Source organism: Streptomyces aurantiogriseus (genome assembly GCF_014649375.1).
GTDB lineage: Bacteria > Actinomycetota > Actinomycetes > Streptomycetales > Streptomycetaceae > Streptomyces > Streptomyces aurantiogriseus.
Genome location: NZ_BMSX01000015.1, coordinates 1 through 57671, shown reverse-complemented (window position 1 = coordinate 57671; position 57671 = coordinate 1). Strand labels below are relative to the sequence as shown.

47 protein-coding genes and 2 pseudogenes are annotated in these 57671 nt (G+C 71.4%); 21 read left to right on the top strand and 28 right to left on the bottom strand.

All coding sequences use genetic code 11. The annotated features are described in order from the left end of the window. Positions 1 to 318: 318 nt before the first annotated feature. A pseudogene (locus IE263_RS28730) lies at positions 319 to 714 on the bottom strand (hypothetical protein); the annotation flags it as partial. A gap of 93 nt (positions 715 to 807) precedes the next feature. Between IE263_RS28730 and IE263_RS28725 the strand changes: the two are divergent. After that, positions 808 to 1887, top strand: a complete 1080-nt coding sequence (locus tag IE263_RS28725; protein ID WP_189940725.1) for an NAD-dependent epimerase/dehydratase family protein — start codon at positions 808 to 810, stop codon at positions 1885 to 1887. Positions 1888 to 1930: 43 nt separating this feature from the next. Next, positions 1931 to 2125, top strand: coding sequence for a hypothetical protein (locus IE263_RS28720; RefSeq protein WP_189940724.1), 195 nt, complete (start codon positions 1931 to 1933; stop codon positions 2123 to 2125). A gap of 13 nt (positions 2126 to 2138) precedes the next feature. On the opposite strand, the gene IE263_RS28715 is transcribed toward IE263_RS28720, so the two are convergent. The 5 genes from IE263_RS28715 to IE263_RS28695 all read right to left on the bottom strand — a co-directional run bounded on the left by IE263_RS28715 (position 2139) and on the right by IE263_RS28695 (position 8390). Then, the gene (locus tag IE263_RS28715) at positions 2139 to 4481 is read right to left on the bottom strand and encodes an ATP-binding cassette domain-containing protein (RefSeq protein WP_189940723.1); all 2343 of its coding nucleotides are present in this window, start codon (positions 4479 to 4481) and stop codon (positions 2139 to 2141) included. Positions 4482 to 4603: 122 nt separating this feature from the next. Next, positions 4604 to 5872 carry a DUF2716 domain-containing protein gene (locus IE263_RS28710; protein ID WP_189940722.1) on the bottom strand — a complete coding sequence of 423 codons (1269 nt, stop codon included), beginning with the start codon at positions 5870 to 5872 and terminating at the stop codon, positions 4604 to 4606. Continuing rightward, the gene (locus tag IE263_RS28705; RefSeq protein ID WP_189940721.1) at positions 5869 to 6882 is read right to left on the bottom strand and encodes an LLM class flavin-dependent oxidoreductase; all 1014 of its coding nucleotides are present in this window, start codon (positions 6880 to 6882) and stop codon (positions 5869 to 5871) included. The genes IE263_RS28710 and IE263_RS28705 overlap by 4 nt, the downstream gene beginning before the upstream one ends. Before the next feature lie 50 nt (positions 6883 to 6932). Beyond that, on the bottom strand, positions 6933 to 7103 hold the full coding sequence (gene rpmF / locus IE263_RS28700; protein WP_189940720.1) for a 50S ribosomal protein L32: 171 nt from the start codon (positions 7101 to 7103) through the stop codon (positions 6933 to 6935). 75 nt (positions 7104 to 7178) lie between these two features. After that, entirely contained in the window at positions 7179 to 8390 is a 1212-nt protein-coding gene (locus IE263_RS28695; RefSeq protein WP_189940719.1) for a right-handed parallel beta-helix repeat-containing protein, read from the bottom strand. Positions 8391 to 8503: 113 nt separating this feature from the next. On the opposite strand from IE263_RS28695, the gene IE263_RS28690 reads away from it, so the two are divergent. After that, positions 8504 to 8995 (top strand): phosphatase domain-containing protein, encoded by a 492-nt coding sequence (locus tag IE263_RS28690; RefSeq protein ID WP_189940718.1) that lies wholly within the window; start codon positions 8504 to 8506, stop codon positions 8993 to 8995. Between the two features lie 24 nt (positions 8996 to 9019). Here IE263_RS28690 and IE263_RS28685 read toward each other — a convergent pair whose 3' ends face one another. Then, positions 9020 to 9235 carry a dodecin gene (locus tag IE263_RS28685; protein WP_189940717.1) on the bottom strand — a complete coding sequence of 72 codons (216 nt, stop codon included), beginning with the start codon at positions 9233 to 9235 and terminating at the stop codon, positions 9020 to 9022. 259 nt (positions 9236 to 9494) lie between these two features. Between IE263_RS28685 and IE263_RS28680 the strand changes: the two genes are divergently transcribed. From IE263_RS28680 to IE263_RS28670, 3 genes are all read left to right on the top strand, one after another. Further along, entirely contained in the window at positions 9495 to 10967 is a 1473-nt protein-coding gene (locus tag IE263_RS28680; protein ID WP_308430776.1) for an exopolysaccharide biosynthesis polyprenyl glycosylphosphotransferase, read from the top strand. Between the two features lie 112 nt (positions 10968 to 11079). Beyond that, positions 11080 to 11679 carry an LbetaH domain-containing protein gene (locus IE263_RS28675; protein ID WP_189940716.1) on the top strand — a complete coding sequence of 200 codons (600 nt, stop codon included), beginning with the start codon at positions 11080 to 11082 and terminating at the stop codon, positions 11677 to 11679. Further along, complete coding sequence (locus tag IE263_RS28670; RefSeq protein WP_189940715.1) at positions 11676 to 12803, top strand: glycosyltransferase; 1128 nt, start codon at positions 11676 to 11678, stop codon at positions 12801 to 12803. Before IE263_RS28675 ends, IE263_RS28670 begins: the two co-directional genes overlap by 4 nt. Positions 12804 to 12865: 62 nt before the next feature. On the opposite strand, the gene IE263_RS28665 is transcribed toward IE263_RS28670, so the two are convergent. Then, a complete protein-coding gene (locus IE263_RS28665; protein WP_189940714.1) occupies positions 12866 to 14065 on the bottom strand; it encodes a glycosyltransferase family 4 protein in 1200 nt (399 codons plus the stop codon). Positions 14066 to 14097: 32 nt separating this feature from the next. Next, on the bottom strand, positions 14098 to 15078 hold the full coding sequence (locus IE263_RS28660) for an NAD-dependent epimerase/dehydratase family protein (protein ID WP_189940713.1): 981 nt from the start codon (positions 15076 to 15078) through the stop codon (positions 14098 to 14100). A gap of 263 nt (positions 15079 to 15341) precedes the next feature. Between IE263_RS28660 and IE263_RS28655 the strand changes: the two genes are divergently transcribed. The 5 genes from IE263_RS28655 (at position 15342) to IE263_RS28635 (ending at position 22166) form a co-directional block, all read left to right on the top strand. Beyond that, positions 15342 to 16874 (top strand): hypothetical protein, encoded by a 1533-nt coding sequence (locus tag IE263_RS28655; protein WP_229911210.1) that lies wholly within the window; start codon positions 15342 to 15344, stop codon positions 16872 to 16874. Continuing rightward, positions 16871 to 18451 carry a hypothetical protein gene (locus tag IE263_RS28650; protein ID WP_189940712.1) on the top strand — a complete coding sequence of 527 codons (1581 nt, stop codon included), beginning with the start codon at positions 16871 to 16873 and terminating at the stop codon, positions 18449 to 18451. Before IE263_RS28655 ends, IE263_RS28650 begins: the two co-directional genes overlap by 4 nt. After that, positions 18448 to 19989, top strand: coding sequence for a lipopolysaccharide biosynthesis protein (locus IE263_RS28645; RefSeq protein WP_189940711.1), 1542 nt, complete (start codon positions 18448 to 18450; stop codon positions 19987 to 19989). The genes IE263_RS28650 and IE263_RS28645 overlap by 4 nt, the downstream gene beginning before the upstream one ends. An 84-nt stretch (positions 19990 to 20073) precedes the next feature. Further along, positions 20074 to 21621, top strand: coding sequence for a fibronectin type III domain-containing protein (locus tag IE263_RS28640; RefSeq protein WP_189940710.1), 1548 nt, complete (start codon positions 20074 to 20076; stop codon positions 21619 to 21621). Continuing rightward, on the top strand, positions 21618 to 22166 hold the full coding sequence (locus IE263_RS28635; protein ID WP_189940709.1) for an FAD synthase family protein: 549 nt from the start codon (positions 21618 to 21620) through the stop codon (positions 22164 to 22166). The genes IE263_RS28640 and IE263_RS28635 overlap by 4 nt, the downstream gene beginning before the upstream one ends. Here IE263_RS28635 and IE263_RS28630 read toward each other — a convergent pair. Next, the gene (locus IE263_RS28630) at positions 22056 to 22757 is read right to left on the bottom strand and encodes a CDP-alcohol phosphatidyltransferase family protein (protein WP_189940708.1); all 702 of its coding nucleotides are present in this window, start codon (positions 22755 to 22757) and stop codon (positions 22056 to 22058) included. The genes IE263_RS28635 and IE263_RS28630 overlap by 111 nt on opposite strands. A gap of 61 nt (positions 22758 to 22818) precedes the next feature. On the opposite strand from IE263_RS28630, the gene IE263_RS28625 reads away from it, so the two are divergent. Further along, positions 22819 to 24243: a glycosyl hydrolase family 28-related protein gene (locus IE263_RS28625; RefSeq protein ID WP_189940707.1), complete on the top strand. Its 1425-nt coding sequence runs from the start codon at positions 22819 to 22821 to the stop codon at positions 24241 to 24243. A gap of 215 nt (positions 24244 to 24458) precedes the next feature. Further along, positions 24459 to 25007, top strand: coding sequence for a TetR/AcrR family transcriptional regulator (locus IE263_RS28620; protein ID WP_189940706.1), 549 nt, complete (start codon positions 24459 to 24461; stop codon positions 25005 to 25007). 133 nt (positions 25008 to 25140) lie between these two features. Here the strand turns inward: IE263_RS28620 and IE263_RS28615 are convergent, their stop codons facing one another. The 6 genes from IE263_RS28615 to egtA form a co-directional block, all read right to left on the bottom strand. After that, on the bottom strand, positions 25141 to 25500 hold the full coding sequence (locus IE263_RS28615) for a hypothetical protein (RefSeq protein WP_189940705.1): 360 nt from the start codon (positions 25498 to 25500) through the stop codon (positions 25141 to 25143). Continuing rightward, positions 25488 to 27014, bottom strand: a complete 1527-nt coding sequence (locus tag IE263_RS28610; RefSeq protein ID WP_189940704.1) for a hypothetical protein — start codon at positions 27012 to 27014, stop codon at positions 25488 to 25490. The genes IE263_RS28615 and IE263_RS28610 overlap by 13 nt, the downstream gene beginning before the upstream one ends. A gap of 219 nt (positions 27015 to 27233) precedes the next feature. Further along, positions 27234 to 28229, bottom strand: coding sequence for an L-histidine N(alpha)-methyltransferase (egtD, locus tag IE263_RS28605; RefSeq protein ID WP_229911209.1), 996 nt, complete (start codon positions 28227 to 28229; stop codon positions 27234 to 27236). Between the two features lie 79 nt (positions 28230 to 28308). Next, positions 28309 to 29097 (bottom strand): ergothioneine biosynthesis protein EgtC, encoded by a 789-nt coding sequence (gene egtC / locus IE263_RS28600; RefSeq protein ID WP_189940703.1) that lies wholly within the window; start codon positions 29095 to 29097, stop codon positions 28309 to 28311. Beyond that, positions 29097 to 30422, bottom strand: a complete 1326-nt coding sequence (gene egtB / locus IE263_RS28595) for an ergothioneine biosynthesis protein EgtB (RefSeq protein ID WP_189940702.1) — start codon at positions 30420 to 30422, stop codon at positions 29097 to 29099. Before egtB ends, egtC begins: the two co-directional genes overlap by 1 nt. Beyond that, positions 30419 to 31726 carry an ergothioneine biosynthesis glutamate--cysteine ligase EgtA gene (egtA, locus tag IE263_RS28590; RefSeq protein WP_189940701.1) on the bottom strand — a complete coding sequence of 436 codons (1308 nt, stop codon included), beginning with the start codon at positions 31724 to 31726 and terminating at the stop codon, positions 30419 to 30421. Before egtA ends, egtB begins: the two co-directional genes overlap by 4 nt. Positions 31727 to 32044: 318 nt before the next feature. Here egtA and IE263_RS28585 point away from each other — a divergent pair, with 318 nt between their 5' ends. Next, complete coding sequence (locus IE263_RS28585; RefSeq protein WP_189940700.1) at positions 32045 to 32863, top strand: TIGR02452 family protein; 819 nt, start codon at positions 32045 to 32047, stop codon at positions 32861 to 32863. An 8-nt stretch (positions 32864 to 32871) separates the two neighbouring features. On the opposite strand, the gene IE263_RS28580 is transcribed toward IE263_RS28585, so the two are convergent. The 4 genes from IE263_RS28580 to IE263_RS28565 form a co-directional block, all read right to left on the bottom strand. Next, a complete protein-coding gene (locus IE263_RS28580) occupies positions 32872 to 33318 on the bottom strand; it encodes a type II toxin-antitoxin system PemK/MazF family toxin (protein ID WP_189940699.1) in 447 nt (148 codons plus the stop codon). Positions 33319 to 33390: 72 nt separating this feature from the next. Continuing rightward, a complete protein-coding gene (locus IE263_RS28575; RefSeq protein WP_189940698.1) occupies positions 33391 to 34875 on the bottom strand; it encodes a flotillin family protein in 1485 nt (494 codons plus the stop codon). A gap of 143 nt (positions 34876 to 35018) precedes the next feature. Next, positions 35019 to 35237: an NfeD C-terminal domain-containing protein gene (locus IE263_RS28570; protein WP_189940697.1), complete on the bottom strand. Its 219-nt coding sequence runs from the start codon at positions 35235 to 35237 to the stop codon at positions 35019 to 35021. Positions 35238 to 35264: 27 nt separating this feature from the next. After that, the gene (locus IE263_RS28565; protein WP_189940696.1) at positions 35265 to 36686 is read right to left on the bottom strand and encodes an amidase; all 1422 of its coding nucleotides are present in this window, start codon (positions 36684 to 36686) and stop codon (positions 35265 to 35267) included. Positions 36687 to 36914: 228 nt separating this feature from the next. Here IE263_RS28565 and IE263_RS28560 point away from each other — a divergent pair, with 228 nt between their 5' ends. Further along, positions 36915 to 38303, top strand: a complete 1389-nt coding sequence (locus IE263_RS28560) for a glycoside hydrolase family 43 protein (protein WP_189940695.1) — start codon at positions 36915 to 36917, stop codon at positions 38301 to 38303. 622 nt (positions 38304 to 38925) lie between these two features. Next, complete coding sequence (locus IE263_RS28555) at positions 38926 to 40311, top strand: FAD-binding oxidoreductase (RefSeq protein ID WP_189940694.1); 1386 nt, start codon at positions 38926 to 38928, stop codon at positions 40309 to 40311. A 42-nt stretch (positions 40312 to 40353) separates the two neighbouring features. Here the strand turns inward: IE263_RS28555 and IE263_RS28550 are convergent, their stop codons facing one another. Next, a complete protein-coding gene (locus IE263_RS28550; RefSeq protein WP_189940693.1) occupies positions 40354 to 40959 on the bottom strand; it encodes a TetR/AcrR family transcriptional regulator in 606 nt (201 codons plus the stop codon). Positions 40960 to 41327: 368 nt separating this feature from the next. Here IE263_RS28550 and IE263_RS28545 point away from each other — a divergent pair, with 368 nt between their 5' ends. Continuing rightward, entirely contained in the window at positions 41328 to 45008 is a 3681-nt protein-coding gene (locus IE263_RS28545) for a family 78 glycoside hydrolase catalytic domain (protein ID WP_229911208.1), read from the top strand. A 126-nt stretch (positions 45009 to 45134) separates the two neighbouring features. Here IE263_RS28545 and IE263_RS28540 read toward each other — a convergent pair whose 3' ends face one another. Both IE263_RS28540 and IE263_RS28535 read right to left on the bottom strand, forming a co-directional pair. Further along, positions 45135 to 45536, bottom strand: a complete 402-nt coding sequence (locus tag IE263_RS28540; RefSeq protein ID WP_189940692.1) for a hypothetical protein — start codon at positions 45534 to 45536, stop codon at positions 45135 to 45137. Between the two features lie 76 nt (positions 45537 to 45612). Then, a complete protein-coding gene (locus IE263_RS28535) occupies positions 45613 to 45879 on the bottom strand; it encodes a hypothetical protein (RefSeq protein ID WP_189940691.1) in 267 nt (88 codons plus the stop codon). A 36-nt stretch (positions 45880 to 45915) separates the two neighbouring features. On the opposite strand from IE263_RS28535, the gene IE263_RS28530 reads away from it, so the two are divergent. From IE263_RS28530 to IE263_RS28510, 4 genes and pseudogenes are all read left to right on the top strand, one after another. Beyond that, positions 45916 to 46080, top strand: a complete 165-nt coding sequence (locus tag IE263_RS28530; RefSeq protein WP_189940690.1) for a hypothetical protein — start codon at positions 45916 to 45918, stop codon at positions 46078 to 46080. A gap of 789 nt (positions 46081 to 46869) precedes the next feature. Further along, a pseudogene (locus IE263_RS48810) lies at positions 46870 to 47022 on the top strand (cytochrome P450); the annotation flags it as partial. A 157-nt stretch (positions 47023 to 47179) separates the two neighbouring features. Beyond that, positions 47180 to 47419: a 2Fe-2S iron-sulfur cluster-binding protein gene (locus tag IE263_RS28520; RefSeq protein ID WP_229911207.1), complete on the top strand. Its 240-nt coding sequence runs from the start codon at positions 47180 to 47182 to the stop codon at positions 47417 to 47419. Positions 47420 to 47545: 126 nt separating this feature from the next. Then, entirely contained in the window at positions 47546 to 50845 is a 3300-nt protein-coding gene (locus IE263_RS28510) for a SpoIIE family protein phosphatase (RefSeq protein ID WP_229911206.1), read from the top strand. Between the two features lie 36 nt (positions 50846 to 50881). Here IE263_RS28510 and IE263_RS28505 read toward each other — a convergent pair whose 3' ends face one another. From IE263_RS28505 to IE263_RS28485, 5 genes are all read right to left on the bottom strand, one after another. Continuing rightward, positions 50882 to 53287: a xanthine dehydrogenase family protein molybdopterin-binding subunit gene (locus IE263_RS28505; RefSeq protein WP_189940687.1), complete on the bottom strand. Its 2406-nt coding sequence runs from the start codon at positions 53285 to 53287 to the stop codon at positions 50882 to 50884. Then, positions 53284 to 53814 (bottom strand): (2Fe-2S)-binding protein, encoded by a 531-nt coding sequence (locus IE263_RS28500; RefSeq protein ID WP_189940686.1) that lies wholly within the window; start codon positions 53812 to 53814, stop codon positions 53284 to 53286. The genes IE263_RS28505 and IE263_RS28500 overlap by 4 nt, the downstream gene beginning before the upstream one ends. Continuing rightward, positions 53811 to 54695, bottom strand: a complete 885-nt coding sequence (locus IE263_RS28495) for an FAD binding domain-containing protein (protein ID WP_189940685.1) — start codon at positions 54693 to 54695, stop codon at positions 53811 to 53813. The genes IE263_RS28500 and IE263_RS28495 overlap by 4 nt, the downstream gene beginning before the upstream one ends. A gap of 220 nt (positions 54696 to 54915) precedes the next feature. Beyond that, the gene (locus IE263_RS28490; RefSeq protein WP_189940684.1) at positions 54916 to 56757 is read right to left on the bottom strand and encodes a glycoside hydrolase family 15 protein; all 1842 of its coding nucleotides are present in this window, start codon (positions 56755 to 56757) and stop codon (positions 54916 to 54918) included. A gap of 251 nt (positions 56758 to 57008) precedes the next feature. Beyond that, the coding region (locus IE263_RS28485; RefSeq protein WP_189940683.1) for an ATP-binding cassette domain-containing protein at positions 57009 to 57671 on the bottom strand (663 nt) is incomplete at its 5' end.

The following is a 57671-nucleotide window of genomic DNA, read 5'->3' as shown; positions in this document are numbered from 1 at the left end:
GGCTGGGCGGGGCTGCGGCGGGCGCCCGTTCCGGTCGGCTGCTTGCGGGGCGTGGGCAGCTTGCGCCGGTCGGGTCGCGCGGTGGGCGGCTGATGAGTGTCCGGGCGGAGAGCACCGGGGTGTGGGCGTCCCGTGGGTGGTCGCTGGTGCGGGCTGGGCGGGGCTGCGGCGGGCGCCCGTCTCGGTCGGCTGCTTGCGGGGCGTGGGCGCCCTGTGCGGGTTGCGTCGCCCGGTGGGCGGCCCGGCGAGTGTCCGGCACGGGAGCTCCCCGGCTCCGGGCGCCCTGCGAGGTGTCTCGAGGCGCCGGCGTCCTGCGCCTTACCCTCCCGGCCGCATGAGCAGCAGATCCTCGCCCCAGTCGTCCAGTACCTCGCCGTGCCCGGCCGTGCGGGCCACCGGCTCGACGCGTGCGAACAGTGCCCGTTGGGCGAGGACGTCGGCGGTCGCCGCGATGTGCTCGACGGCGTCGAGGAGGGCGGCGGTGTCCCAGCCGGGGAGCGGATGGTGGGTCAGTTCCCAGCGCAGGTACTTGTTGTAGGGGCGGGGCCGGCGGTCGAGGGCGAACAGGAACTCCAGCAGGGAGCCCAGGCTGTCGGCCGCGTCGAGGCGGGCGGCCAGTGACTCGCCGTCGCGGGCGTTCTTGACCGACCGGTAGAGGGAGTTGGCGTACGCGTCCAGCCACCCGCCCGCGGCCCGAAAGGCCTCCTCCGCCCCCACGTGCGACGAATTCCTCGTAGGTGAAGGGTGGTTGGCGGGTCATGGTGGGATCATGACAGATCTCGACCCCACCTCCCGAGGAGCGCACGCGTGAGTGGAAGCCCGGTCGGCAGAACCGTCCTGGTGACGGGTGGCAGCGGCTTCGTCGCCGCCCATCTCGTGCGGCAGTTGCTGGAACGCGGCCACCGGGTGCACACCACCGTGCGCAGCACGGCGAACGCGGCGAAGACGCGGCCCCTGCGAGCGCTGCGGGACTCCCACCCCGGCCGCCTCGACCTCTTCGAGGCCGACCTGCTCGCGGACGGCTCCTTCGACGAGGCGATGAAGGGCTGCTCCGTGGTCTTCCACGTGGCGTCGCCCTTCCTGATGCCGGAGAAGATCAAGGACGGTCGGCGGGACGTGGTGGAACCGGCCCTGCAGGGCACGCGCAACGTACTGGCCGGCATCGACCGCACGGAGACGGTCGAGCGGCTGGTCCTCACCTCCACCGTGGGGGCGATCTTCGGTGACTACGTCGACGTCCTGGAGATGGACGACCGGACCCTGTCGGAGAAGTACGTCAACACCACCAGCACGGTGGACAACAACCCGTACCACCACGCCAAGACGGTGGCGGAGCGGGCCGCCTGGGACGCCGCGGCCGCGCAGGACCGCTGGGACATGGTCTCCGTCAACCCCGGCCTGATCCTGGGCCCCTCCCTCACCCCGGCCTCGGACTCCGGCAGCCTGTTCCTCCTCGACGAGCTGTTCAAGGGCTACTTTTTCTACGGCGCCCCGGACTTCAGCTTCACCACGGCCGACGTACGGGACGTGGCGGCGGCCCACATCGCGGCGGCGGAACGCCCCGAGGCGCACGGCCGTTACATCGTCGCGGCCCGGGAGATGACGTCGTTCCACCAGATGTCGACGATCCTGCGCGCTCACCACCCCAGGAACCTCCGCCTCCCCCGCACCGCCCTCCCGCACTGGCCCGTCCGGCTCCTGGGCCCGGCCTTCGGCCTGAGCCAGGCCTACATCCGCAACCACCTCGGCATCCGCTTCCGCGTCGACAACCGCAGGAGCGTCGAGGAACTCGGCCTCACCTACCGCCCGATCGAGGAGACGCTGCTCGACCACTACCGGGCGTGGCGTGAGCAGCGGCGGGAGCGGGGCGGGGGAGCCTCCGGTTGATCATGCTGAGAGGATGGCGCGGTCCGCAGCAAAACGAAGGGGGATGAGCGTGGAAATGCTCGTTCTGGTGGGTGTCCTCGTGCTCGTCGTCGGCGGGTGCGTCTGTGTGGTGTGGGCCGAGCGGGGCGGCCCGCGCTGGGTGCGCGCCGTGGCCGCCGTGACCCGGTTCGCGGGCGAGCTCGTGAGCCGCGCCGGGCGCGGGAGCGGTCAGAAGTCGAGCGGCGACTCGGACGGCTGAACCGTCCCGCAGGTCAGCGGCCCGCCCGCAGCTCCCGCTCCAGATACGGCGCCGTGGCGCTCCCCGCCACCCCCGCCACCTCCGGCGGAGTCCCCGCCGCCACGATCCGCCCGCCCGCGTCCCCGCCGCCCGGCCCCAGGTCGATCACCCAGTCGGCGCCCGCCACCACGGACATGTCGTGCTCGACCACGATCACCGTGTGCCCGGCGTCGACCAGACCATGGAGCTGGCGCATGAGGACCTCCACGTCGGCCGGGTGGAGTCCGGTCGTGGGCTCGTCGAGGAGGTAGAGGGTGTGGGCGCGGCGCACGCGCTGGAGTTCGCTCGCCAGCTTGATGCGCTGGGCCTCGCCGCCGGACAGCTCGGTCGCGGGCTGGCCGAGACGGAGGTAGCCGAGGCCGACGTCGAGGAGGGTGGTCAGGCTGCGGGCGACGGCCGGGGTGTCGGCGAAGAAGTCCGCCGCCGCCTCCACCGTCAGGTCCAGCACCTGCGCGATGGTCAGTCCCCGGTACGTCACCTGGAGTGTCTCGGGCTCGTAGCGGGCGCCGCCGCAGTCCGGGCACGGCGCGTACGTGCTCGGCAGGAACAGCAGCTCGACGCTCACGAAGCCCTCGCCCTGACAGGTCTCGCAGCGCCCTCCAGCCACGTTGAAGGAGAAGCGCCCGACGCCGTAACCCCGTTCCCGCGCCGCGTCGGTGGCGGCGAACACCTTGCGGACGACGTCGAACAACCCCGTGTACGTCGCCAGGTTGGAGCGCGGGGTGCGGCCGATCGGCCTCTGGTCGACGGCGACCAGACGGTCCACGCCCGCCCGCTCCTGCGTGATCTCGCCGATGAGGGTGGACTTCCCCGAGCCCGAGACGCCCGTGACCGCCGTGAACACGCCGAGCGGGAACTCGGCCGTCACCCCGCGCAGGTTGTGCCGGGTGACGGGGCCGACCTTCAACCGGCCGCGCGGGGACCGGACTTCGCGTACGGGTGCGGGGGAGCGGTCGAAGAGGAAGCGGGCCGTCGCCGACCGGGCGACCGACGCCAGGTCTTTCACCGGACCGCTGTGCAGCACCCGCCCGCCGTGCTCGCCGGCGCGCGGCCCGACGTCCACCAGCCAGTCCGCGGCGCGCACCACGTCCAGATGGTGCTCCACCACGAACACCGAGTTGCCCGCCGCCTTCAGCCTCTCCAGCACCGTCAGCAGCGCCTCGGTGTCCGCCGGGTGCAGTCCCGCCGACGGCTCGTCGAGGACGTACACCACACCGAACAGTCCGGAGCGCAACTGCGTGGCCAGCCGCAGCCGTTGCAGCTCGCCCGCCGAGAGGGTCGGGGTGGCGCGGTCCAGGCTGAGATAGCCGAGGCCCAGCTCGACGACCGGCGCGATCCGGGAGGTGAGGTCGTCGGCGAGGACGCGGGCGGTGCCCACGGCGCCGTCGAGGACACCCGCCAGCTCCGTCAGCGGCAGCGCGGCCAGCTCCGCGATCGTACGGCCCGCGAAGGTCACCGCCAGCGCCTCGGGCCGCAGCCGGCTGCCGCCACAGGCCGGGCAGGGGGCACTGGCCAGGAAACGCTCCGCCTTGGCCCGCAGCGTCGGACTCTTCGAATCGGAGAACGTCTTCATCACATAGCGGCGCGCGCTCATGTACGTGCCCTGGTACGGCCGTTGGATACGGTTCGCCTCCCGCACCGGATGGACCGTCACCACCGGCTGCTCGTCGGTGAACAGGATCCACTCCCGCTGTTCGGCAGGAAGGTCGCGCCACGGACGGTCCACGTCGTGACCGAGCGTGTCGAGAATGTCCCGCAGGTTCTTGCCCTGCCAGGCGCCCGGCCAGGCGGCGATCGCGCCCTCGCGGATCGACAGCGACGGATCCGGGACCAGCAACTCCTCGGTCGTACGGTGGACTTCACCGAGCCCGTGACACTGCGGGCAGGCTCCCGCCGCGGTGTTGGGGGAGAAGGCGTCCGAGTCGAGGCGCTCGGCGCCGGGAGGGTACTCGCCCGCGCGGGAGAAGAGCATCCGCAGGGAGTTCGACAGGTTGGTGACCGTGCCGACCGACGAGCGTGAGGTCGGCGCGGAGCGGCGCTGCTGGAGCGAGACGGCGGGCGGCAGCCCGGTGATCTCATCGACCTTCGGCGCACCCACTTGGTGGATCAGCCGCCGGGCGTACGGCGCCACCGACTCGAAGTACCGCCGCTGTGCTTCCGCGTAGATCGTGCCGAACGCGAGCGAGGACTTTCCGGACCCGGACACCCCGGTGAACACGGCCACCACGTCCCGCGGGATGTCGACGTCCACGCCCTTGAGGTTGTGCTCACGGGCGCCGCGGACCCGGACGAACGGGTCGTGTGAGCTCGGGGTCAAGGGAAACTCCGTACGGGTCTGCGACAGCGGCTCGACTGCCGGGCGGGACAAACGCCGCGATTCTATGCGCGACGCCGGGTTCCGGCGGAGGTGCGGGGGCTCTCAGGGAGGGGGGAGGACACTCAGGGACCGAACGTCCACACGTTGCCGACCGGACGGCCGTCACGCCGGAGCACCGTCCCGAGCAGGGCGGTGAGTTCGTCCTCGACCTCGGCCACGAGGTCCGCGCCGAAGACGCACAGGGACTCCTCCACGAAGTTCCCGTACGTGCCCATGCGCAGGTCCGCGGTGACCTGGATGACGTTCTCGTCGGTCAGGTAGGAGTAGCCCACCCAGCGTGGCTGCCCCGGGCCGCCGACCCGCGTCGGGTCGCAACGGGTGCTGCTGATGTACCACTTCAGGCGGTAGAGCCGGTCACCGGGCCGCCCGCAGGCCCGCAGTCCGCGGGCGACCACGGCCTCGACCTCGGCGAGCAGCGGGTCCCGCGAGTCCTCCACGGCCGCCATGTACCAGGTGACGGAGCCCGGGGGCTCGGCGATGCCGTCGTAGGCGGTCTCGTACGTCACCTCGAAATGCTTCTCGAACCGCTCCCAGATGTCCTCGCGTTCCGGCTCGGGGATCCAGCCCGCCGGACGTTCCCGCGCCGGCTCGCCCGGCGGCGCCCAGCGGTATGTGGTGACCCGGGCGGCCTCGTGGAACCCCGCCGCGACGTGCACGGGCACGAAGGCGTCGGGCGCCTCGGCCACGATGAAGCGTGAACGCAGCGCGGCCCGCTCCGCCGCCGCGTGGAGCAACTCCGGGCGGGGACCGGTCATTCCGTCGATCTCGAAGAACTCGGCGCCGACCGCCTCCTGGTACCAGAGGGCGTCCAGGGGGCGCCCATGGCGTTCCAGTACCAGGACGTCCCAAGGTCCTGTGTCGGTCTCCGTCTCCGAGAGCCGTCCGCGCTGTTCGGGAGCGGCCGCGGCCAGTCGGCGCAGGGACCGGCGGCGTGGCTCGTCGAAGATCGCGAAGTGCGACCGTACCGAGGGCGCCGTGCGCCGGGGCACGTCGGCGACGTCGGCGAGCAGCAGGGCGCGCGACGGACTCGGTGTGAAGCCGGCGGCGGACAGCGCCTCGGCGAGCTGCCGGGCGTCCGGGTCGTGGGAGTACACCTTCCACTCGACCGGTTCGACGCGCGCGGCGAATGCCTCCTGCTGGCGGCGCACCAGCGACCCCAGGTTCTCACCCTGCAACGGTTGGTGGACGACGACGCCGTGGGTGCCGTAGTGGATGCGCGCCACCGGCCCGTCCCGCTCGGTGAGCACGCCCAAAGGCTCCCAGGGCTGGTCCGACGGCGTGCGGCCGCGCAGTCGGTTCTCGTACTCCGACAGCAGTTCTCGCGCAGTCACCCGGTGAGGTTCTCCCCGTTCACGATCCCGGCCAGTCGCCGGTAGGAGTCCAGCAGCGCCGTACGGTCATAGGTGCTGGTGGTGACGAGGATCTCCTGCGCGCCGGTGTCCTTCAACACCATTTCCAGTCCGTCGGCCACCTGCTCCTCGGTGCCCGCGATGTGGCCGGTCAGGCCGGACTCGTAGAAGCCGCGCTCCTTGGCGGTCATCGTGCGGCGTTCGACGTCGTCGGCCGGCGGCAGCGGCGGAAAGGTGCCGTGCGTCCGGGAGTACGCCATCGACCAGGCCTCCGGGACCAGGAGCCGCCGGGCGGCCTCGGGCGTCGCGGCGACGGCGACCGTGCCCGAGACGACGACGTACGGTTCCGCGGCCCAGGGGGAGGGCCGGAAGTGGGCGCGGTAGTGGTCGATCCCGCGCCGCATCCTCTCCCGGTCGCGCAGGTCGCCGATGACCATCGGCAGGCCAGCGTGGGCCGCGATCGTCGCGCCCTCGCCCATGGCCAGCACGAACGGCGGCACGGTCAGGCCCTCGGCGGGCCGCGCGCGCACGCCCGTCGAAGACGTACCCCGGAACCAGCCGAGCAGCTCCTGAAGCTGCCCGGCGAAGTCCTCGGCGTCGCCCTTGTCGCGCCCCAAAGCCTTGCGCACCCCGTCGGTGAAGCCCACCGAGCGGCCGAGGCCCATGTCGATCCGCCCCGGGAACAGGGACTCCAGGACGCCGAACTGCTCGGCCACGACCAGCGGCCGGTGGTTGGGCAGCATCACTCCGCCGGTGCCGACCCGGATCGTGCGCGTCGCACCGGCCACGGCGGCCGCCAGCACGGTCGGCGCGGAACCGGCGACGCCGGGTACACCGTGGTGCTCCGCCACCCAGAACCGGTGGTAGCCGAGCTGCTCCACCTCCTGCGCCAGCCGCACCGTGTCCCGCAGCGCCTCGGCGCCGGTGTGGCCCTCGCGGATGCGGGAGCGGTCGAGGACGGAGAAACGGGCCGAGGCGATCGCGGAGCTCATACAGGGTTCAACACCCGGGAGCCCGCAGGATTCCTCGGCCGCCCGCGGCGTCAGCCTTCGGGGCGCAGCAGGCCGCGCTCGTACGCCTTCACCAGGTGCTGCGGGACGAGGTGGCGGACCCCGTCCACGGTGACCGGGACGAGCTGCGCCGGGGTCGCCTTCCACTGGGCGCGGCGGTGACGGGTGTTGCTGCGGGACATCTTCCGCTTGGGCACGGCCATGGGGAACCTCCTCGGTGGGGTGAGCACCGAGGACGCTACATGAAAATGGATCCCATTAACAGTTGGGGCCGGTCGTCAGAACCGTGCGCCGACGCCCGCCCCGTTGCGCGGGACCAGGAACGACGGGGCGGACGGCAGTGAGCCGTCGGAGGCGCGGGCGCCCGTGAGGGGTGCGGGGTCCGTGCTCAGCACCGACGCGGCGTTCCAGGTGCCGCCCAGGTTCCAGGAGTTGCCGCTGGAGACGGTGCCGGAACCGAGGGCCACGGCGCGCGCGTCGGCGACGGACAGGTTGCCGGTGAGGACGGCCCTGCCGCCGGAGGTGTCGACGTCGAAGCCCGTGCCGGCGTTGGCGTACGTGCTGGTGCGGGTCAGGGCGAGAGCGCCCGTGTTGCCGTTGTCGGTGACGCCGTGCGCCGCGTTCTTGAAGGCGGCGGAGTTGCGCAGGGTGTGCGCCACCGCGGGCGCCGGGCTGCCTCCGCCCAGCTTGAAGCCGTTGCCGTCGCCCGCGAAGTCGGGGAAGCCCCAGCGGTTGAAGCCGTTGCCGTACGCGACCGTGTTCTCGACCAGGATCGGCGAGGTGAACTTCCAGTTGTCGAAGCCGTCGTCGACGTTGTTCCACAGGCGGGCGCCGCGCACCACGTTGCCGGTGCCGCTGCCCTCCTTGATGGCCAGGCCGTCGGCGCTCTCGCCGTTCTTGCGCGGGTCACGGTTGCCGTGACTGTCCAGGTTGAGGATCTGGTTGTTGCTGGAGGCGCCCTGGAGCTGGAAGCCCGACTCGTAGTTGTCGTGCGTCCGCAGCCGCGCGAAGACGTTGTTGTTGCAGCCGTCGCAGTACAGGCCGTAGGGGCCGTTGACGATCTCCAGGTCCGAGATCCGCCAGTAGGAGGCCTCCTGGTGGATCGCCCCGCGCTCGGCCCGGGGAATGCTGCCGCCGACAGGGGTGTGGCTCGCGGGCAGCTGCTCGCCGTCGACGACCACGCGTTCACCCTGGTAGGCCCCGAGCGTGATCGGCTGGGACGCGGTGCCCGAGGTGGTGATCGTGATGTTGTCGGTGAGGGCGTACGTGCCGCCGCGTACGGCGATGGTGTCGCCGGGCTTCGCCAGGTCGACGGCCCGCTGGATGGTCCGCAGGGGCTGGGTGAGAGTCCCCGCCGCGGAGTCGTTGCCGGTGGGGGCCACGACCAGGGTCGTCGCGGCCGTGGCCGCGGACGCCTCCCCCGTCGGGCCCAGTATCGTCATCAGCGCCGCGCTCACCAGTGCCGACGTCCAGATCGACGTGTTCCGCATGGGGCCTCCCGCCTCCGTCTGCCTGCCGTGCCTGCCGTGTCTGCCGTGTCGCACAGCAGTGGCCGCCCGGGGCGGGGAGGTTGCCGGGGTGGGGAGGTCTTTAGGGTGGGCGTGTGACCGAGACCAGCAAGCGCCCGCTCGCCGTGTTCGACCTGGACAACACGCTCGCCGACACCACCCACCGGCAGCGGTTCCTGGAGCGCAAGCCGCGGGACTGGGACGCCTTCTTCGCGGCGGCGCCGCAGGACCCGCCGATCCCCGAGGGCGTGGCGATGGCCGTGGAGAGCGCGCGGGAGTGCGAGGTCGTCTACCTCACCGGGCGGCCCGAGCGCTGCCGGCGGGACACACGGGAGTGGCTCGAGCGGCACGGACTGCCCGACGGGCGCGTGTACATGCGGCGCGACGGGGATCGTCGGCCCGCCCGCCGCACCAAGCTGGAGATCCTGCGCCGTCTCGCCCGCGACCGGGAGGTGCTGGTCCTGGTCGACGACGACGAGCTGGTGTGCGACGACGCGGAAGCGGCCGGCTTCCCCGTCGTCCGGGCGCGCTGGACGCTTCCCTCGGTCACCCTGCGGGTGGCCCAGGAGCAGGAGGGCCGCACCTGAGCCCGGGTGCCTGAGGGCCGCGTGTCACGCGGAGTCCTCCAGGCGGAAACCGACCTTCAGGCCCACCTGCCAGTGGGCGATCTCGCCGTTCTCGAGCTGTCCGCGCACCTGGGTCACCTCGAACCAGTCCAGGTTGCGCAGGGTCTGCGAGGCGCGGGTGATGCCGTTGCGAATCGCCTGGTCGACGCCCTCCGGCGAGGTGCCGACGATCTCCGTGACCCGGTAGGTGTGGTTCGACATGCGGGTGCTCCTCTCGGCCGAGGCGGCGCCGTGACGGCGGTGCCACGGGTGTCACGCGTCACTCCACCGTGCCCCAAGCCGCGGCGCCGCGCGAGGCGTCGGTCCGCGGCTCTTCGTGTCGACCGTGCAGCGTGAGGAGTGAAAGGCCGATATTGCTACTTATCGGATGGTATAAGGATCTTTGTCTGACATGCGGGCGCGCGCCGGGTGGTCCCTGCCGCCGCCCCCGCGATCTGCGATTGGGGGTTTGAAGGAGACCATGCGGCGGTTCAGAAGCGTGACGTCCCGACAGGCGCCGGTCCCCATGGCCCGGCACCCCGTCCACCGTCCGGAGGCGCGGGCGCGCTGGTACGCCCCCTTCTCGGTATGCGTGGATGTTCTCGCCGCGGCCGTGCCGGTCGCGGCGACGTTCATGGAGATCGACCAGTCCCACCCGCTGCGGCTGGCGGTCGCCGCGGCCCTGCTGTGGCCCCTGATCGGATTGGTGAGCAAGCGGTACACGCCCGTGGCCTGGGGCGACCGGGGCGGCGTCCGGGCCGTCATGCGGGACTGGCTGGTCCTGGTCGGCGCCCTGGCGACACTCTGTGTGGTCTGCGGACTGGACAGCCTGCCCGCCGAGGCGTTCACCGCGCTGATCCCCACGCTGCTGCTCACGGGCGTCTGCCAGAAGGTGATCCACCGTCATCTGCTGGCCGCCCGCCGGGACGCCCGTGCCCTGCGCCATGTGGTGGTCGTCGGCGAGGCCCCGACGGTCGACGCGGTGGTCGGACAACTCGCCCAGCGCACCGACCACGAGTACGTGATCGTCGGGGCCTGCCCGGTGGGCGACGGCGAGGTCCGCTCCGGGGTGCCGGTGTGCGTACGGCTGCCCCGCGAGGCACCCGAGACGCCCGAGGCGGACGCCGTGGCCGTCCTCGCGGCGGCGGACGAACTCGCGGCCGACCTGGTCTTCGTGGCGCCGAGCTGCCACATGTCCGGCGAGCGCGTGCGCCGGCTGTCCTGGATGCTGTACGAGCAGGGCCGCTCGCTCATGGTGCTGCCCGGCATCGTCGATGTGGCACGCCGGCGCGTACGGCTGACCTCGGCGGCAGGCCTCACCCTGCTGCACATCGCACCGCCGCTCCAGCGCGGTCTGCACACCGCGACGAAGGCCGTCCTGGACCGGCTGGGCGCCCTGGTGCTGATCGTCCTGCTCTCGCCGCTGCTGCTCCTGCTCGCGCTGGCCGTCCGGCTCGGCTCACCCGGACCGGTCCTCTACCGCCAGACCCGGGTCGGCCGGAACGTGACACCGTTCCCCATGTGGAAGTTCCGCACGATGGTGGTCGGCGCGGACCGGCTCAAGAGCGGGCTGGAGGCGGAGAACGAGAACGACGGCCACATGTTCAAGATGCGCCAGGACCCGCGGGTCACTCCGGTGGGGCGCGTCCTGCGCCGCTACTCGCTGGACGAACTGCCCCAGCTGTTCAACATCCTCTTCGGCCACATGTCGCTGGTCGGTCCGCGCCCTCCGCTGCCCGAGGAGGTCGCCAAGTACAACGGGGTCGAGATGCGCCGACTCAGCATCAAGCCGGGCCTGACCGGGCTGTGGCAGGTGAGCGGACGGTCGGACCTGTCCTGGCGCGAGACGGTCGCGCTCGATCTGCGCTACGTCGACAACTGGTCGCTGTCCGGGGACATGAACGTCATGGCCCGCACCCTGCGCGCGGTGCTGGACGGCCAGGGCGCCTACTGAGGACGGGTGTGGCCCGCCGGGCTCCGGGGCCACATCCTCCATCCGGGCAAGTCTGCCGCCAACACGCAGAGATCGCGGCTGATCCGCCCCCGGGGACGTGAAGGATCGCGTCATGGTACAGACCACAGCGCGATCCCTGCGCGGCTTCACCGGCGCCGGATACGACAAGGGGCGCCCCCTGCCGGTCCAGGCCGCCTGGTTCGCCGCCCAGCATCTGCTCTTCGTCAAGTGGTGGTTCCCGGCCCGCTGGCGGCCGGCGTTGCTGCGCGCCTTCGGCGCCCGCGTGGGACAGCGGGTGCTGATCCGGCGAGGGGTGCGGGTCCACTGGCCGTGGAAACTGGACGTCGGTGACGACGTGTGGATCGGCGAGGACGCCTGGATCCTCAACCTCGAACCGGTCACGATCGGCAGCGACTGCTGTGTCTCCCAGAGCGCGCTGCTGTGCACGGGCAGCCATCGCCGTCGCTCCGCCACCTTCGAGTTCGACAACGGCCCCATCCGGCTGGAGCCGGGCAGCTGGGTCGCCACCCGTGCGGTCGTGCTGCGCGGCGTCACCGTCGGCCGGGGCGCGGTGGTGGGCGCCGGCGCCGTCGCCCACCGGGACCTCGCACCCGGCTCGGTCCTGACAACGGGCGCGACGCCCGGGACGGTCCCGACCGCAGCCGCCGTACCCGCCCCGTCCGCCGGATCAGGGAAGGAGGTCACGGCATGAGACTGGTCCATGTGGTGACGCTCGTCAGCGACGACGGGGCCTTCGGCGGCCCGACGAGCGTGGCCGTCGCCCAGCTCGAGGAGTGCGCCGCACGCGGGCACGACGTGATGCTGGTGTCGCTGTGGCGGGGCAGGGCGCGGGCCGCGCGACGCCTCGGGGCCGTCCGGTTCGTCTCCCGCCCGGCACGGCGCCTCGTCCCGGGCCGGGGCTGCCTCGGGCTCATGCATCCGCTGCTGCTGAGGGATCTGTGGCGGGCCATGGGAGGCGCCGACGCCGTCCACCTGCACGTGGGACGGGACCTCGTCTCCCTCGCCGCGCTCGCCGTGGCCCGGTTGCGGCGGACGGCCTTCGTCACCCAGACGCACGGCATGGTCGAGCCCCGCACCGGCGCCGTCGCCCGTGTCTTCGACCGGTTGTTCGTGCCCCTGTTGCGCCGGGCACGCTGCTGCCTCGTGCTCACCGAGCGGGAGCGGCGGGCCCTGACCGAGGTGCTGGGCCCGGACGGGCCACCGCTGGTCTCCCTGCCCAACGGCCTGCGCCCGGCCCCCGTCGGGGCGGGCACGCGGCCACGCCACGACCACGAGGTGATCTTCCTGGCCCGGCTGCACCCCCGCAAACGCCCCGAGGCGTTCGTCGAGATGGCCGCCCTGGTCCACAAGGAGATCCCCGAGGCACGGTTCACGCTCTACGGAGCGGACGAGGGCTCCCTGACGGCGGTGAACCGGCTCGTCGCGGACCGGGGACTGACCGATGTGGTCTCCTACGGCGGCGCGCTGGAGCACTCCGCGGCGCTGGAGGCCTACCGGAGGGCCGCCGTGTACGTCCTGCCGAGCGTGGACGAACCGTTCCCGATGACGGTCCTGGAGGCGCTGGCCGAGGGAACACCGGTCGTCTGCACGGACAGCAGCGGTATCGCGGCCGAACTGGCGCGCAGAAACGCGGCACTGGTCACCGACGGCAGCCCGGAGGAGCTGGCCGACGCGGTGGCCGTGCTGCTCGTCGACGAGGAGCTGCGTCGCGGCCTGGCCGAGGCCGGGCGCCGCGCGATCGACGAGGTCTTCTCCATCCGCGCGGTCGTGGACCAGCTCGAGGACGTCTACCGGGGCCGAGCCGGAAAGGGCTGACGGAGCAGTGCACCGAAGGAGCCGCTGTTCCCGACGGAACAGCGGCTCCCGCACCTTCGGTTTCAGCGCGCCGGGGTGCGGCTCACCCTCCGGAGGATGTCCTCGAAGCGGGAGGCGCAGTCCGCCAGGGCGAACTCCCGCTCGGCCAGAGCGCGGCTCTCCTTGCCCAGCGACTCGGCGCGTGCCGGATCGGACAGGATCTTCCGGACCCAGGCGGAGGCGTCGTCGAGCGAGGACTCCTCCGGCGGGAAGACCGCCGACCCCGCCTGACGGAGCAGGTGCGCGGCCAGGTTGTCGGCGGGCATCAGACCGAGCACGGGGCGCCCGGCACACAGATACGACAGCGTCTTGGACGGGACCGAGAACTCCCCCGCGTCCGCCGCCAGGAGGACGACGAGGAGGTCACCCGTGCCCAGCACCTCGGGCAGCCGCTCGTAGGGCTGGAAGGGCAGCAGGGTCAGCTCGACGCCCCGGGCGGCCGCGGCCTGTCTGAGGACAGGCACGGCCGGGCCGTCGTTGACGACGACGAGACGGACCGGAGTGCCGCCGTTGCGCAGGCGCTCGGCCAACTGCACGAGCAGGACCGGGTTGTGCTTCAGGCCGAGGGTGCCGGAGTACAGCACGGTCCGCACACCGTTCAGGCCGTGCTCGGCCGACCAGGCGTTGTCGCGGGCCACCGGGACGATCTCGTCCAGCGGCGCCCAGTTGGGAATGACGGTGACCTTGCCGGCGGTGCCCCACTGCTCGTGGACGCGGACGAAGGACTCGGCGATCACCACGACGGCCGCGGCCCGGCGCGCCGACCACTTCTCGCCCGCCCCGAAGACCGTGGCGGCCACGCCCATGGACTTCGCCACGTCGGCGGCGGCGAAGCTCTTCAGGGCGACGGCGGTCACGTCCTGGTGCCACAGCACCCAGGGGATGCGCAGCCGCCGCAGCACGGCCGCCGTCACGACCAGCACCGGAATGGGGAGGTTGGACAGCAGCGCCACGTCCGGCTTCTCACGCCGTACCTGACGGGCCAGTTCGAAGCCGAGCAGGGTCTCCTGGCGGAGCCGGCGGAAGTAGGCCTCCTTGTTCAGCGCGGTGCCGTCCCCGATGGTGACGAAGCGAAGGCCGGCCGTGTCCCCGGCGAGGTTGCCCTTGCCGGAGACGTAGGCCGTACACGTCGAGTGGACGACGTCGTGTCCGCGGCGCGCCAGCTCCCGGCTCAGCTGGGCCTGGAACGGGTGACCGCTGTAGTCGTGGACGAGGATCCTCATCGGTTCTCTGTGTCCTGGTACTCGGGCGGAGGTCACTGGTGGGAGCGCTTGACCTGGTCGTAGACCCAGGCGTACGTCTTCTCCAGGCCGTCGAGCAGGGCGACCGACGGTTCCCAGCCGTAGATCTCGCGGATCAGGGTGTTGTCGGAGTTGCGGCCGCGTACGCCCTGCGGGGCGTCGAGCCGGTAGGTGCGCTCGCAGCGGACGCCGGCGATCTGCTCGACGAGGTCGACGAGTTGGTTGATGGTGACCAGCTCCGACGATCCGAGGTTGACCGGGACGCCACTGTCCCCGTTCATGATCATCTGGCTGCCCCGGAGGCAGTCGTCGATGTACATGAAGGAGCGGCTCTGCTGTCCGTCGCCCCAGATCTCCAGCCGGTGCTCACCGGAGACGACCGCCTCGGCCACCTTCCGGCACACCGCGGCCGGGGCCTTCTCCCGGCCGCCGGTCCACGTGCCTTCCGGGCCGTACACGTTGTGGTAGCGGGCGACGCGGGTGACGAACCCGTAGTCCTCCGTGTAGTGGCGGCACATGCGCTCGGAGAAGAGCTTCTCCCAGCCGTAGCCGTCCTCCGGCTGCGCCGGGTAGGCGTCCTCCTCCTTGAGCGCGGTGACGTTCGGGTCGGTCTGCTTGCCGGCCGCGTACACGCAGGCGGAGGAGGAGTAGAAGTAGCGCTCCGTACCGGCCTCGTGCGCCGCCCGCAGCATGTGGGTGCTGGTCAGCACGGACATCATGCAGGCGGCCTTGTTGTTCTCGATGAAGCCCATGCCGCCCATGTCGGCGGCCAGCATGTACACCTGCCGGGCGCCTGCGACACCCGCGCGCGCACTGTCCAGGAGCGACAGGTCGGCGACCACGTTCTCGGCGTCCTGGTGGACCTGGTACCACTCGTGCCGCGGCTTGATGTCGATGGAGCGGACGGTCAGCCCCTGGGCAAGAAGGTCGCCCACGAGATGACCACCGATGAACCCCCCGCCTCCGGCGACGACGACGTCGACCTGCTTGCTCATGGGCGCAACTCCTTCGGGAATCCGGTGATCTGATGTGCGGTCAGCCGGTGCGCCGCTGCCTGGGACACCGGTCCGGCGCCGGGCGCGCGGAGACCAGCGCGATAAGTTAGGCATATTTGTCATGATTTGCGACAAATGGCGCGCCGCGCCGATTTTCCGGATCACCCGATGGCTCTGTTCGGGGACCCCACCCGCTCTGAAGTCGATGTTTCGTGCGCGCCTGGAGCGATTTACGAACTATGGGCGCTATATATCTTTCGGTGATGTTTCAGCCTGAATACTCGCTCGGCAGAGAGGTCGGGATGCAGGACGCCCGCGTCCGCAGTGTGGCTGCGGTCTTCCTCTGGGCCGTGGTGCTGACAGTCCTGCTGCCGGGGCTGATCCTCCAGTCGCTGGCGGCGCACGTGTCGCTCGCACTCGCCCTGCAGTGCATCGTCGTGGCGCACACCGGTGGTGCGCTCGCCCGGGTGCTCACCGCGCCCACGGTGCGGTTCGTCGCCTTCGGCTTCTGGGTCTTCTCCTACATCTGGCTCGGCCTGGCGCCCCTGGCGATGCTCGCCGCCGACACCTATCCCTGGCCCTACCGGACCAGCGAGGCGACCGCCCTGCAGGCGGTGCTCGTCGTCGAACTCGGACTCGTCGCCTACAGCGTCGGTACGGCCCTCGCCGCCCGGCGGGAGCGCACCGACGCGGCCCGCGCGACCGCCGGCCGGCCGGGATTCCTGGAACGACTGCTGGCCCGCCGTATCGCGCCCTGGCGCCTGCTCGCCCTGTGCGGGCTCGCCTTCACGTTCGCCGTGCTGCTGATCGCGGGCCAACCCGGACGACTGGGCGCCTACTTCACCAGTCGTCAGGCCATCACCGAGATCGGTGCCCTGAACAGCGGGCAGGAGGCCTTCCTGCAGTCGCTGCTCAGCTGGTCGCTGTCCGTGCCCGCGTTCTGGGCGCTGCTCGGCCTGCTGCGTGTCCCGCGCCTGCCCGGCGGCGACCGTTGGCTGCGCGGGGCCCGCTGGCTGCTGCTGCCGCTGCTCATCGCACTGAACGCCGTCGTCAACAACCCCATCAGCAAGCCGCGGTTCTGGGTCGGCACCATCCTTCTGACCCTGGTGTTCACCGTGCCCCGGCTGTACCGGCCCCGTCCCTTCCGGATCGCGGCGGCCGGCCTCATCGCGGTGCTGCTGGTCCTCTTCCCCTACAGCGACTACTTCCGCTACAGCGACCGGGAGGACATCACCGTCGTCTCCCTCACCGAGCAGTTCACCGTCAACGGCGACTACGACGCCTTCCAACAGGTGCAGACCGGTATCGACTACGCGCGGGAGAACGGGTTCTCCCCGGAGGCCGTGCTCGGCCCGCCGCTGTTCATGGTGCCGCGCTCGATGTGGCCGGAGAAACCCCAGGACACCGGCATCGCGCTGGCCCACTACGCGGGATACGACTTCCTCAACCTCTCCGCGCCCCTGTGGATCGAGAGCTACCTGTGGGCCGGCCCCGCCGCGGTGATCATCGTGTTCTGCCTGCTCGGCGCGGCCGGACGGCGGGTCGACGACGTACGCCACCGGCTGCGCGGCCGGCCGGGCACCCTCGCGGCGCTCCTGGTCCCGGCCTTCGCCTTCTACCAGATGGTCTTCCTGCGCGGCAGCCTGCTCGGCATCGCGGGCCCGCTGACGCTGCTGATGACCATCCCGCTGCTCATCAGCACCCCCACGGCCCGGGCATCCCGGTCCCCCTCATCGGCGGTGCCGACCGCACCCATTCGTCATGCATCGATCCCCGGAACAGGAGGGCACCCGTGACCGGCCCCACTCCATTCGACGACCGGTACGACGAGCCGGACCAGCTACGCGACCAACTGCGCCGGATCCTGCGGCACCGTTTCCTGATCGCGCTCGGAATCCTTCTGGGAGTCTTCGGCGGGCTGGTCCTGTCGGTGCAGCGCGCCCACACCTACACGGCCACCAGCGAAGTCCTCGTGCGCTCCACCACCGACCCCTTCGGCACGGTGGGCGTCGCCGCCGACAACCAGGTCAGCATGAGTACGGAGCAGCGGATCGCCTCCAGCGCGGACGTCGCCCAGCGTGCGGCGTACATCCTGGACCGCCCCGGCAGCCAGGCGGGCACGCTCGGCGCCCGGGTACGGGTCACCAATCCGCAGAAGTCCCAGGTGCTCCGCTTCGAGTTCACCGCCGACTCACCCCAGCGCGCGGCGCGCGGTGCCAACGCCTTCGCCGAGGCCTACCTCGACGACCGCAAGGACCGCAACGACGCGGCGGTGGAGCGGGCCACCCGTGCCCTGGACGAGCAGATCGACGTACTGAACCAGCGGCTGGCCCGGGACAAGCTGGACCGGGTGGCCGCCAAGCCCGCCGTGCAGAACCAGCTCTACAACCTGCAGAAGCGCGTTCTCGACATCAGGTCCCGCGACACCGACGGCGGCGACGTCGTCCGCAAGGCCACCGCCCCCGACCTGCCCGTGGGACCCGGTCTGCGGACCCTGCTCGGGCTGGGGCTGGTGTGCGGTCTCCTCCTCGGCATCGTCCTGGCCTGGGTGCGCTCCGCCCTGGACAACCGGGTCCGCTCGGTCGGCGAGGCGCAGGCCGCCCTGCGCGCGCCGGTGCTCGGCATCCTGCCCTCCGACGACGGCGGGGACGACGCTCTGCTGACCGTCGGCCGCACGGACGCCCCGCGCACCGAGGCCTACCGGGCCCTGGCCTTCCGGGTACGGCAGATCTCCGGCCCCGCCGGCCCCGGCCAGGTCCTCGTCGTGGCCCCCCGGCGCGCCGGCGTCGCCGAGGAGGTCGCCGCCAACCTGGCGGCGGCCCTCGCCGAGGACGGGGGCGAGGTGCTGCTGGTGGACACCGCCCCCGACACCTCCGGGCTGGCCGCGCAGCTGCCGCTGATGCCGTACGAGGCGCCCACCCTGGAGGAGGCGTTCCTTCCCCCCGGGAGCGTCCTCGTCGACGCCGGCGTCGCCGGCCGGCTCGCCTTCGCCGCGGGTGGAACCGGTTCGCACAACACGGCGGCCGGGGCCACCGGGGCCGACCGGGTCCTGTCCGAGCCCGGCTCCTCCACCGTCGTCGTCACGGGCCCCTTCCTCACCCACGCCGACGCACTGGCGGTCGCTCAGCGCGTCGACGGCGTGCTCGTGGTCACCGGCCTCGACGGCACCCGCCGGGACGACCTCCGGCAGATGCAGGAGCTGATCGGCTGCTCCGGCGGACGCCTCCTCGGGGCCGTGCTCGACGCCGGGCGCCCGCGCCGGCGCCTGCGCGCGCTGCGCCGCCGCCCGAAGTACGGCCCCGCGTCGCGCGCCGACCAGGCAGCCATGGAACTCCCAGCACAGGACGGCACGTTCACGATCTCCCGCCGATGACCGCCTTCGAAGCGACCGCTCGTCCACGCGCCGCGGCCACCGCCCAGAGCGGGGTGGCCGCGGCCGCGCGGGGCGGGTGGTGGGGGATGGCGGGTTCCGTCGTGAACGCCGCCTTCTCTTTTCTTCTGGTCGGCCTGATCACCCGCGCCGTCGGAGCGCAGGGGGCAGGGGCGATCTTCACGGGCGTCGCCCTGTTCACCATCCTCAGCAACACCTGCAAGCTCGGTGCCGACACCGGGCTTGTCCGCTTCGTCCCGCGCGACCTCGCCGTCAACGACGGCCGTGCGGTGGGCGCGCTGCTGCGCACGGCCGTCCTGCCGGCGACCCTGGCCGGCACCGCGGCCGCCGTGCCCCTGCTGGTGTCCCCCGCGGTGGCCACGGCGCTCCTGCCGAACCTGCCCCCCGCGGACGCCGTCGCGCTGGTCCGGCTTTTCGGACTCTTCCTGCCCGCCGCCACCGTGGGCATGGTCCTCCTCGGCGCCACCCGGGGATACGGCACGGTGGTGCCGTTCGTCGGCGTGGAGCAGATCGGCAAGCCGGTGCTGCGCGTGCTGATCGCCGTTCCCGTGGCCTGCTACGCGCCCGGGCTGCTGTCCCTGGCCTCGGCCTGGCTGTTGCCCGCGCTGGCCGGTTCCGTGGTGGCCTGGCTCGCCCTGCGCCGCTGCCGCGCCCGCCACCGCACCCCGTACGCCACGGGAAGCGAGCCCGTGCACTGGCGGGACTTCTGGGGCTTCGCCGCACCCCGCGCGGTCTCCTCCGTCTTCGACATCAGCGCGGTCTGGGCCGGGGTCATCCTGCTGTCGGCCCTGGCCACGGCCGGCGAGGCGGGGGTGTACACGGCCATCGGCCGCGTCGTCACCGCGGGCACCCTCGTCCAACTCGCCGTCCGGCTCGCCGTCGCACCGGAGATCAGCCGTCTGCTCGCCGTCGACAGGGTCGCCGAGGCACACCATCTGCACCGCGTGTCCACCTGCTGGATCGTGCTCTTCTCCTGGCCGCTGTTCGTCCTCGTCGCCGCCTTCCCCCGGACCGTACTGTCCGTCTTCGGACCGGAGTTCGCCGACGGCGCGACCGCCCTGGTGGTGCTGTGCGCCGCCTCCATGGTCAACGTGGCGGTCGGCAACGCCCAGACCGTGCTCCTCATGGCCGGCAAGAGCTCGTGGCATCTGGCCGTCACCGCCGTCGCGTTCACGGTGCAACTGATCGTCGGCGTGCTCGCCGTGCCGGTCTGGGGGGTGCTCGGCGCCGCCGTCTCCTGGGGCGCGGCCATCGTCGTGGAGAACCTCGTGGCGGCCGCGCTCATCCGGCTGCGCCTCGGCTTCACGACCGTGGACGGCGGCTACTTGAACGCCTTCGGCGTCGGACTGGTCGTCTCTCTGGTGCTGGTGGCCTCCCGTACGACGGAGGGTGACACTCCGTCAGGACTCGCCGTGGGGATGGCTTTGGGAATGGGTGTATTTGGTATTACTTTGTGGCGATATCGAACATTTCTGAGAGTGAGCGAGCTGGTCGGAGTGCTGCGCCGCCGCGCCGCATGAGCCCAGACACGGTCGTATGTCCGGCCCACCCGGTCGGCGTCGCTCCCCTCCCAGCCCTCACACCACTGCCAACCGGGGTGTCCTTTGCGCCTGAGAAAGCTCCGTACGAAGCCGGTCACCAGGGCTGCCGCAGTCACGGCCCTGGCGTGCACCACCGCCCTGCTCGACGCATCCCTCGCCGTGGCCGCCGACGGCAAGCCCGAGGTCTCCGCCGACCCGCTGGCCACCTGGCAGACGGACGGCGTCGTCTGGTCGCTGGCCTCCGCGAAGGGCGTCGTCTACGTCGGAGGGACCTTCGATTCGGTCCGCCCGCCGGGCGCCGCACCCGGCCAGAAGCAGGTACGGCGCCACAACTTCGCCGCGTTCGACGCCGCGACCGGCAAACTGCTGCCCTGCGCCCCGAAGTTCACCGGCCTGGGCCGCACCGTGCGGGCCATGAAGGCCTCCCCGGACGGGCGGGTGCTGTACGTGGGTGGTTCCTTCAGCAAGGTCGGATCCACCCGCGTGGCCAACGCGATCGCCCTGGACACCGCCGGCTGTTCCCTGCGCACGACCTTCCGGCCGTCGGTGACCGCACCCGTCCGGGCCATCGACGCGACGGACAGCGTGATCTACCTCGGGGGTGACTTCGCCCGCGTCAACGGTCAGGCCAGGAACCGTCTCGCCGCTGTCACGACCAAGGGCGTCCTGCTGCCCTTCAAGGCGGACGTCGACCTCCCGGTGCGTGCCCTGGCGGCCGCACCCTCGCACGGACGGCTCTTCGTCGGCGGCGACTTCGAGTCGGTCAACGGACAGGAGGCCCGCTCGCTGGTCGCCCTCAACCCCACCAGCGGCAAGACGGTGCTGTCCTACCCGGGCTGGTTCCCGCCCCAGTCGTCGGTGAAGACGATCGCCCGCGACGACAGCCGTTTCTACGTGGGTGCCGAGGGTCATGGACCGGGCATCTTCGACGGGCGCATCGCGGGCCGTCTCACCAACGGCACGATGGTGTGGAAGGACACCTGCTTCGGCGCCACCCAGTCCGTCGTGCCCTACAAGGGTGTCCTCTTCAGCGCCTCCCACTCGCACAACTGCAACGAGACGCCCGGCGGGTTCCCGGAGCGGGGGGACCGGCAGCACCTGCTGGCCCAGTCCCTCGCGGACCGCAGGATCCTGCACTGGTTCCCCGACACCAACGGCGGCCTGGGGGAGCAGGTGGGTCCCCGAACCCTGACGGTCTCGCGCGGCTACCTGTGGGCGGGGGGTGAGTTCACCCAGGTCAACGACAAGCCCCAGCAGGGCCTCACCCGCTTCGGACCCCGTGACACCGGAGCACCGAAGGTGCCGACCCTCTCGGTGTCCGACACCGACCCCGGCAGGGTCACCCTGGCCTGGCGCGCCACCTGGGACCGTGACGACGCGACGCTGACGTACAAGATCTACCGGGACGGGAAGCTCGTGGCCCGGCAGACGGAGTCCTCCACCTTCTGGGACCGTTCGCAGATGGGCTTCACCGACTCCGTGCCCGCCGGTGGGAAGCACCGGTACGCGATCGAGGTGACCGACGGGACGAACACCTCGCCCAAGTCCCCTTCCCTGACCGTGACCGTGCCCCCCGAGGCCAACGAGAAAATGGCGGGTGACCAGCAGTGACACGCATCGGATTCGCGCCCGGAGTCTACGACCTGTTCCACATCGGACACCTCAACATTCTGCGTGAGGCACGCAGGCACTGCGACCGTCTCGTCGCAGGGGTGACCTCCGACGACCTGACCGCACAGCTGAAGGGCAGAGTGCCGGTCGTCCCGCTCGCCGAGCGCATCGACATCGTCCGCAGTGTGCGCTACGTCGACGAGGTCGTCGTGGAGAGGGAGGTCGACAAGTTGAAGACGTGGAAGCGGATCGGCTTCCACGTCATCTTCAAGGGCGACGACTGGCGGGGAACACCCAAGTGGGAGGAGTTCGAGCGGCGCTTCGCGCAGGTCGGCGTCGAGGTCGTCTACTTCCCGTACACCATGCACACCTCCAGCACGCTGCTGCGCGGTGCCCTGGAACTGCTCTCCGCGCACCAGCCGCCGGAGATTCCCTCAGCGCAGCTCCCGGAACCACTTCACCAGGAAGGCGGCCATGAACAGGACATGGGCCGCCAGCAGCGCGCAGTACACCGCAAGGAAGACGTCCTGGCTCCCCAGGAATAGAAAGCTGATGCAGGTCAGGCCGTAGTCGACCGGCAGCAGCAGCACGGACCGCAGCGCCGGGGGTGACCCGGCCGGAGCCTCGCCCGGCGTCCGCCGCTTGAGCTTCTCCGTCAGGATCCCGGCGAAGAAGATCACCACGGCGGCGAGCTGGAAGACCATCGGTGCCAGCAGGAAGGCCGGGCTGGGCAGGGAGAAGAACCGGTAGAACGACACCAGCACCACCAGGTGGAGGGTGACGATCTTGACGCAGTCCAGGACGTGGTCGAGCCACTCGCCGGACGGGCTCCCGGAGCGCTGCCCCCGCGCGAGCTGACCGTCCGCCGCGTCCAGCGCGAACCCCACGGCCAGGGCCGTGCCGACGCAGACCGCCATCGTCGGTCCGGGCGGCAGCAGGGCCACCGCGGCCAGGGCCGGAAACGTGAACAGGGCGCCGAGGACGGTCAGCTGATTCGGCGTCGCCCCCACTCGGTAGGCCAGGGCGGCCAGGACACGGCCGGCCGGACGGTTGACGAACTGCGTGTAGAGCGAGACCCCTTTCGCGGGCTTCTGTGCCGCCGACAGCTGTCTGAGCACCTCGGCAAACTCGGTCATTTCCCTCCTTTAGTGAGAAATCATTGGAAAGAAGGCAATTATGGCAGAACGGGGAGGCGGGATGGCTCGTGTGAGCCGTCGGCAACTTCTGCGTGGCGGGGCGTCGGTGGTGGCCGCGACGGCCCTGACCGCACACAGCGCGTCCGCCGCCGTGGGACCGGAATCCGGTCCCGCGGCGCCACCGGGTCCCGCCGGTTCCGGCGACGGCCTTTCCACCGCCCGGCTACCGCTCGCGATCAATGTGGCCGACCTCGGAGCGGTGGGCGACGGACAGACCGACGACAGCGCGGCGTTCGAGAAGGCCTACGCGCTCGCGGCCTCCCGGGTCTCCCGGGGCGTCGGGCGCACGGTGATCGAGATTCCCGCCGGCGAGTTCCTCATCACCCGTCCGCACGCGCTGCTGAACGGCGTCGCTCCGCTGCGGCCGGTCAACGGTCTGCGCTTCAGCGGAGCGGGCAAGCGCATGACCACCCTCGTCTTCCGCCCGGCCGCCGGCCCGGGCTCCTATCTGTGCCGCAACGAGGACATCTGGTCGAACCTCACCTTCGAGCGCATGCAGTTCCGTTCGGCCACACCCGGCGCCTCCTTCTTCAGTTCGTACTCCAACGGGAAGGCGCAGGACTACCGGTTCTCGGAGTGCGAGTGGATGGGGGAGTGGGAGTTCGGGCTCGCGCTGGACGGCACGGACACCAACTCGGAGATGCGCTGGGAGGCATGCCGGGTCGGCGGCAGCTACCGCCGGGCGTTCCTGTACTCGGGTCTGTCCCGACGGGTGCAGGGGGACCCCAACGACCAGGACCAGTTCCTCAACTACTGGTTCACCGACATGAAGGTCGAGTACCAGTGGGGCAACTTCCTGGAGTTCCCCTACGGCGGTTCGATCACCTGCCGGGGCGGCTCCTACATCATCACCGGCACACGGCCGCAAGCCACCGAGGAGTACGGCACCACCAGTACGTTCTTCCGCTTCCCCGTCGCCCAGCACCACGACTCGGTGCAGCGGTTCCACGCCCAGGACATCCGGTTCGAGGTGCGCAACCCGGATGCCAGGATCATCGACTGCGTCTGGAACGGCGGAACAGTCCACTTCAGCGACTGCGACGACACCGGGATCGCCTTCAAGGACTTCTCCGCCGACGTGCGTGCGCACCGCTACACGGTCGGTCCGCGCGGGCCGCTGATCCGTTACGACTCCTGCCAGTTGGTGGGCCGCCACGAGTACCGGACGGTGGGCGGGCAGGGCGACCTCCCGACCGTCGCCCGCTACGACATGTGTGTGCTGCGCAGTCACCCGGCGAGCGAGTTCGCGGTCGTGGAAGGCACCGACCGGCCCGACTTCGTCCGCTTCGTCGACTGCCTGGAAGGAGCCGACGCCGCTGACGCGCCGGCCCCGCCCGCCGCCCAGGAAGCGCCCACCGGTCCGGTACCGCCCGAGAGTCCGCCCCCCGCCGATCCGACGGTCCTGCCCACCCCGGGCGGGCGGTGAGCCGCCCCGTCGGCAGGGCGCGACGCTCAGCGACAGCGCCCCCGTGCGGGTGACCGCGACCGGGCCGTCCCTCCGTGCCGTGCCCCGTCCCGCTCGGGGCACGGCACGGATCGGGAACGCGTTCCTCCGGGACGCGTTCCCGGTGTCTCTCCGGTGTCTCTCCGATGTGTCTCGGTGCGGACAGTCGTCCCGGTTGACCGATCGGAAGGTTTCTCATGCGTGCTGACGCCCAACGCAACCGCAAGCGGGTCCTGGAGGTGGCGACGGAAACGTTCGCCGCCGAGGGACTCTCCGTGCCGGTGGCGGAGATCGCACGCCGGGCCGGCGTCGGCACCGGCACGGTCAGCCGGCACTTCCCGACGAAGGAGTCGCTGTACGAGGCGATCGTCTCGCACCTGGTCACCGGGATCGTCGACAGAGGCCGGGAGCTGGCCGCGACCCGCGATCCCGGCACCGCGTTCTTCGAGTTCTTCGCCCTCGAGGTCGAGCAGTCGGTCGTCAACCGGGGCCTGACCGAGGCGATGAGCGGCTCCGGGTTCGATGTCGACAAGGTGGCCTTCGCCCCCGAGCACAGCCTGGAGGCCGTGGAGAGCGAGCTGCTCGCGAACGCCCAGAAAGCCGGCGCGGTACGGCCCGACGTCACGCGCGCCGACGTCAAGGCCCTCTACGTCGGCTGTATCGCCCGGGAGAGGGCAGCCCGCGACCCCGACGCCCGCAGGCGGCTGATCGACGTGGTGTGCACCGGCCTGCGTGCCCAGCAGTAGAGGCGCGTGCCGTGGACGCGACCGGCGGGGGCAGGCGGCATGGGCACCGACCACGCCGGTGCTTCTCCGCTGGGACGTCGATGGTCCGGGGCCGGGCCGGTGAGGAGCTCGAGGTCGGGCTCGTGGACGGTCCTCACGCCCGACCGTTCGAGCATGCCCTGGACGTTGAACCCGGCGTCCTCGAGCGCCTCGTCGACGAAGGAGGCGCGAGCTTCGTGCGCTTGCCCGGCTGGGCCGGGTAGCCGGCGCGCAGGGCGATCTCCAGGGCGTGGTACTGCTTCGTCGGCAGTGCCTCGAGACGGCGGACGAGGCCGGGGCGGAAGGCGGCGGCCCCGGGCTCGGTGTCGGGCAGGACCTCGGTCGTACGGCCCAGGTGGCGCTCGAGGAGCCGCAGCTCCTGCTCGCGCCGGGCGACGAGTCCGGCGTGGCGCCCGCGGAAACGGGCGACGCAGCCCGGAGCGCCGCGTCTGTGCCCTGCCTCTATGCCCTGCACGGCTCAGGCACCAACTCCGACATCACGGCCGACGGCAACGACGGGTTGGCGGCAGCCGCTTCCACCACTCGCCAGTCGTCGTCGGCGAGCAGTTCGACGATGACCGGCGGCGGCAGGGCGGGGTGCCCGGCGGCTACGGGCCGTGCCTGCCGGTCCGCCAGGCAGGCGAGCAGCGCCGGTCCCGTCGCGTTGCGGTGCCGGGCGACCTCGCGGAGCGCCTTGTGCACCGGCGGTACGTGTCGGGTCAGGTCCTCCAGCAGTGCCGGCGGTGCGTCCGGGTTGGCCGCCACCTTGGCGACGACCCGGACTCCGTGCCGTTCGACCATGCTGCGCAGCTGAGTCTCCGACAGGCCTGGGTGCGGGGCGATGGACTTGACCACCTTCGCGTCGGGGTCGGCGGCCAGCGCGTCACGGATGTCGGCCGGCAGATCGCGTCGTTCGGCCAAGAGCATCCGCACAGCCGGATTCGACGACGTGGCCAGCTCCTCGACCTCGGTGGGAGAGGCGGCGGCAATCCGCGGCAGCAGGGTCGGCCCGATCCTGACAGCGCCGGCCAGGCACGAGAGCACGTCGAGCGGCACGCGGAGGTTGTGCGCGAGCGTGCGCTGTACGTCGTGGCCACGGTCGGTGGCCAGCGTGCGGATCAGGGCGTCGTCGATCGCCGGATTCCCGGCGAGGTCGGCCCGGACACCGGGGACCGGGTCGGCGGCGAGCCGTCCCCACACCTCCGGTGGCAGGTCCGGTCGGGCAGCGAGTCGGCAACGCAACAGCATGGAGGGGTGGTCGACGAATCGGACGACGGCTTCGACAGGCGTGCCGGGGTTCCGCAGCGCCAGCTCCGCCATCTCGAGAGCGGTGGATTCGTGGGAGCCCGCGCACGACGCACCGGACCGCAGCTCGCAGTCGAGCCGCGGACACTGCGGATCGTGAAACCACGGCGTCTCCTCGCCGTCGCAGACCATGCACCGCTCTGCCGGAGGCAGCCCCTCGCCGGTGATCAGCATCGCCAGCACGTCCGGTGGCGTCACCTCGTTGGCCGCCACCGCGCGGCGGACCTCGGCATGCGGATGCCGCGCGAGCCGGGCGGCCATGTCCGCCGTCGTCGCCGACGCGAGCTCCGCGACGACCCGTACATCGGAGTCGGCGGCGAGCGTCTCCACCACATCGGGCGGAAGTCCGGGGCAGGCGGCCAGCTTCTCCCGGCGCTCGACATCCGGATCCGCCGCGAAGAGCCGCGCCCACTCCGGGTCACCGGAACGCTCCTCGAGCAGGGCGAGCGCGGCATGCGGCTGCGCGACGGGATCGATGTCGGCAGTGGTCAGCAGCCCCTCGTACGCAAGCAGCACAGCGCTCTCCCCGACGCGCGAAGCCAGGGCAACCGCCTGCTCATGGCTGAGGTCCGCGCGACCGGCGAGGTCCCCGGCGATGTCCGCGTCCGCGTCGGCGATCAACCGGTCGACCAGCTCGGAGGGAAGAGCCGCATTGGCAGCGAGCCCGCACAGTACATGGTTCACAGCAAGACATCCTGCCCGGACCATGGCCGAACGGCCGGTGGTTTTCCACGGCGTCGGGGCGGCACGGTGATCGGCCGCGTGGCCGACGACGCCCACCGGGATGGACAACCTGGTGGACGCCGTCCTCGACGCGGCCGACCGGACCGGACTCCTACGCGTAGGTGCGGCTGGCAGGAGACCCGCGCACGGTCGACGACACCCGGACCATGACCACTGCCGTCACCGTACGGCGGGACGGTGAGCAGTCGCGAGGATGACCGCGAAGCCCGCGTCGGGATCGGCCCAGACCTGATCGGTGTCCAGGCCCGCAGCGGCCAGTTCTGCCTTCAGCCCGTCCGTGGTGAACTTCGCGCTCCGTTCAGTGATCCATTCCTCTCCCTGGTCGAAGTGCGCCGTGAGACCGAGCCGCTCGATCGCCACGTGCTGGTCGGCGAGGCTGCGCAGCCTCATCTCGATGTGCTGTTCGGCGCCGTTCCACACGGCCCGATGCTCGAAGGCGTCGGGCTTGAAGTCGGCGTCCAGTTCGCGGTTGAGGACGTACAGGAGGTTCTTGTTGAAGGCGGCGGTGACGCCTTCGCTGTCGTCGTAGGCCGCGATCATCTCCTGCGTGTCCTTGACCAGGTCGGCGCCGATCAGAAGGAAGTCCTCGGGGCGCATGATGCTGCGGAGCTCGCGCAGGAAGGGGACGCGGGCGGACCTGCGGAAGTTCCCCAGCGTACTGCCGATGAAGGCGATCAGCCGGGGATCGCCGTCCGGCAGCTCGGGCAGCACCAGAGGGGTCGTGAAATCGGCGCGCAGGGCGTGGAGTACGAGCTGCGGATACTCCTGGACGAGTTGGGCGCCGGCCTGGTGCAGGGCGTCCTCGCTGACGTCGACGGGGACGTAGTGGAGGCCGGCCGGGCCGAGCGCCTCCAGGATCAACTTGGTCTTGGTGCTGCTGCCCGAGCCGAGTTCCACCAGGCTGCGGGCTTTGGTCCGCTCAGCGATGTCCCGGGCATGGAGCAGGAACAGCCCCAGCTCCGCACGCCACAGGGGGTATTCCTCGAGCTGGGTGATCTCTTCGAACAGCTCGCTGCCCCGGGCGTCGTAGAACCAGGTGGGCGCCGTGGACTTGGGAGTGCGCGTCAGACCGTCCCGGATGTCGGCGCGCAGTGCCGTGGCGTAGTGCTCGGCGTCCAGGGTGTCGGTGTAGTCGTAGGTGCGGATGCCGGTCACGGGTGCCTCGCTTCGGTCGACAGCAGACTGTGGGGGTTCTGGGACGGCCCCCGCAGGGTGCGGGAGTTCTGGAACGAGCTCACGTGCCGGTCTCCTTGTGTGGTGCGGGTGCCGCGTCCGCGCCGGGATCCTTGAGCGGGGTGAGCAGGACCTCGGTGCGGGTCGCCGCGAGCAGGGTGCGGTCGGGGACCTCCTGCCAGTGCGGATCGTCGTCGTAGGGCTCGGAGGCCACGACCGTGCGGCCGGGCTCCGTCAGGTACCAGAGGGTGTCGCCCCAGGCCGTCGCGGTGATCGTGTCGCCGTTGGTGAGCAGCAGGTTGAGGCGGGAGCCCGGGGCCGCCGCCGCGACCTCCTGCACGGTGTCGGCCAGCGCCTGCCCCTCGGCGTCCCCGGCGCGCAGCCGGGCGAGGACCAGTGCCCACACGAACGCCGAGTCGTTGCGCGCCTCCATCGACAGCAGCTCGGCCGCCGGCAGGGTGCGGGCCAGGGACTCCAGGGACCCGGGCCAGCCCTTGACCGCTCCGTTGTGACTGAACAGCCAGGGCCCCGCCGCGAACGGCGCCGCGGCGGCCTCCGCGTCCGCCCCGGCCAGCGTCGCGTCCCGTACGGCGGCCAGCAGTGCCCGGGTCCGTACGACCCGGGCCAGGTCGGCGAAGGACAGGTCCGCCCAGATGGGCCCGGCCCGGCGGTAACGCGCCGGCGCCGGGTCGCCCTCGGCGTACCAGCCCACCCCGAAACCATCGGCGTTGACCGTGCCGTACCGCTGCCGCCGGGGTGCCCACGACTGGCGGTACAGGGCGTGCGGGGGCTGCACGAGGAGTCGGCCGAGCGGCTCCTCGGGCCCCACACAGGCCACATGACGGCACATCAGACGGCTCCCGAGCGGGCGGTGCGGAATCCGGAGAAGATCTGCCGCCGGATCGGGTAGTCCCAGTTGCGGAACGTGCCCCGGCAGGCCACCGGGTCCACCGCGAACGAACCGCCCCGCAGCACCTTGTACTCGGGCCCGAAGAACACCTCCGAGTACTCCTTGTACGGGAACGCCCGGAAGCCCGGGTACGGCAGGAAGTCGCTCGCCGTCCACTCCCACACGTCGCCGATCAGCTGGCGTACGCCGAGCGGGGACTCACCGGCCGGGTAGCTGCCCGCGGGGGCGGGGCGCAGGTGCCGCTGGCCCAGGTTGGCGTGTTCGGGCGTGGGGTCGGCGTCGCCCCATGGGTAGCGCATCGAGCCGCCGGTCGCCGGGTCGAAGCGGGCCGCCTTCTCCCACTCGGCCTCGGTGGGCAGCCGGCGTCCGGCCCAGCGGGCGTAGGCGTCGGCCTCGTACCAGCAGACGTGCAGCACCGGCTCGTCGGGCGGGACGACCTCGGTGACGCCGAAGCGGCGCCGCAGCCACTGTTGTCCGTCGCGCCGCCAGAACAGCGGTGCGTGGAGGGAGTGCTGCCGGACGTGGGCCCAGCCCTCCTTCGTCCACCAGCGTTCCTCGTCGTAGCCGCCGTCCTCGATGAACGCCTGGTAGGCGGCGTTGGTCACCGGCGTCGTGTCGATGTGGAAGGGCGCCACCTCGCGCCGGTGCGCGGGTCGTTCGTTGTCCAGCGCCCAGGGCTCACCGGACGTGCCCATCGTGAACGGGCCGCCGGGGACGAGCACTTCGGACGGTCCGGTGAACAGCGGGGCCGGGTCCGGGTCCGGGGCGGTCAGGGCCTGGGGGCCCTTGCGGAGCTGATGGGTGATCAGCATCGTCTCGTCGTGCTGCTGTTCGTGCTGCGCGATCATTCCGAAGGCGAAGCCCGCCTCCGTCAGCCGTGTGCCGTGGAAGTCGGCCGACTCCAGCACGTCCATCACCCGGCCGCGCACCTCGGCCGCGTACCGGCGGGCCTCGGCGGGCGGCAGCAGCGGCAGCGAGGGCCGTTCGGAACGCGGGTGCTCGAAGGCGTCGTACAGGCCGTCGATCTCGGGGCGCATCGCCTCACGGCCGGCCACCGCGCGCAGCAGCCACAGCTCCTCCTGGTTGCCGATGTGCGCGAGGTCCCACACCAGCGGGGACATCAGCGGGGAGTGCTGGGCGGTGAGGTCGGGCTCCTCGACGCAGGTGGTCAGGAGCGTGGTGCGCTCGCGGGCGGTGGTGAGGGTGGTCAGCGCCTGCTTCCGCAGCGCTTCGACGTCGAGGGACTCGGGAGCGGGGTCGGTCATGGGTGGATGTCCTTCCCGTGGGTGCGGCCGTCGGTGCCGCGCAGGCGGTCGAGCTGGTCGTCGGCGGGGCAGCGGCCCGGCAGGACGTAGCGGTTCCGGTAGGCGGCGACGGCGTCCGTGACCTCGGCCGTAGCACCGAGCCGGGGCAGGGCCTCCAGGGCCGCCGTGAAGCAGGCGACGGCGACCTCGTGCAGTTCGGGGTCGGTCAGCCCGGCGCGGGCCGCGTCCGTCCACAGGGGGTTGTGCGGGGCGGGCAGGGACAGGGACCGTTCGGCCAGCGGCTTCACCGCGCGGTAGGCGCTCTCGGTGGCCTCCGGGTCGTCGAACAGGGCCGTCGTCACGGCGACCGGCACGATCCAGCCGTCGTCGCCCGGCTGTGCGTCGATCATGCGCAGCTCCAGGTGGCCGCGCGGCCGGACCGGCGGGAAGAGCGTGGAGACGTGGTAGTCGAGGTCCGCCCGGGTGGGCGCCCCCGTCCGGGTCCACTCCCGGAACGTCAGCCCGTCGGGCACGTCCCACGGCCCGTTCTCGCGCCGTACGCACATCACCGGCGCGTCCAGGACGTGCCGGGCCCAGGCCGTGCGCGGCTCGGTCTCCAGGGAGGGCGCGCCCGCGCGGCCGGCGCCGATCTCCGTCCACAGCAGCTGCCGGGTGGAGCGCCAGCCGGTGGGGCTGCCGCAGAGCAGTGGGGAGTTGGCGAAGGCGGCGACGAGGACCGCGCCCAGTGTGTGCGCCAGCCACCAGCGCCGTCCGTGGCCCAGCGGGCCGGGCTCCTCGTACCCGGCGTCCAGGCAGACCTGCACGGAGGCCGAGGTGCACATCATGGCCCGCCCGGCCGGGCCGGCGCGGTCGAGGTACGCCTCCATGGCGTCGTAGCGGGGTTCGCGCAGGAACCGGCGCGGTGGGTGCCAGGGGTCGGTGCCGATGCCGGAGAGGGTGAGCCCTGCCTCACGCAGGACCGCGCGGACGGCGTCCAGGTCGGCGGAGACGGTGCCCACGCACTCCATCAGGGAGGCGGCGGGCGGCGAGCTCAGCTCCAGCTGGCCGCCGGGTTCGACGGTGAGCGCCGACCTCAGGGGCACGTCCCGCAGGGCCGCGTAGACCGCTTCGAGTCGTTCGGGTGTCACGGGGAGCCGCGGTGCCCGCAGCTCGTGGACGAGCCATTCCACCTCGACCCCGAGGGTGCGGGGCGGGCCGGTCTTGAAACAGATGCCCCTGACGAGGGCCTCCACCTCGGCTTCGGTGAGGGCCGTACGGGGCTTCGTACAGTCGCTCACCGACGAGGAGCTTGATGTGTCGGACATGTCGGGATCCTCCTGAGATGCCACCATGCCACCGGTCCGGCATCGGTGGAGCCGGACCGGCATCGCTCGTCCCACCCAAGACCCTCGGGCGCATCCGCACAAGGGTGCACAACGGTACTTTCGGGGCCGGGAACCTCCGATTCCGTGCTGTTTCCGGTGTGTTTTCGGCCTGTCTCCGAGGCGTTCCCGTACCCGGGAAACTCGGTTGCACCTCTCCTCCAGGATCGCTGAGGATGCGGTCATGAGCACGACGGGGGAGACGGGTGGGGCGCGGGAGACCGCGCGGCACGTGGTCGTGGCGCCCACGGGGGTGGCGCCATGAGCGCGCGGCTGCGCGGCATCGCGCGCGAGACGGAGGAGATCGTCGCCGCGGGCGTCTACCGCGCGTCCGACGGGCGGGAGGTGCCGATCGGGGCGGCCGTCGAGGCCGCCCGGGCCGGGACCCGGATGACGGGACCGGCCCCGGTGCCGGTGCCGGAGATCCCGCCGGCCGACCCGAGGGTCGAGGTCACCGGCGAGAGCAGCCTGGAGGCGGCCCGCCGGCTCGCGGACGCACCGGTGGCCGTCCTCAACTTCGCCTCCGCCCGCAACCCCGGCGGCGGCTACCTCAACGGCGCCCAGGCCCAGGAAGAAGCCCTGTGCCGCGCCTCCGCGCTGTACGCGTGCCTGCTGGAAGCCCGGGAGTTCTACGACCACCACCGGGCCCACCGCGACCCGTTCTACACGGACCGCGTCATCCACTCACCGGCGGTGCCCGTCTTCCGTGACGACCGGGGCCGGCTCCTGGACGAGCCGTTCACCGCCGGCTTCCTGACGGCCGCCGCGCCGAACGCCGGGGTGGTGCTGCGTACGGCACCGCAGCGCGCGCCCGAGCTGCCGCGCGCCCTGGCCGTACGCGCCGAACGCGTCCTGGAGACGGCCGCGGCGCACGGCTACCGGCGACTGGTCCTCGGCGCGTGGGGCTGCGGGGTGTTCCGCAACGACCCCGCGCAGGTGGCGGGGGCGTTCCATGCGCTGCTGGGGCCCGGCGGCCGGTTCGAGCGGGCCTTCGCCCACGTGGTGTTCGGGGTGCTGGACCGGACGCCGGGGAACGTGGTGCGGGGAGCCTTCGAGAAGGTGTTCGACGCGCGCCCGTGACAAGGGCCTCAGCGCCAGCCGTACCGTTCCCGCAGCCGGTGCACCACCAGGTTGAACCGCATCCGGTCCAGCGCGCACGCCTCCCGGCGCATGCCCTGCTCGTGCAGCCGCAGGACGCGGTCCACGTCCACCCACGAGTCGCGCCCGGACCGGTCCCAGGGCCCGTGCCCGATCGGCACCCACTCCCGGTGGCCGTCGTGCCGCCTGCTGGACAACTGCACGGCGAGGAAGGTCCCGGCCGCCTCACGGGCGACGACGAGCACCGGGCGGTCCTTGCCCCGCCCGTCGTTCTCCTCGAAGGGCACCCAGGTCCAGACGATCTCACCGGGGTCGGGGTCGCCGTCGTGCGCGGGCGAGTACTCGGTGCGCACCCGGCCGACCTCGCGGGGGTCGGCCTCGGTGGTGGCGGAGGCGCCGAAGCGGCCGGGAACGTTCTCTTCGGTAAACGCGGTCACGGGGGCACCCTAGGGCCTGTCCGGCGGAGCATGGACGCGGGCCCCGGAGGCCGTCCCCGTGACCGCGGGGCCTCACTTGTCCTCGACCGGCACCTTCTGCGCCGTCGGCGGTGGCGGTACGAGCCCGTTGAGGGAAGCGCCCTGCGGGCTCTGCCCGTTCTGGTTCATGGACGCCAGCAGCTGCCGGGCCAGACCCAGGCCGGTCCCGCCCATGGTGAGCGCCTTCGCGAACAACTCGGACATGCCGTCGGCCCCGTTGAGCAGCACCATGTTGTCGACGTTGCCGAAGGCGGACGCGCCGGCCCGGACGATCTCCGGCCAGTTCTCGGCGAGCTGCTGGGCGACGACGGCCTCCTGGTTCTCGGCGAGGGCGGCGGCGCGGGCCTTGATGGCCTCCGCCTCCGCGAGACCCTGTGCCTTGGTCGCCTCGGCCTCCGCGAGACCCCTGGCCTGAGCGGCGGCCGCCTCGGCCTCACCGGTGGCCCGGGTCGCCGCGGCCGTGGCCGCACCCCGGGTCTTCGTCGCCTCCGCCTCCGCGCCCGCGGCCGTCTTGACCCGGGTCGCCTCGGCCGCGGCCGCGAGCTCCGTCTCCTTCGCCTTGGCCTGGGCGGCGGAGATCCGGGCGTCGCGCTCGGCCTCGGCCAGCGTGCGCGTCTCGTACGCCCGGGCGTCCGCGGGCTTGCGGACGTCCGCCTGCAACTGCTGCTCACGCCGGTGCGCCTCCAGCTCGGCGACCCGCGTCTCCTGGACCACGACCTCCTGGCGCGCCGCCGCCTCGGCGAGTGGTCCCGCCTGCCGGGCCTTCGCACCCGCATTGTCGCGCTCGGCCTGGTAGCCGGCCTGGAGGATCTCGCTGTCCCGGGTGGCCTCCGCCATCCGGGCGAACGACTGCTGCTCCGCCTCCGTGGCAAGCCGGTTCGCCTCCGCCTGCGCGATGCGCGCGTCCCGCTGCACGGCTGCCGCGTGCGGCATGGCCAGGTTCTGGATGTACCCGGTGGGGTCCTCGATCTCGTGGATCTGCAGCGAGTCCACGATCAGCCCCAGCTTCTCCATCTCCGTACCGCACGCGGCCCGCGTCTGCCCGGTGAGCTTCTCCCGGTCGCGGATCATGTCCTCGACCGTCAACCCTCCCACAATGGACCGCAGATGACCGGCGAAGACGTTGTGCACCCGCTCCGACATCAGCTTCTGCTGGTCGAGGAAACGCCGGGCCGCGTTGGCGATCGACACGAAGTCGTCGCCCACCTTGAAGATGACCACGCCCCGCACCTTGAGCGGGATGCCCTGGTGGGTCACGCAGTCCACGTGCAGTTCCGTCTCGTTCAGGTCGAGCGAGAGCTTGCGCACCACCTGCACACCGGGCAGCACCAGCGTGCCGCGACCCGTGACGATGCGGAATCCCATGCCCTCCTCCAGCCCCTCCGTGCGGTGGGTGGAGCCGGAGATGACGAGTGCCTCGTTGGGTTCCGCGACCCGCCACATCATCTTGAACAGACCGATCAGAACGAGAACGGCGGCAACCGCCGCCCCCGCAACGACGCCGACAACCATCGGCATACGCCCCCTTTGGATGGTGCCCTTTCGGCACCGAACGAAGGGAGTGTGCGCCTGTGCGAGCCGGGGGTGAAGACGCTGGCGGATCCTTGTTGCAATCTTGACGAGTACCTTGCCGAACGGTTCTCACCTGGGCCGCAACGGGCTCAACTGTCGTACGCCTCGGTGACGTAGACGGTCCTCGGCGGCAGGTACTCCACGATCATCACCACCGTCCCGGGGGTGATCCGGCCCGTGCCGTTCGCCGGATGCGCCAGGAAGTGTTCGGCGCCGCCGCGCACCCGGACGATCACCTCGCCGACCAGCCCCGGCCCGACCGTGCCGGTGACCCGCCCCATGAGCCCGACCATCGACGCATCGTCCATGGGCTCAGGGTAAGGGCGGAACGGCCGCTACAGAGCCGGGGAATCCGTGACCGCCTCGCGCGGCCACACCTCGTGCCAGCGCCGCTCCGCCTCCACCTGCGCGGCGAGCGACAGCAGCAGCGGCTCGCTGTGCGCCGGACCGAGGAGCTGGGCCCCGACCGGCAGTCCGTCCGGAGTGAAGCCAGCCGGCACGTTGACGCCGGGCCACCCGAGGACGTTCCAGGGCCAGGCGTACGGGCACGCGGCGATGATGGCGCGGTCGGTGGCGAACCCGTTCAGGCGCAGCATGGCCCCGATCCGGGGCGGGGGAGCGGCCGTCGTCGGCGCGAGGACCACGTCGTACGTCTCGAAGAACCGGCCGATACGGCGGTGCAGGACCGCCTCCGCGCGCCGGGCCGCCCGCAGCGGGGCGCCGCCGAGGAGGCGGCCCAGCCGGGCGGCGCCGTGGGTGCGCCGGTCGAGGAGCGCGGGGAAGGGGGCCTCGGCGACCCACTCGGCGATGCCCGCGGTCGCCCGGGGCACGAAGGTGAGGCCGATCTGCCCGTACGGCGGGTCGGCCTCCTCGACGGTGTGCCCCAACCGGGCGAGTTCCTCGGCGAGTTCGACGATCCGGGCCCGCACCTCGGGGTGCAGCCGGGCGGGTACGGCGGTGAACGGCGGCTTCAGCGCGAGCGCGATGCGCAGTCGGCCCGGGTCACGGCCGACGGCGGCGGAGGCGTCGACGGCGGGCGGCCGGTGCGGGTCGTGCTTGTGGTTGCCGCTCGCCGCGTCGAGGAGGAGGGCCGCGTCGGCCACGGTCCGGGCCAGCGTGCCGTTGACCGTGATGCCCTGGAAGGACTCGCCGCGCGGCCAGGTCGAGATGCGGCCGCGCTGCGGCTTGACGCCGACGAGGTGGGTCCAGGCGGCCGGGATACGGACCGAACCGGCCCCGTCGGAGCCGAGCGCAGCCGGCACCAGACCCGCCGCGACCGCGGCCGCCGAGCCGCCGGAGGAGCCGCCCGGGGTGTGCTCGGTGCTCCATGGATTGCGGGTCGCGCCGAAGGCCGGGCCCTCGGTGAACGGCCACTGCCCGAGTTCGCAGGTGTTGGTCTTGCCGACGATCACGGCGCCGGCCGCGCGCAGCCGCCGTACCGCCTCTCCGTCCTCGGCGACCGGCGGGTGGGTGCCCTGGCAGCCGAAGGCGGTCGGCTCGCCCGCCACGTCCATGTCGTCCTTGACGGCGACCGGGACGCCGAGCAGGGGTTTGCGCACTCCGGTGGCCAACTCCCGGTCCGCCGCCTCGGCTTCGACGAGCGCGGCCTCGGTGCGGACGATCCGGAAGGCGTTGAGGGTGCCCTGGGTCGCCTCGATCCGGGTCAGGGCCTGCTCGACCAGCGAGCGGGACGACACCTCCCCGTCGGCCAGCGCACGGGCGGTCTCCGTCAGGCCTGCGGAACGGTCGAGCGTCATTGCGGGACACCTCCGGGAGCGCGTTGTCTACCGAACGGTAACGTCTGGACGGCGGTTGGCGGAACGTTCCTCGGTCCCTGGCGGGTCCTCCGGGTCGGACAGCTTTCCCACAGGGCGCTTCCGTTCCTGCGCAAGGCATTGACGGTCCGGGGCCTCACCCCTACCTTCTGATCGACTTTCCGAACTCCGTTCGGAATTTCGAACCTTGAGCCGTTGGGAGAGCCGCCCATGACCACCCGTCCCCGCACCCCGTCCCGCCGCACCCTGCTGCGCGCGATGGCCGCCCTGCCCGCCTCGGCGCTCGTGCTCGGTGAGGTGCCCGGCCTGCTCGGCACGGCCCTCGCCGCCGCCCCGCCCAGCGGCTCGGCCACCCGCTACACCATCGTGCCGTTCCTCAACAGCAACGACGGCACCGTCAACGTCTACCAGTCGGACGACGCCACCGACTTCCGGCTCGCGAAGGCCTCCGCCTACACCCCGCCGACGGGCCGCATCCGCGACGCGAGCATCTTCAAGCACACCGACGGCTACTACTACATCACCTACACCACCCACACCTGGCAGGACGTCAGCACCACCATCGGCTTCGCCCGCAGCTCCGACCGGCTCAACTGGACGTTCCTGTACGACTACACGGTCCCGATCGCGAACCTCTCGCGCGCCTGGGCGCCGGAGTGGTTCGTCGACAGCGACGGCAGCATCAACGTCATCGTGTCCTGCTCGACCACCGACGACGAGTGGATCTTCACCCCGTACCGGCTGAGGGCCACCAACTCCGCGCTCACCGCCTGGAGTTCACCGCTCGCCCTGTCCGGCATCGGCGAGAACCACATCGACACCTTCATCGTGAAGCTCGGCTCGACCTACCACGCCTTCACCAAGAACGAGACGACCAAGTACATCGAGTACGCCACCGCCTCGAGCCTCAACGGCCCGTACACGATCTCCCGCACCGGCAACTGGGCGGGCTGGGGCAGCTACCGCGAGGGCCCGGCCCTCGTGCAGCTCGACAACGGCGCCTGGCGGATCTTCTTCGACGGCTACGGCGACGGCAACTACTACTACAGCGACAGCTACGACACCTTCGCCACCTGGAGCACCCCCAAGGCCCTCCCGGCCGTCTCCGGCACGGCACGCCACTTCACCGTCGTCAAGGAGACGGTCTCCGGCGGGGTGAGCCTCGCGAAGAACGTCACCCGCTCCTTCCGGTCGGCCAACTACACCACCCGCTACTGGCAGGAACAGTCGGCGCTGCTCAACCTCCCGGTGGTGAGCAGCTCCAGCACGACCGCCGAGAAGCAGGCCTCCACCTTCACCGTCGTCCCGGGCCTCGCCGACTCGGGTGGCTACTCCTTCCGCGACGCGGCCGGCAACTACCTGCGCCACTACTCCTTCCGCGCCCGCTTCGACCCGAACGACGGCACGTCGACCTTCGCCAAGGACGCCACGTTCATCGCCCGCACGGGCACCGCGAGCGGCTCCGTCCGCTTCGAGTCGTACAACTACCCCGGCTACTACCTGCGCCACTACAACTACCAACTGCGGGTGGAACAGACGGACGGCAGTGACCTGTTCCGGCAGGACAGCTCGTTCGTGCCGGTGACTGCCTGGAGCTGAGCCGGGTACCTGCGCCGAACGGTGTCGGGCACACTGGTCCCCCGCTTTCGCTCCGCGTCCGGCGCGCACGGATCGTGTCCGTGGTCCGGGGATGCGGGGGCGGCCCGCGGCCGGAGGCCGCTGAGGGACGGCGCCTCACGCCCAGGTGCACCTGGGCGGGCCTGGGCGGTCCGATGCCCCGCACGATCGCTCTGGTCGTGTGGGGGCGGTGCCGTCCTCCCCCAGTGCCTTAAGGGCCTGGGAGGTACCCCCATCCGGATCGGGTGTCCCTGGGCGCGCCGTCCGATCGCCACGGCGGCAGCGTCGTGGCGAGTCGTCTTTCTGTTCTTGCTGGTGAGGGGCTTTTTTTGCCAGTGCTGGGCAGAAAGGCTTTGGATGCCACGCGCATACGCAGGACGCCCGGCGAGCGGGGATCCGCAGGAATTGCACGGCTCGGTGGTCGGCGGGACGCTGGACGAGTCAGCCTCACGGCGTCCGATGACACGACGCCCGCGAAGCCTCGGGCCCCGAGACGCCTCGGTGGAGAACCGTGCGTGACACCAGCAGCGGGTGATCGAGGTGGCGGCCGCAAGCAGGCCGAAGCCGGGGGGCAGGAAAGCCGCGCCTCCACACGGAGATCACCATGGACAACGCGACCTTGGACGAGATGCAGACCTCGCTGCGGGGGCCGGTCATAGGCCCGCAGCATCCCGAGTACCGCCAGGCCCGCAGCATCTACAACGCAATGATCGACAAGCGTCCCGCCGCCCTCGTGCGGTGCGCGGACGCCGCGGACGTCATGGATGCGGTCACCTTCATCCGCGACCACGGCCTGGAACTCGCCGTCCGGGGCGGCGGGCACAGCGGTCCCGGCCTGTGTCTGGTGGACGACGGGGTCACCGTGGACCTGTCGCCCATGCGCTGGGTACGGGTCGATCCCGCCGCGCGGACCGCCCAGGTGGGCGGCGGCAGCCAGCTGCGGGATCTCGACCACGCCACCCACGGCTTCGGGCTCGCCACCCCGACCGGCATCATCTCGATGACGGGCGTCGGAGGCCTGACCCTCGGCGGTGGCCACGGCTACCTCACCCGCAAGTACGGCCTGACGGTGGACAACCTGGTGGCCGCGGACGTCGTGCTGGCCGACGGCAGCTTCGTCACCGCGAGCGAGACCGACCACCCGGACCTGTTCTGGGCCCTGCGCGGAGGCGGCGGCAACTTCGGCATCGTGACCTCCTTCACCTACCGCCTGCACCCGGTGGACACCGTCGGCGCCGGCGTCACCGTGTGGCCGGTCGACCACACCCGCGAGGTGCTCACGTGGTACCGCGACTTCCTCCCGCAGGCCGACGAGGACATCTACGGCTTCTTCACGCTCCTCACCATCCCGCCCGGCCCGCCCTTCCCCGAAGAAATCCACGGCTGGAAGGCGTGCGGCATCGTGTGGTGTCACACCGGTGACCCGGCCCGCACCGAGGACGCCCTCGCGGTGGTGAACGAGCCCGGGCCGCCCGCCTTCCACTTCACGGCACCGATGCCCTATCCCGCGCTGCAGGGCCTGTTCGACGAGCTGATCCCCACCGGATACCAGTGGTACTGGCGTGGCGACTTCTTCGACGAAGTCCCGGACGCCGCCGTCGGCGTGCACCTCAAGTACGGCGAGAACCTCCCCACACCGCTGTCGCTGATGCACCTCTACCCGGTCGATGCGGCCGCCCACCGGGTGGCCCGGGAGGACACCGCGTGGAGCTACCGGGACGCCGTCTGGTCCGGCGTCTTCGCCGGCGTCGACCCCGACCCGGCGAACGCCGAGACCATCAGGCAGTGGTGTGTCGACTACTGGGAGGAGATGCACCCCTACTCCATGGGCGGCTCCTACGTGAACTTCATGGGCCAGGGTGAGGAGCAGGAGCGGGTCCGGGCCACCTACCGTGACCACTACGACCGGCTCGCACAGATCAAGCGGACGTACGACCCGGACAACCTCTTCCACGCCAACCAGAACATCAGGCCCGCCCAGCAGCACTGACCGCCGGGCCTGGAGCTGTCTGCGGCGGGCGCGGCGGTCCGCTCAGTCGTTGTGCTCGCGGTCGAAGAGCAGTCGCACGAAGTCGTTGACGGGCCCGACGATGTCGAGGTCCTGGTCGAGGACCCACTGCAACTGGAGCCCGTTGAGCACGGCGTGGAAGAGGACCGCGGCGCTCTCCGGGGTGAGGCCCTCGCGCAGCTTGCCGCGGTCCGCCTCCGCTTGGAGTCCGCCGGCGAACTGAGCGCGCCCGCGTTCATAGCGCTCGACGAAGTAGGTGTGGGCGGGGTGGTCCGGGCGTGAGGCCGCGGCGGCGAGCTCGATCCACAGGCGCATCAGCTCGGGAGCCCTCTGGTGGTGGCGGATCAGTTCGCCGAGGTAGGGCGCGAGCTGGTCCGGGCTGTCGACCCGGGCCAGGCCCTGCTGCCACTCCTCGGAGTCGCGTTCGGCGAGCACCTCGGCAAGGAGTTCGTCCTTGTTGCGGAAGTGATGGAGGAGGCCGGCGTGGGTGATTCCGGCCCGGTCCGCGATGTCCCGCAGGGAGGCTTTGGCGTAGCCGTTCTCGGCGAAGCTGTCGCGTGCCGCCCGTACGATCTCGGCCCTGCGGGCCGGTGTCTTGGCGTACGGCCCACGCGCCTTTGCCTGACCCACGGTGTGCTCACTCTCCTCATGGCGAAGGTCTCCGCGCAGTCGCCTCCTCGCGGAGGCTCTGAAGGAAATCCTCGCACCCGGACCGCGCCCGGCCCCAGGCAGCGTCGTCCTCGGCTCGGGCCATTGTGTTTCGGCCGAGGTTGTTCGTAAGCTTTCCACTTGGAAGGTATTGAAACGTTTCAGGGCCTCTGGTTGCCTGCCGCCGCCCATGCGCGCAGTCACGAGCACCCAGGTGCGGTGGGGGGGAGGGACGCCCCCGTCCCCAGCGCGGCAATACCTCACGGGGCGTCGATCGCCGTCCCCTGCCTGCACATCCCGCTGTGCGCGTACGAAAGGAAAGAGCCGTGGCCGAGGAGAACAGAAGTGCGTTGAGCCGCCGACACATGCTCGGCATCATGACGGCGGCGGCAGCCGGGACCTCCCTCCCGCTCGCCGCCGCGCCGAACGCCGTGGCGGCGAGCGGGGCGGCATCCGGCGGACGCCGTTCGATGCCCGCGCATCTGCAGGTCAACTCCCGCGTCGCGCCCCTGGGCACAGAGACCGCGCCGGCGTTCAGCTGGGTGCCTCCGGTGGCCAGGCAGACCGCGTACGAGATCCAGGTCGGCACCAGGCCCGGCAGGGCGGATGTCTGGCGCAGCGGCAAGGTGGCGGGCACGGCGGGCTCCAACAGCACCGAAGTGGCCTACGGGGGCGGCGCGCTGCAGTCGGAGCAGGCGTACTTCTGGCGGGTGCGCATCTGGGACGAGGAGGGCGCTCCCGGTCCCTGGAGCGAGCCGGCGGTGTGGGAGACCGGCCTGCTGAACGGCGAGAAGGACTGGTCGGGCGCCCGCTGGATCGGGGGACGCGAGGCGCAGGACCACGACTGGAAGGACCTGACCGCGACCGTCGTCTTCCGCGGTGGTCCCGACGCCGCGAGCGGGCTGTCCCTGCTGCTGCGCGCCGAACCCGTGGGCAAGACCTGGGGCGAGGGGCTCAACTGGACCGTCCGGCAGTCCGGGGACGACATGCAGCTGGTGATGAGGACCAGTCACTACGCCGGCAACACCTGGGTGGACGACGGCACCTCCGAGCCGGACTGGGGCGTGAACCACTACGACCCGCAGAGCGAGACCAACCCCACCACCGAGGGAACCCGCAGCGTCCCCGTCGGTACGGTCACCCTCCCCGCCTCGACCGGACTGACCAAGGACACCTGGGCCACCCGCGACCACACCGTGCAGGTCACGGCCCGCGGACTCACCGTGACCACCACCGTCAACGGCGTGGAGGTGGACAGCCGTACGCTCACCGGCGACCAGATCCGCCGCCACGGCAGCTTCGGCTTCGCCGGCGGCACCTCGGCCACCGTCCGCAGCGTCAGGGTTTCCGGCACCGGCGCCCCCGACTTCTCCGTCGACCTCACCACCGGCGCCAACCCCTTCGAGGCGGGCATCGGCACCCTGGCCGGCCTGACCTTCCCGCCCAAGAACCCCTACATCCCCGCCAGGAACACCGTGCTGCCCATCGCCAACCCGGCGCCGGTGCTGCGCCGCGCGTTCACCCTGCCCCGGGGCCGGCGCATCGCCAAGGCCCGTCTGCACCTGAGCGCCGCGGGCAACGTCACCTTCACCGTCAACGGCGACCCGATCACCGTCGACGGCAATCGGGCCACCCGGGACCGGACCACCGTGCCCCGGCTGCTCACCGACCAGAGCACCTACGACCGCACGGTCCTGTACGACACCTTCGACGTCACCGCGCTGCTGGAGGCCGGCCGGGAGAACGTCGTCGCCGCCGAACTCGGGCGCGGCTGGTACGGCGTGACCACACCCCAGGAGTGGTACTGGCAGCTCGCCCCCTACGTCGGCCAGCCCCGCCTGCGCGCGAAGCTCGTCGTGACCTACACCGACGGCTCCGCCACCACGCTCGTCACGGACGAGGACTGGCTCAGCGCCGACGGGCCCACGACCTTCGACTCCGTGTACTCGGGGGAGAAGTACGACGCCCGCCGAGCCGACCAGCTGGGTGACTGGCGCTCGGCCGGCTACCGCGCCGACCGGGACTGGCGTCCGGCCACCGTGCTGAACCCTCCGGGCAGCTGCTCCGGCCCCGCGCCGAAGTACCACGGCATGCTCCCGGCCACGACAGTCCCCGAGGGCTTCAAGCCGGCCGTCCTGCGAGCCCACGAGGCGGAGCCGGTGCTGGTCAACCGGACGCTGCACCCGGTCTCGCTCACCGAGACCGCCCCCGGCTCGGGCGTCTGGATCCTGGACTACGGCCAGATCCTCACGGGCCTGGTCCGTCTGCAGCTCACCGGCATACGCCCCGACAAGGAGGGCCTCACCCTGCGGATCCGCGGCGGCAACCGGATCACCGGCGGCGACGGCACGACGGCAGCCCCGCTCTCCGTCGAGGAGGAGAACTTCCAGCACGACGCCAACCTCCAGACGCACTACTACACCCTCGGCAGGCGGTCGACGCAGACCTGGGAACAGCAGTTCAGCCACTTCGGCTTCCGCTACCTGGAGGTCCACAACCTCGAAGCCGTCCTCGGACGGGCCCCCGACCTCCAGCGGGACGCGGACGTACTGACGGTCGGCGTCGCCCGCACCGGCTTCGCCCGCACCGGCACCTTCACCACGGACAACGCCCTGCTCAACCGCCTCCAGCACAACCTGGAGTGGGCCGAGCAGAACAACCTGGTGCAGAAGCCCACCGACACCCCGTCACGGGAGAAGAACGGCTGGACCGGCGACGCCATGGCCAGCTCCGAGTCGGAGTCCCTGACCTGGGACGTCAACGCGCTCTTCACCACCTACCTGCGGCACTTCCCCGACACCCAGATCTCCACCGGCCAGCTGCCCATGTTCGTCCCCATCGCCAAGGGCGGATACGGCTACGACCGCACCCCCGGCTGGAACGCCGCGTGGAAGGCGGTGCCGGCCTGGGACTCGGCGTACTTCGTGATGCCGTGGGAGCTGTACACGTACTACGGCAACAGCAGCCTGTTCGCCGAGCTGTACGAGCACCAGGACACGCTCCTGACGTACTACGAGACGCTGTTCACCGCCGAGAACGACTACAGGTTCGAAGCCTCCCTCGGCGCCTACTCCGGCGCGGAGAGCCCCGGCAGCAACGCCGTCATCAGCCTCGCCTTCTACATCCACTTCTGCGACTACATGGACGAGGTGGGCCGCAGGCTCGGCCGCACCGAACGCGCCGCCCACTACGCGAGGTTGGCGCGGACGCTGCGCAAGGCGTTCATCACCAACTACTGGGACGCGTCCAAGGGCTGCTTCACCCAGGGCAGCATCTCCAGCGAGAACACCCTGGCCATCGCCTTCGACCTGGTCCCCGGTTCGGACCTGAAGACCGACGACCCCCGCTACCTGGCGGGCACCAAGTCGGTCGCGGAGAACAAGAAGGCCCTCGCCAAGCTGCTCGCCGACCGCATCGTGGCGGCGGACCAGCACATCCAGAACGACATGTACGGCTCGCGCTACGAGTTCAACATCCTCAGCGAGTACGGCTACACGGACATCGCCCTCAAGGCCGTCACGCAGACCGGCCTGCCCGGCTACGTCCACCAGATCGCCAAGGGCGCCACCTCGCTGTGGGAACAGTGGACCGACCGGCTCTCGGTCAACCACCACTACCGCTCCAACGTGGCCACCTGGTTCTACCAGGGCCTGGCCGGCATCAGGCCGACGGCGACGGCGTACGAGTCGCTGCGCATCCGCCCGTACATCCCCGCGGCCGCGGTCAACAGCCGGGTGCCGAAGAACACCGAGGACACCGACCTGTCGCCCACGACGCTCGACCACGTCAGCGCCTCGATCGACACCGTGCGGGGCAAGGTGTCCTCGGAGTGGCACCGCCGCCCGGACGGCAGGATCGACCTCGCGGTGACCATCCCGTACAACACGGAGGCCGAGATCTGGGTTCCCACCCAGGACAAGCCCGTCACCGCGCCCCGCGGTGTCGCCTTCGTCCGGTACGGCACATCAGGCGGCGCGTCCTACAAGGTCTACCGGGCCAGGGCGGGCCGATACCGCTTCAACGCCGCGTGACCTGAACGCGCAGACCGACCTCGTCGAGCCCGCGCCCGCTTGAGAGGGCGAGTGGGCGCGGGAACGTGGGCTTCCTCAGCGATCAGCGGGCGGGCGCCCGCGTTCGGCGGTGCCGGCCGGCGCCGGCTAGAAGCCGGGGAAGACCCGTCGCAGGTCGTCGAGGGTGAGGGAGGTGCTCGCCAGAGACACCTCGCTCGGCGTGTACGCGGGCGCGTGGCGCCCGGTGGTGAGGCGCAGCCACCATTCGGCCGGTGCGTTCAGGACGGCGTCGGGCTGGTCCGGCTCATCGGTGAGCGTGATCGCGTTCCCCACCTCCAGTCCGAAGGTGCGCTCGGGTGCGGTGGTGTGGACGGCTATGCGGAGCGGGCGGGCGTCCAGGGCGTCGGCCTTGCCGAGGAAGTTCAGGAAGGTGCCGGCCTGGTCGAGGAGCAGTCCGGTCAGAGCGGAGAGCAGGGGCGCCTTGTGATCGAAGGCGACCTCCACGTCCCAGGTGTGGTGGGCGAACTCCGCGAGCCGTACGCCGGCCACCGTGGCGACATCGACCGCCGCGGGCAGGAAACCGAGGTCGACCGTCAGTTGTCTGCGCGTCTGCGCGTCGAGGCTCTCATAACGGCTGACGAGCGCGTCGTTGGCCGTCGGCGAGCAGTCGCGTGAACAGGTACTCCTCGACCATCTGCCCCCTGTGATGGCGGGCGATGGTGCAGACGTTGACGCCTTCGAGGTTGTAGTGGCCGATGGTCGCGGTCCAGTCGCCCTGCGCGACGTTCGGGTAGTGCTGCACGATCCGGGCCTCGGGGTATTCGACGAGGATGTCCTTCATGGCGGCGATGTGTTCGTCGATCGTGTAGGTCGCCTTCCCGTACATCTCCACGTAGACATCGACCCGTACGCCAAGGACGATCTTCTGGTGAGCATCACCAGCCCCGACAACCACCTGCTGCAGGTCGCCGCCGACATTCGTCCCGGCTGGAACGTGACCATCCGCGGCACCCAGCTGGGCAAGCGGTCGGCCACCTTCACCCGGCGCGAGGGCGGCAAGGTCGTCGAGCGTCTCCGGTTCGCCGCGGTCTGATCGCGCCCGGAACGGGGGCACCCCTGAACTGCGTCGGCACCTGTCGGTGCGGCGCGGCCCGCCGGTCGGATGAGCGGGCGAGGGTGCCCCTCTTGACCTGCTCGGGCGTGGGCCTGGCCGACTTCCGGCACGAGAAGCCGTGGCGCCCGCCCAGCCTGCTGCTGGAGGCCGACCCACCCCGGCACGACGCCCCGCGCCGGGTGCTGCGCGAGATCCTCGCCCCGCCGGCGCTGCGTCGCCTGCGTGCGGCGTGGCAGGCCGTGGCCGAGGAACTCGTCGAGCAAGTCCTCACCGGGGGAACCGAGCTCGACGCCTTCACCGCGCTGGCGGAGGCGTTCCCGCTGCGTGCCTTTCCGGACGCGGTGGGCCTCGGGCCGGACGGAAGGGAGAACCTGCTGCCGTACGGCAACATGGCCTTCAACGCCTTCGGACCGCGCAACGACCTCGTCGCGGCCGACGCGCACCGGGTGGCCGAGCTGTCGGCGTGGGTGAACGCCCAGTGCGCACGGGAGGCGTTGAGCGAGGACGGTTTCGGTGCACGGATCTGGGCCGCCGCCGACCGTGGCGATCTGACGTACGAACAGGCGCCGCTGGTGGTGCGTTCCCTGCTCGCCGCGGGCGTCGACACCACCGTGCACGGCCTGGCGGCCTGCCTGTACGCCTTCGCCACCCACCCCGAGGAATGGCAGCGGCTTCGGGAGCGGCCCGAGTTGGCGCGGACCGCGTTCGACGAGGCCGTGCGCTGGCAGTCGCCGGTGTTTCTTCCGTACCGCCACCACCGACGTCACGATCGCCGACACGGTCGTCCCGGCGGGCACGAAGATCCTCATGCTCCTCGGCGCGGCCAACCGCGACCCGGACCGCTGGCACGACCCCGACCGCTTCGACCTCACCCGCGACCCCTCCGGTCATGTCGGCTTCGGCATGGGCCTCCACCAGTGCATCGGCCAGCACGTGGCCCGCCTGGAGGCCGAGGCGATCCTGACCGCCCTGGCCCGCCGCGTCGAGCGCATCGAACTCACCGGCACACCGCACCGCCACCCCAACGAGCGGCGACCATCCCGCCCGTCCGTACCGGGTCACCGTGGAGCGCCACGGCGTGACGGTCGAGGTGCCGGTCGGCACCAGCATGCTGGACGCTTTGCAGGCGGCGGGCGTCGAGATCATGTACGACTGTCTGCGCGGCGAGTGCGGACTGTGCCGCGTGCGGATCCTGCAGGCCGACGGACCCGTCGACCACCGTGACGTGTTCCTGTCCCCACGGCAACGGGCCGAGGGCCGTCAGATGTGCGCCTGTGTGTCCCGGATCGCCGGGCCCGGGGTCACCATCGACTGCTGAGTCAGGCGAGCGCCGCTTCGGCGTCACGGCCGTAGATCCAGCCGTTGCCGACCAGGGGATCGGAACGCGCGAGGGCCGACCTCCCGTCGGGCATGACTGACCTGCTGCAGACGGGTGGTGCGTTCGATGCGTACCGACTCGCAGTGCTTCAGCAGTGCCCAGCCGGGCCGTGGAACCGGCGGCGCGCGGACCGCGCCGGTGCGGGGCACTCCGTTCGAGGTGGAACCGCGGCGTACCGGATGCACGGTCACCGTCACCCCGGAGATCTCGGTGCTGGAGGCGGTGCGCTGCGCCGACGTGCTGTCCTCCTGCGAGCAGGGCACCTGCGGAACGTGTCCGACACCGGTGCTGGAGGGACGGCCCGCGGCGAGCACCTGGTCGCTCCTGGCTTCTGATCGCGTCCGGGCACGTCAGGGATACAGTGGCAGTACTGCCAACAAGACAATCTCCCATGCGTACGACGGCAGCGCCGCGCGGGTGTCCCGGGTGTTCGATGACGGGTCATGGCACGACCGGAGCCTGACACGCGACCTTTCAGGAGACGAGGTGGCGGCTGGGAACACGAGGCCCCGAAGCCGCATCGAGCAGCTGGAGGCGATGCGGCCGGGCCCGCTTGCGGCCCAACACGGGCTGTCGATCGCCGAGACCCTGAGCGTGGCACTTCAGCAGGCGACCGCCGACCTGGGTGGCCTCGGCGGCTTCGTGCACTGGCGCGACCCCGGGTCCGGTCGGTTGCGCCTGGTGGCGGCCAGCGGGCTCGCGCCGGAGATCGCCGAGGCATGGGCGGATCTCCACGAGGACGAGGACGTGGCCCCGGCACGCGCCCTGCGCAGCGGTGCCTTCGTCTGGGTGGCCGAGGACAGCATGGGGGTCGGGGCCTCCGGTACCGCGGCGGTGCCGCTGGTCGGTGCCGGCGGGCGCATCGGTGCGCTGTCCGTGCTCGCGGCAGGGCCCGACGAGCCGGATCCCGCCCAGCGGTCGTTTCTCGGCTCGGTGGCGGCGTGGGCGGCCGGACACCTGGAGCAACGTCCCCGCACGCCGTCGGGCCTCGTCCCGGCGCCCGGCGGGTCGCCCACGATCGACGTGCCCGGCGGGGAGGTGCCCTGCGCGGTGGAGATCAGGCACTGGGAGTACGACGCCGCGACGGGGGCAGTGACACTCACCCAACCGCTCGTCGACATGTCCGGTGAGTCGCCTACAGCGTTCGACGAGAGCGCGGACCTCGGCTGGTACCTCGCGGGCGTCGAGGACGTGCCGGCCTTCACGGCCGACATCCGTGCGGCGTTCGACAGCGGGACGGCGTACGACACCGAATTCCGCGTGCACCACAGCGACGGCACCTTCGGGTGGGTGCGGGCCCGCGGCCACATCGAGCCCGGTCAGGACGGCACCTCCGCCCGCATGGTCGGTACGCTGTGGGGCCCGACGCACACACACGCCGCGTACGGTCCGGTCGTCGCCACCCTCCGCGACATGGGCGACGGATTCCTGACGGTCGCCGACGACTGGCGGATCACCTTCGTCAACAAGGAGGCCGAGCGTCTCCTCGGCCCCGGCTGGACCCTGCTGGGCCGCACTCTCTGGGACATTCCCGCAGGACGCGCCCCCGGCCTCGAAGCCCAGTGCCGACGGGCGTCCGCCGAGCGGAAGCCGATCAGTTTCGATCTCCACCGGCCGACCGATCAGCGCGTCCACCACGTCCGGCTGGTCCCCTTGCCGGGCGGCGGCCTGACGATCTACTTCGCCGACGTCACCGAGGAGCGGCAAGGGGAAGCCGGACGACCGGCCGGCGAGCGGACCGCCCGGATGAGCGAGCTGACCGCGGCGCTGTCCGAAGCCGTCACATCGAGCGACGTGGTCAAGGCCGTCGCCGACCATGTCCTGCCGCCCTTCGGCGCGGACGGGCTGGTGGTCCACGCGCTCTCGGGTGGCCGGCTGCACGCGGTCGGATCCGTCGGATACACGGAGCAGTTCCTGCGCCAGATCGAAGGGATCCCGCTCACGAGCCACATGGCGATCACCGAGACGTTCCGCACCCGCACTCCCGGATTCATCGAATCGCCCGCCGAGTACGTCCGGCGCTATCCGCAGTTCGAGAGCTTCGTCGCCACGTCGGCCAAGAAGGCATGGGCCTTCCTTCCGCTCATCGCCTCCGGGCACGCCATCGGCTGCTGTGTCGTCTCCTTCTCCCAGCAGCGCGCCTTCAGCGAGGAGGAACGCACCCTGCTGATCGCCCTGAGCGGGCTGATCGCGCAGGCACTGGAGCGGGCCCGGCTGTACGACGTGGAGCACACCCGCGCCCAGGAACTCCAGCGCGGCCTGCTCCCCAGGACACTGCCCTCCCTGCCGGCCGCCTCCGCAGCCGCCCGCTACATGCCCGCGGGGAGGGGCGAAGAGGTGGGCGGCGACTGGTACGACCTGATCCCGCTCTCCGGCGACCGGGTCGCCATCGTGATCGGCGACGTCATGGGACACGGCATCGCCGAAGCCGCCATCATGGGGCAGCTGCGCACAGCGGTCCGCGCCCTCACCGACCTCGAACTCGGTCCCGACGAGCTCCTCAGCCACCTCAGCGAACTCGTCTCCGCCCTCGGCGACGACAAGTACGCCACCTGCTCGTACGCCGTGTTCGACCCCGTCACCCGTACCTGCTCGCTCTCCCTGGCCGGTCATCTCCCGCCCGCCATCGTCCATCCCGACGGGACGGTCCACTGCCCGGAGCTGGCCGGTGACCCTCCGCTGGGCGCCGCCGAACCTCCCTTCGAGACGCACGAGCTGCGCCTGCCGGAGGAGAGCCTTCTCGTGTTCTGCACGGACGGCCTCGTGGAATCCGCCACCCGCGACATCGACCAGGGACTCGCCCAGCTCAGGCAGACGCTGGCCTGGGCGGTGGCCCGGACCTCGTACTTCCCGGGCCCCGCCCGGCACGGTGACACCCGGCGCCTCGACGACCTGTGCGACGTCATCGTGTCGGCTCTGCTGCCCGACCGTGAGCAGACCAAGGACGACGCGGTCCTGCTCGTGGCCCACACCCGGGGCACACCTGCCGACAGTGTCGCCTCGTGCAGCCTTCCGGACGACCCGCGGGCAGCGGGCCAGGCCCGGGAGTACGTGCGCAGCCAGCTGGCCGTCTGGGGTCTGGACGAACTCGCCATGACCACCGAGCTCCTGGTGAGCGAGCTGGTCGGCAACGTGATCCGGCATGCCAGCGGCCCGATACGCCTGCGCCTGCTGCGCAGCCGGTCGCTGATCTGTGAGGTCTATGACGGCAGCCTCACCAGCCCACGCATCCGGCGCGCCGCGTACACCGACGAGGGCGGCCGGGGCCTGCACCTGGTGGCCGCGCTCTCCCAGCGGTGGGGCACTCGCCATCTCGACGAGGGCAAATGCATCTGGACCGAGCAGGACCTGCCGCTCGCCCCTTGACCCGTCCGGAGTCATGGGCCGTGGGGTGGGCGGACGTCAGACCCACCCCTGCGCGGTGCGCCCCGCCTGCACCGTCGCCACGATCTCCCAGGGCTTGACCGGCAGCTGCCGGACCCGCATCCCGTACTCCCGCAGAGCGTCGTCGAGGGCCGCCGACACGGCAGCCGGAGCCACCATGCGCCCGCCCTCGCCGCCGCCCTTGATGCCGTACTCGGTGAACGGCGAGGGCGTCTGGACGTGCCCGATGCGGAACGCCGGGGCCTCGACCGCGGTGGGGATCAGGTAGTCCCTGAAGGTCGAGGACCTGAACCGCCCGTCCGCGTCGTAGGCCAGCTCCTCGTAGAGCGTGGTCCCGATGCCCTGCGTGGCGCCGCCGGTGACATGGCCGCCCAGGCTTTTGGGGTTCACGATCGTCCCGGCGTCGTGCACGGCCACGTAGTCGAGGAAGGAGACCATCCCGGTGTCGGGATCGACCTCCAGGACCGCGATGTGGCAGGCATGGCCCATGATCGGGTAGAAGACGCCGAGGTCCGAGCCGTCCGGGGCCGGAAGTGTCGTGTACGGGTGGTCGTAGGTGAAGGACTCCTCCAGTCCGCTGGTCATGCCCTCGGGCAGGCCGAGCGCGAAGAAGTAGGCGGTGGCCGCCAGCTCGGCGATGGTCAGGCCCGTCTCCGGTGCCGCCCGGACCTGGACGCGGGCGTCGACGAGTTCGAGGTCCTCCGGGGCCACTTCGAGGGTGTGCGCGGCGATGTGGACGAGCTTCTGCCGCAACTTGCGCGACGCGCCCCGGATCGCACCGGCCACCATGGCGGTGTAGCGGCTGCCGCCCGGGCCGGTGCCGGGAAGGGCGTGGGCGGAGTCGGCGTAACGGACATTGACGCTCTCCGGCGGGATCCCGAACTCCTCGGCGAGCAGGGTGGCGCCCACCGTCTCGGGGCTGTTGCCCCACATCGACTGGCAGTGCAGCAGAAGCTGGAACTGCCCGGTGGGGTCGATCGTCACCGTCGCGCTCTCGGGGCTGGAGGTGAGGGGGAAGGTGGGCTTCTCCAGCAGGAACCAGAACTCGGTGGCGCTGAAGACGCTGCGCTCCTGGGTCGTGGCCAGGCCGATGCCGATGTGACGGCCCTCCTCCTCGCGCAGCCGTCTCTGTTCGGCGCGCCACCTGTCCAGGTCGATCATCGACAGTGCCTTGTCCAGGACGGCGGGGTAGTCACCGCTGTCGTAGAGGTTGCCGCCGGGGATCTTGTACGGGAACTGGTCGGGCTGGATGAAGTTGCGGCGGCGGATCTCCTCCGGGGCGAGCCCGAGCCGGGCCGCCCCCTCGTCGACCAGCCGTTCCAGCACCCAGTTGTGCACCTCGGAGCCGAAGCCGCGGTAGGCGCCCTGCTGGCACTTGTCGGTGACCACGGCCCGCAGGCGGTACCTCACGTCCCGGAACCGGTACGGGCCGACGACCTGCGAGAAGGCGTTCCCGTGGTGGCCGACACCGAACTGCATGTAGGCGCCGTAGTCGTCGACGACGTCGATGTCGAGACCGACGATCGTGCCGTCGGCGCGAAAGCCCATGCGCGCTTCGTAGATGCGGTCGCACCCGTGGTGGTCCGAGTTCTCCAGATGGTCGATCCGGTCCTCGACGTACGACACCGGGCGACCCGTCTGCAGGGCCAGGAAACCGGCGAGGGTGGGCACCTTGTGCGCGGCGAGCTTGCTGCCGAAGCTGCCGCCCGCCGGGACCGGCCTCAGGGTCAGCTTGTTCGACGGAATGCGCAGGGTGGCCGCGATCAGGAAGACGAAGTAGCTGAAGTTGAGCGAGTTGCAGTAGATCTCCAGTACGCCGTTGAAGCCGGGCTGCGCCACCGCGCCCGTGGTCTCCAGCGGCATTCCGGCGGAGCGCCCCCAGCGCAGGGTGTCCTCGACGATCAGGTCGGCCCCGGCGAACGCGGCGGTCACGTCGCCGAACTCGAAGGTCCGCTCGTAGCCGATGTTGCTGCCGTGCTCCTCGTGCAGCAGGGCGGACCCGGGCTCCATGGCCGCCATGGGATCGGTGACCGGCGGAAGCTCCTCGTAGTCGGCCTTCAGCAGGTCCACCCCGTCCTCGGCGAGGTATCTGCTCTCCGCGACGACAGCCGCCACGGCCTCACCGACGTAGCGGACCTTGTCCACGGCCAGCGGGTACTGCGTGATGGTGGCCGGGCCGAAGCTCATGCAGGGGTTCATCCTCGCCTTGCAGTCCTCGCCGGTGAGCACGGCGACGACTCCCGGCAGCCTCAGTGCCTCGGTGGCGTCGATCGACCTGATCCACGCGTGCGGCAGGGGGCTGCGCAGGATCGCGGCGTGCAGCATGCCCGGCACTCCGAGGTCGGCGATGTACCCGCCGCGGCCGACCAGCAGCCGGGGATCCTCGACCCGTCTGCGGTCCTTGCCGATGTACGTGTAGGTCATGGGTCACGACCTCCCGCGGCGCGGCCGCGGAGCCTGGCGCCGGCGGACTGGACCGCGTTGACGATGTTCTGGTAGCCGGTGCAGCGGCACAGGATCCCGGAGATCTCGTGGCGCACCTCGGCATCGGTCAGCTCACGACCGGTCTCGATGATCTCCTTGGTCCGCAGCAGCATCGCGGGCGTGCAGAAGCCGCACTGCAGCCCCTGCTCCTCGGCGAAGCACTCCTGGATGGGGTGCAGCTTCGCCGGATCGACGGACAGGCTCTCGACGGTCTCGACCGCGTGCCCGTCCGCCTGGACGGCCAGCATCAGGCAGGAGCGCACGGAGTGGCCGTCGAAGAGGACCGTGCAGCATCCGCACTCGCCGTGCTCGCATCCGAGGTGCACGCTGACCAGGTCGAGTTCGTCACGCAGGAAGTCGGCGAGCGTGATGCGCGTCGACACCGCGCGGGTCACGTCCCGCCCGTTGACGCGCACGGTCACGGTCCGGCGGGTGGTGCCGTACCGGGCGGCGCTGAGAGTCGTCACGTCCCGTCGCTCCTCTCATGGGCGCGTGCCACGGCCGCGGTGATCGCGCGCCGCACCACGAGGCGGGCGAGGTGCCGGCGGTAGGCGCGCGTGGCGTGCAGGTCGTCCCCCGAGGTCACCGAGGGCACGATCTCCTCGGCGGCCCTGGCGATGTTCTCCGCGGTCGAGGCCTCACCGATCAGCGCGCTCTCCACCGCCCAGGCGCGGACCGGCGTGTCGGAGATGCCCAGGACGCCGACGGAGACGGAGGTGAACCGGCCGTCCTCGTCGAGGTTCACCACCGCGGCGGCGCCGGCGAGCGCGAGGTCGCCCACGCGCCGGGCCACCTCCACGAAGCCGTGGCCCGCGGCCTGCGGCGGCACCGGGTAGCGGACGGCGACGAGGACCTCCTCGGGCTCCAGGGCCGTGGTCGTCCAACCCCGGAAGAAGTCCTGGGCTTCGATGGTGCGGGTGCCCGACGGCCCTCGCGCGACCACCGTCGCGTCGAGCGTCACCGCCGTGCACGGCAGCTCGGCGGCGGAGTCGGCGTGCGCCAGGCTGCCGCCGACCGTGCCGCGGTGGCGGGTCTCGAGGTGGCCGATGCAGCCGGTGGCCTCCGGCAGCAGTGGGATCAGTCGGCCGACCTGTGGGTGGTTCTCCAACTCGTACTGGCGAACCCCGGCGCCGACCTCCAGCATGTCGGACCGGGGTTCGATCTTCTGCAGGTCACCGATCCTGTTGATGTCGATCAGTGCCTCCGGCCTGACGAGCCGCATGTTGAGCAGGGGGAGAAGGCTCTGTCCGCCCGCGAGGACGAGGGAGTCGATGCCGTACTCGCTCTTGAGCCCGACGGCCTCATCGACGGATTCGGGATCGCAGTACGTGAAGGGAGGCGGCTTCATCGCAGGTCCTTGGATTTCGCTACCGTCCTCCTCCCAGTGCACCACACCCGGCGCGATGACGACGAAGTGTCCTCGCGCCGGCTGATCACTCGGCCACAGCCGCATCGCTCACCTCTCCGCGAGGCTCGGCGGGCGGCTGCCACTGCACAGCTCCGGAGCGGCAAGGTGCTGCTGGCCCACGCCGGCCCCGAGCTGGTGGAGCACGTCATCGCCCGGAACGTCAGCCCAGGGTGCGGTCGAGGTTGTAGGCCGCGCTGATCAGGGACAGGTGGGTGAAGGCCTGGGGGAAGTTGCCCTGTTGTTCGCCGGTGTGGCTGATCTCCTCCGCGTACAGACCGAGGTGGTTGGCGTAGGTGAGCATCTTCTCGAAGGCAAGGCGGGCCTCGTCCAGGCGGCCGGCGCGGGTCAGGGCCTCGACGTACCAGAACGAGCAGATGGAGAACGTGCCCTCGTCACCGCGCAGCCCGTCGGGGCTGGCCTGCGGGTCGTAGCGGTAGACGAGGGAGTCGGAGACCAGGTCCTCGCCCAGGGCGTCCAGCGTGGACAGCCACTTGGGGTCGGTGGGGGCGACGAACTTCGTCAGCGGCATCATCAGCACCGCAGCGTCGAGCACGTCGTCGTCCTCGTGCTGGGCGAACGCCTGCCGGGCCGGCGACCAGCCCTTGTCCATGATCCGCCGGTAGATGGTGTCGCGTGCGGCGCCCCAGCGGACGAGGTCGGCGGGCAGCCCGCGGCGGCGGGCCATACGCATGCCGCGCTCGATGGCCACCCAGCACATGAGGCGCGAGTAGAGGAACCTCTTGCGGCCGCCACGGGTCTCCCACACGCCCTCGTCGGGCTGGTCCCAGTGCGCGCACACCCAGTCGACCAGGCCGCACACCGCGTCCCACTGGTCGCTGGAGATGGGCTTGCCCCACTTGTCGTACAGGTAGACGGAGTCGATGAGGGCCCCGTAGATGTCGAGCTGGAGCTGGTCGCCGGCGGCGTTGCCGACCCGGACCGGGGCGGAGCGCCGGTAGCCCTCCAGATGGGGGAGTTCGCGTTCGGACACCTCTGCGCGGCCGTCGATGCCGTACAGCACCCGCAGAGGGCCGGAGGCGTTGCCGCCGTTGTGGTCGACGCGGGCCATCAGGAAGCCCATGAACGCCTCGGCCTCACCGGTGAAACCGAGCCGCAGCAGGGCGTACACGCAGAAGGCGGCGTCGCGCACCCACAGGTAGCGGTAGTCCCAGTTGCGTTCGCCGCCGAGTTGTTCGGGCAGGCTGGTGGTCGGCGCGGCCACCATCGCGCCCGTCGGGGCATAGGTGAGGAGTTTCAGGGTGAGCGCCGAGCGGTGCACCATCTCCCGCCACCGGCCGCGGTAGCCGGACTGCGCCAGCCAGCGCCGCCAGTACGCCACGGTCGCGGTGAACTGTTCCTCCGCGGAGTCATGCGAACAGGAGCGGGGCGGTACGGCCGCGCCGACCCGGTCGAGCGCGAAGACCGCGTTCTGCCCCTGGGCGAGGGTGAACTCGGCCGTGACGCCCTGGTCGTCGCACTCCACGGGCACCGTCGAGGTCAGGGTGAGGGAGAGGCCGGCGGACTCGAAGAGCACCATGCCGTCGAGCCGACCGACGGTGTGCGGATCGGCGCCGTAGCCGAACCGGGGTGCGATCCGGGCCCGGAACGGCAGCCGGCCGCGTACGCACACCACCCGTCGGATCAGCCGGTGCCGCGCCTGCTCGGCGGCCGAGGCCTCGTCGGCGACCGGCATGAAGTCCTGGATCTCGGCCACACCCTCCTCGGTGAGGAAGCGCGTGATCAGCACGTTGGTGTCGGGGAAGTAGAACTGCTTCGTCCGCGCCGGCACCGCCGCGGCCAGCTCGAACGCCCCGCCCCGCTCGGCGTCCAGCAGGGAGCCGAACACGCTCGGCGCGTCGAAGGAGGGACAGCAGTACCAGTCGATGGTCCCGTCGGTGCCCACGAGGGCGACCGTACGCAGGTCGCCGATCAGGCCGTGCTCGGCGATCGGCAGATAGCGGTCGGTGCCGAAACGGGCCTGGGACGGAGGTACGTCGGACATGGCGGCAGCCTCACTCGTGATCGTCCTGGTGGTTCGCCGGTCGACCGCCCTGGGTCACGGTCCCGGCCCTGTTCGGCGCGGGACGTCTGCCACGTTACCGCTGTTCAGGTGGTCGATGCGGTGGCCGACCAGGTCCGCCGGTCGCGTCACCTGCCCGGACGACAGGGTGTCCCCGCGCCAGGACCGGTGTGCGCGCCCGCCGGGATCGATCGGATCTCGGCGGCCGAGCCGTCCCGGCCATGGCAGCCGATCTACGTGCCCTCCGGCGCGGTGGCCGCGACGGGGGCGCTGAGGTCCTCCTCCTCGGGGAGTTCTTCGACGTCGACGCCACGCACCTGGGCCAGCTCGTGCTTCAGTGCCGCGAGTTCGGCGCCGCCGGCCATGTGGTTGGTGAGCTCTTCCAGGCTGACCTCGCTGCGGTCGGCGGAGAGTTCGATGGTGCCCAGGCGCAGGACGCTGAAGTGGTCGCCGACCATGTAGGCGTGGTGGGGGTTGTGGGTGATGAAGATGACGCCGAGGCCGCGGTCGCGGGCGGCGGCGATGTACTTCAGCACGACACCGGACTGCTTGACGCCGAGGGCGGCGGTGGGCTCGTCCAGGATGAGGACGCGGGCGCCGAAGTAGACGGCGCGGGCGATGGCCACGCACTGGCGCTGGCCGCCGGAGAGGGTGCCGATGGGCTGTTCGAGGTCGTCGAGGATGATGCCCATGTTGCGCAGCTCTTCGTCCGCGGTCTTCTTCATCTTCTCGATGTCGAGGCGGCGGATGGGCCAGGGGCCCTTGGTCATCTCGGAGCCGAGGAAGAAGTTGCGCCACACCGGCATCAGCGGGACGGTCGCCAGGTCCTGGTAGACGGTGGCGATACCGCGGTCCAGGGCCTCGCGCGGGGTGGAGAAGCGCACCGACTCGCCGTC

What these genes read in the sequence shown, in the direction of transcription:
- IE263_RS28505 (WP_189940687.1), bottom strand. Translation starts at nt 53,287, where the DNA reads ATGACCTACACGTACATCGGCAAGGACCGCAGACGGGTCGAGGATCCC.
- IE263_RS28620 (WP_189940706.1), top strand. Translation starts at nt 24,459, where the DNA reads ATGCGTGCTGACGCCCAACGCAACCGCAAGCGGGTCCTGGAGGTGGCG.
- IE263_RS28645 (WP_189940711.1), top strand. Translation starts at nt 18,448, where the DNA reads ATGACCGCCTTCGAAGCGACCGCTCGTCCACGCGCCGCGGCCACCGCC.
- IE263_RS28510 (WP_229911206.1), top strand. Translation starts at nt 47,546, where the DNA reads ATGCGTACCGACTCGCAGTGCTTCAGCAGTGCCCAGCCGGGCCGTGGA.
- IE263_RS28495 (WP_189940685.1), bottom strand. Translation starts at nt 54,695, where the DNA reads ATGAAGCCGCCTCCCTTCACGTACTGCGATCCCGAATCCGTCGATGAG.
- IE263_RS28575 (WP_189940698.1), bottom strand. Translation starts at nt 34,875, where the DNA reads ATGCCGATGGTTGTCGGCGTCGTTGCGGGGGCGGCGGTTGCCGCCGTT.
- egtC (WP_189940703.1), bottom strand. Translation starts at nt 29,097, where the DNA reads ATGTGCCGTCATGTGGCCTGTGTGGGGCCCGAGGAGCCGCTCGGCCGA.
- IE263_RS28665 (WP_189940714.1), bottom strand. Translation starts at nt 14,065, where the DNA reads ATGAGGATCCTCGTCCACGACTACAGCGGTCACCCGTTCCAGGCCCAG.
- IE263_RS28655 (WP_229911210.1), top strand. Translation starts at nt 15,342, where the DNA reads ATGTTTCAGCCTGAATACTCGCTCGGCAGAGAGGTCGGGATGCAGGAC.
- IE263_RS28570 (WP_189940697.1), bottom strand. Translation starts at nt 35,237, where the DNA reads ATGGACGATGCGTCGATGGTCGGGCTCATGGGGCGGGTCACCGGCACG.
- IE263_RS28565 (WP_189940696.1), bottom strand. Translation starts at nt 36,686, where the DNA reads ATGACGCTCGACCGTTCCGCAGGCCTGACGGAGACCGCCCGTGCGCTG.
- IE263_RS28625 (WP_189940707.1), top strand. Translation starts at nt 22,819, where the DNA reads ATGGCTCGTGTGAGCCGTCGGCAACTTCTGCGTGGCGGGGCGTCGGTG.
- egtB (WP_189940702.1), bottom strand. Translation starts at nt 30,422, where the DNA reads ATGACCGACCCCGCTCCCGAGTCCCTCGACGTCGAAGCGCTGCGGAAG.
- rpmF (WP_189940720.1), bottom strand. Translation starts at nt 7,103, where the DNA reads ATGGCCGTGCCCAAGCGGAAGATGTCCCGCAGCAACACCCGTCACCGC.
- IE263_RS28660 (WP_189940713.1), bottom strand. Translation starts at nt 15,078, where the DNA reads ATGAGCAAGCAGGTCGACGTCGTCGTCGCCGGAGGCGGGGGGTTCATC.
- IE263_RS28695 (WP_189940719.1), bottom strand. Translation starts at nt 8,390, where the DNA reads ATGCGGAACACGTCGATCTGGACGTCGGCACTGGTGAGCGCGGCGCTG.
- IE263_RS28720 (WP_189940724.1), top strand. Translation starts at nt 1,931, where the DNA reads ATGAGCGTGGAAATGCTCGTTCTGGTGGGTGTCCTCGTGCTCGTCGTC.
- IE263_RS28490 (WP_189940684.1), bottom strand. Translation starts at nt 56,757, where the DNA reads ATGTCCGACGTACCTCCGTCCCAGGCCCGTTTCGGCACCGACCGCTAT.
- IE263_RS28680 (WP_308430776.1), top strand. Translation starts at nt 9,495, where the DNA reads ATGCGGCGGTTCAGAAGCGTGACGTCCCGACAGGCGCCGGTCCCCATG.
- IE263_RS28675 (WP_189940716.1), top strand. Translation starts at nt 11,080, where the DNA reads ATGGTACAGACCACAGCGCGATCCCTGCGCGGCTTCACCGGCGCCGGA.
- egtA (WP_189940701.1), bottom strand. Translation starts at nt 31,726, where the DNA reads ATGTCCGACACATCAAGCTCCTCGTCGGTGAGCGACTGTACGAAGCCC.
- IE263_RS28670 (WP_189940715.1), top strand. Translation starts at nt 11,676, where the DNA reads ATGAGACTGGTCCATGTGGTGACGCTCGTCAGCGACGACGGGGCCTTC.
- IE263_RS28585 (WP_189940700.1), top strand. Translation starts at nt 32,045, where the DNA reads ATGAGCGCGCGGCTGCGCGGCATCGCGCGCGAGACGGAGGAGATCGTC.
- IE263_RS28555 (WP_189940694.1), top strand. Translation starts at nt 38,926, where the DNA reads ATGGACAACGCGACCTTGGACGAGATGCAGACCTCGCTGCGGGGGCCG.
- IE263_RS28685 (WP_189940717.1), bottom strand. Translation starts at nt 9,235, where the DNA reads ATGTCGAACCACACCTACCGGGTCACGGAGATCGTCGGCACCTCGCCG.
- IE263_RS28705 (WP_189940721.1), bottom strand. Translation starts at nt 6,882, where the DNA reads ATGAGCTCCGCGATCGCCTCGGCCCGTTTCTCCGTCCTCGACCGCTCC.
- IE263_RS28560 (WP_189940695.1), top strand. Translation starts at nt 36,915, where the DNA reads ATGACCACCCGTCCCCGCACCCCGTCCCGCCGCACCCTGCTGCGCGCG.
- IE263_RS28630 (WP_189940708.1), bottom strand. Translation starts at nt 22,757, where the DNA reads ATGACCGAGTTTGCCGAGGTGCTCAGACAGCTGTCGGCGGCACAGAAG.